Raw genomic sequence first — 57,671 nt, forward strand, 5'->3', positions numbered from 1 at the left:
ACGGCGGGCTTCGGTACGGGTCCGGCTGGCCCGGGCGCCCGTCCCTCCGGCGGCCGGGCGGCCGGGCGCGGGCGGGTCCCGCAGGTTCCCAGAGCAAGCGCACCCCGCAAGCGCAGCCCGCCTCGCCCTACGCCCTGCCGCGCTCCGCCACCGCCCAGGATGCCGCGGCCACGCCGCCCGCCACCGCGAACACCGCCGGCCACGCGCCGACCTTCTTCGCCAGCGGGTGGGACCCCGCGAAGGCGACGACATAGGCCCCGGTCAGCCCGGCGGCGGCCCCTGTGCCGGCCCGCCGCTGCCACTCGCGCGCCGCCACCGCCCCGGCCGCCGCCAGGGCCACGCCGCCCAGCTCGCGCCGCTTGGTCCACCGGGCGATCCCGTACCCCCCGATCAGCCCACCCGCGGCCACCACACTCGCCGGAATCCCAGCCATCGCGTCGTCCTCCTCGTCAGGGTTCTTCCTGCCCGAGGCTAACCCGGCCCGCTCGGTGCCGGCCGGGCCGGGGAGGCCGGGCGCCGCGCCGCGCCGCCGGTGCCAAGCTCGGGCCCGCCCCCAGCCGCTTTGCCGAAACGGCAACAGCGCTCGGTACCGTGGTCGCGTCGCGCCATGATCGACGCACGGATGCCGGCGCGCACCGCCGATCGAGCCCAGGAGGATTCATGCCGCCCACGGACGTAACCCACCGGATGGTCTCCTCGCCCGCGGGCCGGACTCACCTGGTGGAGCAGGGGACCGGGCCGCTGGTGCTGCTGGTGCACGGCTTTCCGGAGTCCTGGTACTCCTGGCGCCACCAACTGCCCGCGCTGGCAACGGCCGGATACCGCGCGGTCGCCATCGACGTTCGCGGTTACGGCCGTTCGTCGAAGCCCGGCGACGTGGACGCTTACCGGATGCTCGAACTCGTCGAGGACAACGCGGCGGTGGTGCGCGCCCTGGGCGAGCGGTCCGCGGTGATCGTCGGCCACGACTGGGGAGCGGCCATCGCCGCCAACTCGGCACTTCTCAGGCCGGATGTCTTCCGCGCGGTGGGGCTGCTGAGCATTCCCTACGCCCCACGCGGCGGACCGAGGCCCACCGAGGTCTTCGCCCGGATGGGCGGGGACGACGAGTTCTACGTCTCCTACTTCCAGCGGCCCGGCCGCGCCGAGGCCGAGATCGAGCCCGACGTACGCGGCTGGCTCGCCGGCGCCTACGCCGCGCTGTCCGCCGACACCGCCCCCGGCCCCGGCGAGCCCGACCCGCACTTCATCGGCCGCGGCGGGGCGATGCGCGACCGGTTTCCCACCGGCCGTCGCCCCGCCTGGCTCAGCGAGGACGATCTCGACTTCTACGTAGGGGAGTTCGAGCGGACCGGCCTGAGCGGTCCGCTGCACCGCTACCGGAACATGGACCGGGACTGGGAGGACCTCGCCGACTTCGACGGCGCCCCGATCACCCAGCCGTCCCTCTTCATCGGCGGCAACCAGGACGCCTCCACCCTCTGGCTGTCCGACGCGATCGCGGCCTACCCCACCACCCTGCCGGGCCTGGTCTCCTCCCACCTCCTCGACGGCTGCGGCCACTGGGTCCAGCAGGAACGCCCCACCGAGGTCAACCATCTGCTGACCGAGTGGCTGGCGTCCCTGCCGGCCGAGGCGTGAAGGCCGACTACTGCGGTGCCTGGACCGTCACTTGGGTGCAGGCGCGCAGGAAGTGGGTGTCCTCCGCGCAGACTTCCTGGTAGAGCACCTTGTAGCCGGCCGGCCACGGACTGGTCAGGCTGGTCTGGGTCCTGGGTAGTGCCGGATCCGAAGCGATCACGAAGCAGGGGTCGTTGAAGCCAGAGGAGCAGTAGGCGATCCGGTAGCCGGCCGTATCCGGGTCGGTCGGCGCGTTCCAGGACAGGGTGTAGGTCCCGGCGACCGGGTCCATCGAGCCGGTGACGCCGGTCGGCGCCGGCGGCGGGGTGCGGTCGATGGTCGTGACGGCCAGAGGCGCCGAGGCCGAGCGGTTGCCGGAGGTGTCCACCGCCACGACGACGTAGTAGTACGTGGCTCCGGTGAACGGCGGGTAGTCGAAGAACTGGAGCGATTTGAAGGGCGTCGCCGTACTCCGCAGATGCGCCGGGTCCAGCGCCACCGGCGTCGTGTCCGACCGGTAGACGAGGTATCCCGCGAGGTCCGGCGCCGTCACCGCGGACCATTTCACGGTCACCTGGCGCGCGGCGGGGTCGACAGTCGTCTGGAGCCCGGCAGGGGCGGGGGGCGGGGTGGTGTCCAGGGGCCGGACCGAACGGACCGGCTTGATCACTGGGGCGGTCGCGGCCTCGGCCGTGCCGCACCAGCTGAGCAGGAGGCTGCCGCTCGCAAGCGCGCCCATCGCCAGATACGCGTACCGTCGCATGATGTCTCCCCCAGTTCGGCACGAATGCTGTTGACCTCTACTTGACCCGCGGGCGCGGCAGTTGGTTGCACGACGCGCACAACGCGCACGACTCGTACGCCCGGTCTCCGGCCCCCCGCAGCGGCCCGCGAGCGCCGGGCCGGCCTGGGCCGGCCCGGACCGCACGCTGGTCAGACAGCGCGCAGACCCCGGTCCGCGAAGGCGATCAGCCACTCGAAGCTCTCGTCGATGTCGACGCTCCACTGGAAGCCGTTGGCCGCCTGCAAGGTGGCGAAGCCGTGGCAGAGGCTGCGGAGCATGCGCAGCGCGTGGTCCACCTCGGACTCCGGGATCTGGTAGCCGCGCAGCACCGCGGTGAAGGCGCCGAGCAGCCGCAGCCCGGCGGCGGCCACCGGGTCGTCCGGGCCGGACGGTTCCACGCCGATCGTTGCCGCGTACCGGCCGGGGTGCTCCAGGACGAAGGCGCGGAAGGAGCGCGCCGCGGCGGCCAGGGCGTCCCGGCCCGCGTATCCCTGGACCGCGCCGCCGACCGCGTCGGCGGCCTGGCTCAACGCCAGTGCCGCGATACGCCGGTTGAGGTCGTCCTGGCCCACCACGTGCTTGTACAGGGACGGGGTCCGCACGCCCAGCCGCTCGGCCAGCAGCCCCATCGTCAGGTTGGCCAGGCCGACTTCGTCGGCGAGCGCGGCGCCGGCCGCGACCACGGCCGCCGGGTCCAGTCCGGCCCTAGGCACGAGCCGCGTCCGACCGGAGGAACGCCAGCACGAGGGAGACCACCTGGTCGGGGAACTGGTCGTGCGGGTAGTGCCCGGCGCCCTCGATCATCTCCAGGCGGCCGAGCCCGGACGGCAGCGCGTCCACGATCGCCGAACCCTCGGCCCGCGGGTCGGCCCAGTCGGGGTCGAGCGTGCCCATCACCACCAGGACCGGGCAGCGCACGCCGCCGAGCTGCGCGCCCGCGTCGGTCGGGGCGCTGCGGCCCATGCCCCGCAGGGCCTTCATCCGGCCGGGTTCGCGCAGCAGCGACTCGACACGCCCGAGCCGCTCGTCCCAGTGGGCGGGCTTCACACCGGGGTAGGCCACATCGAGGTACGAGCGCCAGAGCGGCACACTGCCGAGGACACCCGTACCCACCAGCCGCAGCATGCCCTGCCGGAAGCGCTTCACCCGCAGGTCACCGAGGCGGACCGACTGCTTGCGGGTGAACGGCGCCAGTTCGACCACCGCGCTGACCAGCGACGGCTCCCGCGCCGCGGCGATGGTGGCGGCCCCGCCGGAGATCGAGTGCCCGACGACCACGGCCGGCCCACCCAGCCGCCGGATCACCGCGAGCAGATCGCCGGCGATGGCACTCCGGCTCAAGTCCGCCCACCCGACACTCGACTCCCCGCACCCCCGCAGATCGACCGCGGCGACCCGATACCCCGCCCCCACCAGCCCCGGAATCACCCCACGGTACGCGGCCCGGCTGTCCCCCATCCCATGAGCGAGCACGACGAGCGGGCCGTCCCCGGCCACCTCGTAAGCGATGGTGCCGCCGTCGACGGCGAGGTACTCGGTCATGGCATCTCCCAGACTTGGCTAACAGCGTTAGCTAAAAGCTAACCTCATTAACCAACCTTGTCAAAGGGGGGCCGTCCCGGAACCCTCCCGGCCAAACGAACTCCAGGCGGCTCTCGCGCTTGGCGATCACCGGCCCGTGGGCGGGTGGGAGCGGCGACGTCGTGGCGGCGGCGGGAGGGGATGGCGGCCGCGCGTACGTTGTACGGCGTGACCGACTCGTAAGCGGGGCTCGATGAGGCCGGGGTCGCGACGGCCGCCGCGCTGGCCGGCGCGGGAGTGGTGCGCGGCATGTACGGGCGGCGGCTCGCCCGCGTCGACAAGGGTGGCGGGGATTCGCCCGCCGACACCGCGACCCATGGGCCGCTGATGTCGATGATCCGCGACCGAGGGTAGAACGGCCGCCGCGCGCCGGGCGTCAGCTGGTGAACGGGACCGCGTCCGCGCGGCTGGCGTGCCAGTTGGTGGTGACGGGCTTGTCGACGAGGGTGGTCTGGGGGAGCTTGAGCTCGACGGGGTCGCCGTCGGAGCCGAGGACGGCGACGATGAGCTGGCCGAACTCCACGCCGTAGTCGGTGTTGGTGCTCTTGGGGTTGATGCCGGCGTAGGCGGCGGTGGAGCCGGAGAGCTTGATGGAATCGGTGACGGCCTGCTCGGTGTTCGACGCCACGGTGTCGGCGGCGGAGCCGAAGGACGCGTCGGGGATCTTGCCCTCCAGATAGCAGATGACGCCGGGCTTGGCCTTGGCGGTGACGAGGAAGTAGCCGCCGGCCTGGCTCTGCGAGCTGACCGTGAAGGTGACGTCGCTGGTGTCGCAGTTCTTCGCGTAGTAGTTCTGCTTGGCCGCGTCGACGTCGATGGTCGGGTCGGACGAGCCGCCGGAGCCTGTTCCGGCTCCGGGCGCGGCGGGGGAGGCGCTGGTGCCGCCCGAAGCGGGCGCCGAAGCGGCGGCGGAAGCGGGTGCCGAAGCGGGTGCGGAAGCCGTCGTCGACGCGCCCGCGGGGCTCGCCGCGTCCGTGGCGCCGGTCGTCGGGTCGCAGGCGGTGACGGTGGCGGTGAGGGTGGCCGCGGCCACGGCCGCCAGGACGAGGCGGGCGGAGCGGGTGGCGAGGAGCGAGCGCATCGAGGTCTCCGTGAATGCTGGGGTCCGTGGTGTCCTGCTGACGCCGCTAAAGCTATGGCCGACTCGATCCTGGAACGATCGCGTCAATGTTCGGGTTCTGTCCCATCGAATAGGCGCTGTGTAACGGAAGTCGGCGTCCTCGGACTCTCGCCCCCGTTCTTCTTTCGCCCGCATTCGCACCCGCGGCAGCCCGCAGCGGGGACTGCCCGGGACAGGACGCGGCCGGCGTCCGGGGGCCAGCGATACGATGACGAAGTGCCCAGCTGAGTCGAAAGGCGGAAGTCTTGTCCCCGACCTCTGAGGTGCCGGGGGGCTCGCGCTTCCAGGCGCCCGACCCGCGGCGTGTGGCGGCGGCCTGGTCCGCCGAGCTGGACGGGCTGGACGTCTCCCCGTTCCTGATCGGCTCCGCCGTGCAGCGGGTGGCCCGTCACTTCGAGCGCGCGTTCGTCAAGCTCACCCGCGCGTACAACCTCGGGCCCGGCGAGATGCGGATTCTGCTGGTGCTCGGGCGGTCGGCGCCGAAATACGCGGTGAGCCCGACCGAGCTGTTCCGTCAGCTGCTGATCACCTCGGGTGCGGTCAGCAAGCAGATCGACCGGCTCGTGGAGATCGGGCTGGTGACCCGGGTGCCCGATCCGGATGTCCTGCGCGGCCTGCTGGTCCGGCTGGAGCCCCCGGGCAAGGAGATCGCCGACGCGGCGATGCGGGAGATCTGCTCCTCCCGTTACAGCGGGCTCGAACAGCTCGACCAGCAGGAGATCGAGGCGTATCTCGGCATGCTGACCCGGCTCCAGCGGCTGGTCGAGGAGTCGGGCTCCGGCGCCGGCTCCGACGCGGATCTCTGACCTGTCACGACCGCTCCCGCGTGCCCTCCCAGGCTCGACCCGGAATATACACCTTCCATGGAAGCTACCTTCCATGGAAGGTGTACCCTCGAAGAGGGGCGGCCGACCGTGCCGCCTCGATGTGGCCGTCCGCCGACCGGCCCGGATCGGCGCATCGCGGGCAACCGCATTCCGGTGAGCCGCGATTCCGGTGAGCCGGGCCCCTCCCGCATATCGGCATTTATATAGGCTCGCATTCGGAGCCCGCACGGCAGGAGATATTCATGTCATCCGTACTCATGGTGCTGACCTCGGCGAAATTCTGGAGCCAGAAGGACGGCACCCAGCGCCCGACCGGATTCTGGGCCGAGGAATTCGTCGTACCGCACCGCACTCTCGTCGAGGCGGGAGTCGACATCACCATCGCCACCCCGGGCGGCCTGCCGGCCCGCGCCGACGAGCTCGGCCTGTCCGTGTCCGCCAACGGCGGCGACACCGAGAAGGTCGCCCGGCTGCGCGCCTACCTGGAGTCGGCGAAGGACCTGCTGGCCTCGCCGGTGCGCCTGGAGGACGTCGACCCGCAGGATTACGACGCCGTCCTCATCCCCGGCGGCCATGGCCCGATGCAGGATCTCGCCGTCAACGCGGACATCGGCCGCGTCCTGCGGGCGATGCTGAACGACCCGGCCAAGGTCGTCGCCTCCCTGTGCCACGGCCCGGCGAGCTTCATGGCCGCCGGGCAGGAGGACGGCAGCTGGCTCTTCAAGGGGCGCCGGCTCACCGCCTTCACCGACGCCGAGGAGGAGCAGGTCGGCCTCTCGGCCAACGCCACCTGGCTGCTGGAGGAACGCCTGCGCGGTGCGGGCGCCCACTTCGAATCCGGACCCGCCTGGTCGTCGTACGTGGTCGTCGACGGCAATCTCGTCACCGGCCAGAACCCGGCTTCCGGCGAAGCGGCGGCCAACGCCCTGCTCAAGGAACTGGCCGCCCGCGTCGGGTCGGCGTAACCCGCCGCCGGATCGGTGATCCGACCAACGCCCCCTGGCTACGGTGGCGGTGATCCGCCGGGGCCGGCCTGACGTCTCACAGCCGCCGGACGCGCAGCACACCGGTCAGCATCGGGAGGGTGAACTCGCCGCCGGCGGTCTCCGGTCTGCTCGCGAGGAAGGCGCGGATCCGGCCCAGCGTGGCTTCCCGTTCCCGTTCCGGCATGACCAGCACCCCGGCGCGCGTCGCGATGGTCGCGACGAGGGTGTCGGCGGTACGGCGCTGGCCGTGCGGGAACTCGCCGTGTTCCGGCGAGCCGAACCGCGCGGCCGCGCCGGTCTTCGGAAGGTGCATGGCGGCCGTCTCGGCGCGCCAGCTGGCGGGCGTGTCACGCGGGCCGACGGCCGCGCTCCCGCCGGCCCGGGCGAGTCCGGCGACCCACTCGACCCGGTCGTCCATGAGGTTCCACAGGCCGGCCAGGACGCCGCCGGGCGCCAGGACCCGGGCGATCTCGGGTCCCGCGACGGCCATGTCGAACCAGTGCATCGCGTTGCCGGCCAGCACGGCGTCGACGGACCCGTCCGGCAGCGGGATCGCCTCCGCGCTGCCCCGCAGGGCGCGGACGGCCGGCAGCGAGCGGCGCAGCTCGGTCAGCATCGCCACGTCGGGCTCGACCGCGATGACTTCGGCGCCCAGTGCGCCCAACGCGCCCAGGGTGGCGGTCAGCTTGCCGGTCCCGGCGCCGAGGTCGAGCACGCGCGGCCCGGGCGCGGGCTCCAGCGCCCAGCGCACCGCGGCCTGCGCGTAGTCCGGGCGGTGCTCGGCGTACGCGCCCGCCGCCGCGCCGAACGACGAGGCGTGAAGGAGCCGTTGGTCCTGATCCACCCGGTGACCGTATCGGTGCTGCCGACGGCTGACCACCCCGCCGCACGACGCGAACCCTCCGCGACCGGGCTTCAACTTCCCTACCGCCGCTTGCTGGAGACGGCAGCCGTACGAGGCACCCGTCCAAGGCGACCACCGGCAGGCCCGGTTGCCGACCGATGTCACACCTCGGGCCGCCGTCCCGTCGTCCAGGGGAAGCCCGTCGCGCAACGGACGGGCCCAGCAGCACTGTTCCCCACGGAAACGGAGACATCGTGTTCGCCGCCTACGTCACGGTCACCATCCTCGGCACGGTCTTCAACGGTGCCGCCGCCGTCACCTACCTGATCGGCCACGAATACCCCAAGACGCAGGCCGACATGAAGGGCATAGCCCGCAAGTGGGTCCCGGTGCTGGGCATGCTGCTGGCAGCGGGCACCCTGGGACTGCTGGCCGGGCTCGCCGTACCGCTCCTCGGCACTCTCGCCGCCTCCGGCCTGGTGCTGTACTTCGTCGGCGCGATCATCGCCCACCTGCGGGTGGGCTCCCGCAACATCGCCGGCGGCATCGTCTTCCTCGCCACCGCGGCCGCCGCCCTGATTCTGGGCCTGGCCGACCACGGCCCCTGGTGACCCGGGGCCGGGCATCCCGCGCCGGTGGACGGGCCCGGGGATCAGGCCACCTGCCCGGGGACGACGGGCTCCTGGTCGTGGCGGGGTAGGCAGGGCACTCCCGAACCGGGACACCGCCGGGCGGGGGCCGGCCGACCGCCCCGCGTCGGTGCGGGAGGCCGGCCGTGCGTTCAGAGGCGTTCAGAGGGAGGGCCACTGGTCGCGGACCGGGCTGAGCGTCTCCAGCAGGCCGGCGATGTGCAGGATGGTCGACTCCGCGTGCCAGGTGGCCACCAGCTGCACACCGATCGGCATGCCGTCGCCGCTCGTGCCGAACCGCATCGACAGGGCCGGCAGCCCCGTCAGGTTGAACGGGACGGTCGTCGACGACACGTGGAAGGCGCCCACCGTCCGGCCATCGATGGTGAACTCCTGGAGCTGGTGCTGGTGCGCGGGGATCGTGGTCACCGGCAGCAGCAGGATGTCGTACTGGTGGAAGTACTCCGCGAAACCGTCCCGGAGCCGCCCGACGCCCTGTTCGGCCCGGACGTAGTCCGCCACCGATGTGTCGGGGATGGCGGCCACAGCCTTGGAGTAGCTGAACATCTGGTCCTCATGCCCCTCGGTGACCTCCCGGAAGGCCGGCTTCACCTCCATCAGGCTCAGCTTGTTCCAGAGGTCGAGCGGGTTGTCCCGCTCAAGAGCGGGGATGCTCACGGCGTCGACCTGGGCTCCCGCTGTCCGCAGGGCGTCGGCGGCCGCCCGCACCGTCGCCGCGACCTCCGCGTCGGTCGGGCCGAGTCCGGAGTCGACCAGCCAGCCCACCCGCACCGGCCGGTCCGGGGAGGCGCCCAGCCCGTTGTCGAACTCGCGCGGGGCGGTGGCGAGCCCGTCGGCGCCGTCGGGACCGGCCAGCAGGCCGTACGCGAGGGCGAGGTCGCGGACGGTGCGGGCGATGGGACCGGCGTGCCAGTCGCGGCGGGGTTCCCGTGGCCAGATCCCCGTCATCGGGACGCGCCCGCGCGTCGGCTTGAGCGCCATGACACCGGTGTCGGCGGCCGGCCCGCGCAGCGAGATGGACAGGTCGCTCGCGAGTCCGAGCGGCGACATCCCGACCGCGATCGCCGCGGACTCCCCGCCGCTCGAACCGCCCGGCGAGCGGTCGGGGTTCCAGGGGTTGTTCGTCCGGCCCGTCAGGAGGTTGTCGGTCTCGATCCAGTACGAGAACTCCGGGAGGTTGGTCTTCGCCAGCAGGACCGCGCCGGCCCGCTTGATACGTGCCACGGCGGTGGCGTCCGTGTCCGGGACGCGCCCCGCGAAGATCGGCGAACCGCGCTGGGTGAGCACTCCGGCGGTGTCGAACGAGTCCTTGACGGTGAAGGGCACCCCGTGGAGCGGCCCCACGTCCCCGCCCGCCGCGAGCTCCTCGTCCGCCGCCCGGGCCGCGTCCAGCGAGCCGTCGACGAGCGTGACGATGGCGTTGAGCCGCGGATTCATGGCCTCGATACGGTCGAGGTGCGCCTGCACCACCTCGACGGACGACACCTTCCCGGTACGGATCAGCTCGGCGAGCTCGGTCGCGTCACCGTGGGTGAGGTCAGTGGTCATGATCGTTCCTTTCTTCGGCTCTGCCACCCATGGCTGTCATCGACACGAGGGGGCTGGCGGCGCTGTCGGGGGTCCGGGACCGACGCGGGCGACGCGGCGTCCACCGCACCTCTGCGCGGAAGCGCGTCCCCGACGGCGACGGCAGTGAGGGCGGACGCGGCGAGCGGCAAGGGGCGGACGGACGCGCGCTGCGGGCTGAGCCGTGAGCGGTGGTGACGCAGGCACCGGGACACCCCTCCAGACCCGCATCGGCTGGTACGGCTCCACTCATATCCGTTCCCGCACGCACTCGACGGGAGCGCCGCCGCACGTCCACCCGACTGCCCCGCGGGTTCACCACTTCGGCCCGGCCCCGGCGACCCTCCGCCGGACGCCGGGCGCCGCTCTCATTCCGTCAGCCGCGCGGGGATCTCGCTCTCCCTCTCAGGCGCGATGCCGTGCTCCAGCCAGCGCGGATGCTCCCCCGGCACGCCCCCCGCACGTAACCACGCCCAATGGATTTCCCGCACACCGTGGACGGCGACCCCCGACCTGCCCCTGTTGAAGGCGGACACGGTCCAGCCCCGAGCGATCGCCCCCTCGGCAACGGCCTTGCCCAGGAACCATGTCCCGCCCAGCACCAGAAGCTTCATGCGCACGATCCTGTCCGCCCTCGGCGACCGCTGCCACGGTTCCCCGTATCAGGGGTCCATGACCCGTTACGAGGCCAGGCGTCCGGTAACCCCGTGGGCCGGCTGTCCGGTGTCACTGAACCCTGACCGTTTGTCACTGAAGTTCGACCGACCGGAGCGTGGGGGCGTTGGCTGCTGGGCTACCGGGTCAGCTCGGCGAGGTAGGCGTCCAAGGGCTGCACATACCCTGGGAGGGGTTCGACGAGGTCCCACCAGTGGATGGCCGAAATCTCCTCGGTGGGCTCGAAGGCGCGGATCTGTGCGCAGGATCCTGCGTACAGGGCGAGATACTCGGCTCGCCGGTCAGGCGCCAGCTCGAACCGCGCGTAGCCGACGAACCGCAACCGTTTGTCAGGCCGCTGCCCGCTCTCCTCCAGCAGCTCACGCGCGGCCGCCTGGCGGGGGGTTTCGCCCTCTTCGATGCTCCCCCCTGCCAGCTCCCAAGACTGACGGTACCGATCGAAGACCATGAGGACCCGACCAGCTCGCCACAAGGCCACCAGCGCCGCCGGCAGCGGGGCATCCTGCGGCGGCACTGCCTCACTGCCCTGCACGAACGAGATCAAAGAGTTGCCACGACCATCTGCTGCAAGCGGTTCATCTGCGGGGTGGGCCACGATCGGATGCTTCCCCGTATGAGTCCACGAGAAGCTCTCCGCCCCCGCGCTCCGGCCGGTAAAGGTTCAGTGGCAAACGGTCAAGATTCGATGGCACAGGACACCGGCCGGGAGGATCTCCGGGCGCGACCCGTGCGTTGGATCGAACTATGCCTCGCGCATTGATTCTTGGCGGTACCGGCCTCGTCGGTCGCGCCGCCGCCCGGCGGCTGCTGGCCGCAGGGTGGCAAGTGGACGTCACCGGACGGAATCCCGCCCATCTGCCATCCGAGATCGCTGCCGCTGGGGCCCGTTTCCTCGCGGCAGACCGGGCTGACGCCGATCAGCTCCGGGCCGCTCTGGGGGACGGTACGGACCTGCTGGTCGACTGCATCTGCTACACCGCCGCCGATGCCCGGCTCGTGGTCCCGTTGGCCAAGACCTCCACCTCCACGGTGCTGATCTCCAGTCGAGCCGTGTACGTCGACGCCGACGGCAACCACTCCAACTCCGATGTCCCGCCCCGCTTCGACGGCCCTGTCCCCGAGACCCAGCCCACGCTGGCCCCCGGTGACATGGACTACCGATCCCGGGAGGGCTACGGCCCCAACAAGGTCGCCGCCGAGCAGGTCGCCCTGGACAGCGGTCTGCCGATCACCGTGGTGCGTCCTTCACGCGTCCACGGTGTGGGCGCGGCTCCCGCCAGGGAATGGGTCTTCGTGAAGCGGGCCTTGGACCGGCGCGGTGCTGTGCTGCTTGCCCACCGAGGTACCGGGATCGTGCACCCGACAGCCGCGGCCAACATCGCCGCCCTCATCGAAACGGCGGCGGGCACGCCCGGGGCTCGCATCCTCAACTGCGCTGACCCCGACGCGCCGAGCGCGCTGGAGATCTCGCGGATCATCGCCCGGCACCTCAAGCACGCGTGGGACGAGGTCCTTCTCGACGAGACGGCCTCGGCCTCGGCGTCGGACTCGCTCGGGCAGACCCCCTGGGACTCACCGCACCCTGTCGTCCTCGACACCTCCGCCGCCGAAGACCTCGGATACCGGCCCGCCGGGGACTACGCGGCTACAGTCGCCGCCGAGATCGACTGGCTCGCCGACGCCGCCAGGACCGGCGACCCGGCGGGGATCCTGCCGAAGGCGGACGACCCGTACTTCACCCGGTTCTTCGACTACGCGGCGGAGGACAAGTTCCTCGCGGGGGACGGGCCGTTCTGAGCATTCCTCGATGAGATCCGCGCCAGGAGCGGGAACGCCCGGTCCTCCCGGACCGGGCCGTCCTCGCGTGCGCGGGAGCCCGTCAGGACCGCCCGAACCCCAGCCCCCCGCCGGCCACATCAGCCGCGAAGGCGTTCCACTCCTCGACGGTGAAGGTCAGCGCCGGCCCGCCCGGGTTCTTGCTGTCGCGCACGGCGCGACCACCCGTCGGTAGCTCGGCCACCTCGACGCAGTCTCCGTTGTTCCCGGAGTACGAAGACTTCACCCACTCCAGCCCCGCGGCCGAAGAGATCTCGATGTACGGCTTCATCGTCTATTCCATTCCCTTGATGGCGTCCAGGATGAGCGCCCGTGACGAGCTGACATTGGCGGCGGCCATATTGAGGCGACGGAAGAGGGTCGTATAGGTCTCCACGTCGACCCGCTCTTCGTAATAAAGGGTGCTGGTCGGTGACTCGGTATAGACGATGTCGGTCTCCGCCGAGGCCGGAAAGCTCATGATGACGAAGGGCCCGAAGAGGCAGGCGTTCATGGGGTCTTCGCGCGGCAGCACCTGAAGCTGTACGTTCGCCTGCCTGCTGTCCTCCACCAGGGCTTCGAGCTGGGCTTTCATCACCTCGCGTGACCCGACGCGGTGGTACAGCACACTCTCCGACACGATCACCCACAGCTGCAGCGGATTCTCGCGCGTGAGGATCTTCCGGCGCTCAGCTCGCACCTTGACCTGTACTTCCACCTGCTCCGCGCTGGCTTCGGGCGCTTGCAACTCGATGAGGGCGCTGGTGTATTCGGGCGTTTGCAGAAGGCCCGGAATGAGGCTGGTCTGAACGTTGTACAGCTCGCTCGCGTCCGACTCGACAGCAACATAAGCGGCATAGGCCGAGTCGACGGCGTTGGCGTACCGCGACCACCAGCCCTTTTGCTTGGACTCGCGGGCGAGCAGCTCGATCTCGCTCCGCGCGGCCGGATCGCTCACACCATAGGCGTCCAGCAGCGCCCGGAGGTCCGGCAGCCTGATCCCGGACTGGGCGTTCTCGATACGCCCGATCTTGGACTTGTCCGAGCCCAGCACCTCGGAAGCACCGACGTGGGTCAGCCCCGCAGCCGTCCGCAGCTCGCGAAGACGCCTGGCCAGGCGCCGCTGACGGATCGTCGGGTTGCTGTTGATGGGCATGGTGGCGACGTTCCCCCTCGTTCTTCTCGCAGGTCAAGTGTGCAGGTCTCGTCAGACGTCAGCAACAGCCCGTACAACCAACACGAAGTGTGTACTTGACACTACGTGGAGTCTTCGGGGCATGCTACTCACACAGTGGTGATGAACGACCCACGGTGAGCAGCCATGCGGTCCGGACATTGCTACCCACATACGTGCCTAGGGGGCAAGTGTGGTTGTCCGTACGACAGAGCGGACCTACCGGCGGTACCGACCGTCCGTCGGCGTCGCTCGCAGGGACGCGCGCCGGCTGGCCGCCGAGTGGGGGCTGCCCGAAGTCGCCGACATCTTGGCGTCGGTGATCTCCGAGCTGGTCACCAACGCGGTCGTCCACGGGCGCGCGCCGCGAGGCAGCCGCGTCCTGGTGACGTACCGGCTCGACGAGGACGTACGGCTGCGGGTCGAGCGGGTAGATCGGGTCGAGCGGGTGCAGCCGGTACGTCAGGTACTTCGGGTGGAGGTCCGCGACTGGGCGACCGGCATGCCGAAGACCACCCGCCGGCCCTCGCCGGAGGCGGAGAACGGCCGCGGTCTTCGTACGGTCGCCGCCCTGACCGACCGCTGGGGCGTGATCCCCCGCGTCATCGGCAAGAGCGTCTGGTTCGAGATCCGGTTGCTGTCCGGCCCGGCGGGTCCGCAGTCCCGCGCACAACCGTCATGCACCACAGAGACCGACAGGGAAGCGCACATGGCACAACCGATCTACGGCTACATGCGTGCGTACGACGGCACGCCGGACGAACAGATCCGCGCGGAGGAGCAGCAGCTGTCCCACTGGGCCAAGGCCGAGGGATACCAGCTGCTGGCCATCTACGCCGAGAGCGACGAGGGCAGCACCCGCGAACTCAGCGCCCTGATCGAGGAATGCAACCGCACGCAGACCCGCGCGGTGGTCGTGCCGTCCTTCGCCCACTTCGGTACCAGCCGCGTGCTGCGCGAGCAGATCTCGGCTCATGTCGTACGGAACGCCGCTGCCGCCATTCACGAGGCGGAGGCGGGCCGATGACCACCCAACTGCCGCGGCACCTCGCCGTCGCCGGCATCCGCCTGGCCGCGGTGCTCACCGCCGTCGCCGTGTCGCGGGCCTTCATCCGGCAGACGCTGAGCACCTGGCAACTCGACGGATCCGCGGACGCCGCCGAGTTGGTGGCCTCGGAGCTGGTGACCAACGCGGTCAAGAGCACCGGCACGACCGGCGCCGCCGCCGAGGCCCCCAACCCCCGTGACATCAGGGCCGATCACCTCATCGGCGTGCAGCTCCGCCTCCAGGACGACAGCCTGTTCGTCGAGGTCTGGGACCGCGGCGACGGAGCCCCGGTCATCCCGGAGCAGAGCCTCACCGCCGAGGGCGGCCGGGGACTCTTCCTCGTGGACGCGCTGGCCAGTTGCTGGGACACCTACCATCCCGAGGTCGGCGGCAAAATCGTCTGGGCCCAGCTGTCCCTGACCGACCCGGTGAGACCCTCGGCCCTGGCGACCAGCCTCCCGAAGTCCGCCCCCGGCACCCTCGGCCCCGTGCCCGGCGGAATCCTGCACCTGTCCGACCTGGCCCTGATGCAGCGCCTCCTCGACGGCCTCCGCCTCCCGGTCCGGCGCGATCCGGAGGCGGTAGCCGTCTGAGCAACGGCAACGCGCTCAGCCGCCCGGGCTTCGACGGGGCCGGTGCCCGGTGGGCCGTCCGCTGTCGCGGTGTTCAGAGGTGCCTCCCTGACACGCCAGCTTCCGCCCGCTCCTCGGTTCGGCTCCGCCGGGTGCGCCAGCTCCATGCTGTGTGCCCGACGAGAGCGACAGCGGAAACGATTGCAGCAACACGCGTGGCGTTCCAGGTCATGGAGAACGTCATGCCTTGCCTGTCAGCCTCGGTGCTCAATCGCTGAGTGGCCTCGAAGAAGGCGATCAATGGAATCAGCAGGCGGAACAGGAGACCGCCTACTCCGGGTGTTCGCGCTACGTTCCCCACGAGTCCCACAGGCGCACCCAACACGAGCGCCGCTGTCCCCCATACGAGAATCTTCCCCTCGCTGGAGGCGCCGGCTTCCATTCCAGCTGGAACGGAGGTAGCAGATTCCATTCCAGCCGGAATGGTGGGATTCATATCCTTGAAGAGATAGTAGGCGACCACGCCGATAGTCAATCCTAACGACGACAGCAGCACTGATTCGATTTTGGACGACCGGAAATATCCCACCAGGAATGCATAACCCGCCCAAGGCCAGCCACTGGAAAAAATAATGCTCAGGGCGGCGCAAACGGGATTGTCCCATTCCCCGGTAACGGGGCCCACCAGGCCAAGCAGCAAACCCGCCCCGAGAGACGCAGCGACCGGCACAACGCGACCGAAAGTCAGGCGTATGATTTCCGTTCCTCGTTTCCCGTTCAGCGAGTAGGTCAGAGCTGGGCTCGGCGCCACGCCCGCGACGCACTGCGCGCCTGGCGGGTCGACGACGAGCGCATTGACACAACCGAGCTGGCCGTCAGCGAACTGGTGTCCGACGCCGTCCGGCACGTCACCGATACGTTTCCCGAGTCGCCCTTGACCCGCGTAGTCCTCACCCTGCGCATGGAGTGCGCACGGCTGATCGTGGAAGTGGCAGACGCGAGCGATCGCCTGTCATTGATTTCCGACGAGCTCGCCGATGCCTCCGAGGGTGGCCGGGGACTGTACATCGTCCAGGCCATCTCGAAGGAGTGGGGATCCTACCCGCCCGCCGACGGGCGGCAAAGTCGTCTGGTGCGTCATCGCGCTGGCATGAGGGGATGCCGCAACGTCGGCGATCAGCAGTCCTCCCCTGACTCAGAAAAATCCCGGCACCAAACCGTCCGGAGTGCCGACGAGAGTGGCGCGGTCGAGCAGGATGTTGTTGTTCTCGCAGCTGGTCTCCGGTAGCAGGACGCAGGCGTGGCACGCGGCCAAGTTGAGACTGTCGGCCCCGCTCGCCTCGGACTCCATGCACAAGGGGTCGTTCGAGCACCACGCGGCCCGTCGGAGAGCGGCGCGCAGGGTCCTGTCGAGACGGCTCGGTTCGCCCTGGGCAACGATGCCGCCGAGGCTGCCGGCGGAGTCGCTGGTGGCGGTGTATATGAGGATGCCCGCCATGTCGTCGTCCGCGTAGAGACGCTCACGGATCGATGCCGAGGGATAACCGCCGTCCAGGCTCCACTCGTTGATCAATACGTGTGCGAGGGCGTGGAGCAGCAAATAGCGCGGGGTGGCGGGGGAGGGGGGCACAGGATTGCCCGATGCCCCCGCGCGCTCACGCAGGAGCTTCTCGTGGTTCGCGCGTATTCGACGGGCGCGAGCCACTGGGCCTGGTTGCGCCTCCCACGTTCGGAGTCGTTCCCCGTCGATGCGGAGGAACACGCCCTCGCCGCTCACTTCGATCGCGGGCAGCCAGGTAGGTTTCCCGGTGGTGATCGGCGCTCTGCGGACCGGCGTGTCCGCAGGGCTGGGCTCTTCCACCCGAGTGAACGCTTGCAGGGCACGTACCTCGCGCAGCCGCTTGACCAGCATCACCTGCTCGATCCCGTGTGACGCGGTCAGCGAGTGAACTGATTCCTCGGGGGGCTCGCAGACGAACTCCTGGTCGATCGCGTCATGGCGTTCCGGGTGGGGTACGCGGAGGCTGCTGTACTCGTCCCGGTAGAGCCTGTCGCGCCACCCCTCCGCTGCCTGGTCGGGCCTGGACGTATCCGCGGCGTTCTCCACCGCGCGCAACTGCTCGAAGAGGTCGAGGACCTGGTCGGGGCTGTACTCGGGGTGATGGACGAGGATTTTCTCGACCTCGAGGTACTCACGGACGAACTCGGAGGATCTCTCCCTCAGCTTCTCGTAAAGGGGGGCGACGAGTTTGGTGAGCCCCTCGCTCCACGGAGGTATGGACAGCGCCGAGTGCATGACGGGAAACCAGACCGAGGACGAGCCTCGTTGGAGTGTGCGCGGCAGCTCCTGGCAGTCCTCGGCGGGCGCGTTCTTGAGCCACGGGCGTCGGCCGCTGCAGCCGATGCCGAGATCCTTGAGCGCCTGACGTCGGAAGGACCCCTCCATGGAGACCTCGTCCGCCCCGCAGCTGCAACTGATGAGCACGGCACGCAGCGACGCCGTCGAGCCGTCGGCACGGAACCGCAACTCGCCGCCACAAGAACCCGTCGTGGTTCGCTGAGTACCGCGGTGTACCCACTTCCAATAGGGAAAGTCCTCCAGGTGGCCGTGCGCGCAGGCCATCACGAAGCGTGAGGGTACAAGGTCCTCCTGACAGGAAGAACACTCTGCTTTTCCGGCCGGCGAGTTGAACAGGCGGAACGGTTGCAGAGCCCGGCAGTTGGGGCAGGAGTACATCGTGGGAAAGCGGAACGCACGCACGCCGTCGGTTGCCCGACTCGGGTCGGGAGCCGGAGGCAGCCGGAAGCCCTTGACTCCGAGCTGCGCGGCCAAGCGTGGCTCCAGGACGAAGGGTGCCTCGGTGATGTCCCAGGAATCGATGCCGCGTACGAGGAAGGATTCGTTCTCAACAGCGATCATGGCGCCCACGCCGTAGGTGGTGATGAGTTGGGCGCGTCGGATCTCGCCGAGCCGCCGGGCGGTGTGGAGCGGGGCGGAGATGCGGCCTCGACCTCGCATGCGCGGTGGTGGTGGGGTCATGCTTTCAGCGCTCCTCGAAGTAGGTGGACGAGGCGTCGACGTCGCGCAGGCTCCAGAGGGTGGGCCAGCCCACGGCGGTCTCCGGGTCGTCGTCGTAGCCATTCAGCAGAGCGTGTGCCCGCATGCCGCGAGCGGCCTCGTAAACAAGGTTGGGGTGGGCCTCGGCTTCGACTCGCCACCACTCCACGAAATCGTCGAAGGCGCGTGTGGTGGCGGCGAGTTCCGATGGCTCGACGTGGGCGACTCGTTCCAGAACCGCGCTGCGGACGGTCCCGTTCAGGTCGTCGACGAAGTCCTCTATTCGCCCGGCCGCGTCGTTCTCACGTGCGGCGGACAGCATCAATCTGGCCAACGCCACGACCACCGCGTGCATGCCCCGGTCACGGGCACGTGCCGAGAAGGGGGTAACACTGGTGGACTCCACCTCCCGGTACAGAGCCGAGTGGAAATGCTGGAAATCCTCGTAGTGCGAACGGTCCCTCGAACGGGTGGAGTTGAGCATCACCGCTACAAATCCAGGATGTTGGCGACCGACCCGGCTCGTTGCCTGGATGTACTCGGCGGTGGTCTGCGGCTGACCCATGACCGCCATGAGTCCGAGCCGGTCCACGTCCACGCCGACCGAGATCATGTTGGTGGCGAGCAGTACGTCCAGGACATCGGCCATGGGAAGTTGGCGCTCCACCTCCTTGAGCCGTCTGGAGATGTCGCTGGCGTTCGCGCGACTGCTCAGTTCGGTGAGGCCGTCCACACGGCGCGCCTTCACTCCGTCGCGCACGGCGAGGTAGTCGAGACGCTCCTGAACGTCGTCGAGAACCTGCAACTCAGCTGCGGACAGCAACCGCAGACTGTTGAAGTAGCCGACCAATGTCCAGTAGGCATCCTTGACCTCCGGCGGCGCCCCGCAGTTCTGAGCCCGATGAAGCAGGGCGGCGTACGTGCGAATCAGCAGAGTGGACTGGCTGGTGCTGGAAGTCAGCAGCCCGACGTATCGACGGGCGGCCTTCCGCTCTCGCGGTGTCTCCACGGCGAACCAGGAGTCTCGTGAGTCCAATCCCGCAGGCGGGAACTGTTCCACGGTCCGCGCGAACAGACGCGAGCCCTGCTCATCCGCCCGGCGGATGGTCGCGGTCGACGCGATGATCTTCGGGCGTTGCGCGAGGGTGTCGACAGCGGTCTCGTACAGGCCGGTCAGCGTGCCCAACGGCCCTGAGATCAGGTGCAGTTCGTCCTGCACGACGAGTTCGGGGGGACCCGTGCCGTCATCCCTGTCCAGGTTGAACAGAGCGGCGGAAGCGGGTCGCCACGGCATGGACGCGAACTTGTCCACGGTGGCTATCACCAGAGTGGGGTGGGCACGGTAAACCGCCTCGTCCACCAGGTGAACCGGCAGACCTCGATTGAAGTCGCAGTCGCCGGCAGGGCAGTTGACGGTCATGCGTACGCGGTCGCGGTCGACGGCGTAGTCCTGCGGGGACAGTGCCTCCCCACACCACGGGCAGGCGCGCAACTGGACCGGGTTCTCCGTCTGGAGCGGCTTCAGCGGGTTGGACCGTAGCTCGCCCAGCTTCTGCGCCGCGATCGCGAGGGTATTGGGAGTGGCCGATCGGCCGACCCACATACCGATGGAGATCTCCTCGCCACCGAGAGACGACGGCTCACGGGCTCGTAGGCGTTCCATGGCGCAGATCAGCGAGGCGGCACGTTCGAACTGCTGAAGTGTCAAAAGCCGCAGGGTGTAGCGCATGAGCACGGTGACGCCTGCCCCGGAGTCCCTGTGGCGCAGGCGACGCAGGAAGGTCGTGAAAGCGATCAATCCGAGATACGCCTCGGTCTTGCCGCCTCCGGTGGGGAACCACAGCAGGTCCGCGGTGTCCCGATCCTCGTGCTCGGGATCGACGATGCCGGCCAGGCACAGCAGCATGAAGGAGATCTGGAACGGCCGCCATCTGCCGGCTCCGGTGTCGGGGAGCCCCGGCTTGCCCTTCTTGATCCAGGAGGTTCGGGCACGCTGATCGGCCATCGCGAGATTGGCGAGTTGGAATGCCCGGAGTATCTCCGGACGGTCGTGGTCCGCCAGCAGGTCCACGCCGCTGTTCATCCGGCGCAGCGCCCGACGGCAGCGCTCGATCTGTTCCGCCGCCACCGCCTCGTCCTCGGTGCCGGTAAGTGAGCTGCTCTGCTCCGTCAGGTCGCCGATCCAGGCTTCGTAAGCGACCAACAGACGGCGCAGTACGGCAACGGCGACCTCCGGAGGGGCTGTGCCGAGCCCTTCCATGGTGAGAGCACTGTCATCGATCTGGGGGTTGGAGTCCGTCAGTAGCACCTCGTGGGTGGGAACGAACTCGGTCCGCACTGAAGCGACCGCCGCGCGGCGTGTACGGACGGCTCCGACCGGCGGCGGTGTCCAGTCCCAACGCGCGGCGCACCCGTGCCCGGTCGCGAAGCTCGGTGCGTGGCGGTAGAGCATTCGACTCAACGCCTGTTCGGGGTCCACCGCACCCAACACCGCCGGTCGCTCGACGAATACCGCTCGATCGCCGTCCTCGGCGGTGACCTCCAACACCGGCTGGTAGAAGCAGTGCGCGTCCCGTAGGTCGAACCTGCCCACTTCGAGGCTGTTGACGACCGTGGCCGTCACCGTCACCGTTCCCTCGGGGTCTGAAGCCGGCCGTACCAGCACTCGCAATTCGAGCCCGGGGTGCAACTCGAACGGATTGTGCATGCGTGGCGTGGCGACATCCACGACGAGGGGCTCAAGTCGGAGCGTGACATGGCGCCAGTGTTCCTGCTGGGCCTTGGTGCTGCGGGCCTCTGTGCGCTTGGCCGATACGGGATTCCCGTCGGGGTCCTCGGGCGTGTAGACGGCGGCTCGGACAGTGAACCGGATGCGGGAGGTGATGCCCGGATCCACGGCGAAGGTCAGCCCGATCGACGAGGGCATCCGCGCGTTCGCCAAGGAGACGCCCAGGTCCATGGCCGGCTCCTCGCCGTCCCCCCGGGCGGCAAGCGGTGCCGCGTCCAGTCCGTCCCGCTCCACTTCCAGATCAGTTGGCTCCACCCGCACGTCCTGTGGTCGCGAACGCGGGAAAAGCACGCCGACCGGATACATCGTGATCGGTGCGTCGACCTTGAGCACCTCGCCGGCGCCACCCACCGGGCCGAGGAGATCGCTCCTCAGCGCGTCGAGAAGGGAATCGCTCACTCCGTAGTGGGCCTGGTGGTCGGGCTTGCTCACGCTTCGTCCCCTTCGATGCCGTCGGCCTCCGACGACCGGTCGTGATACCACTGGAATCGTCCGAGTCCGCACAGGCGGGGGGCCAGCCAGACACCCTGAGCCCCTAGTCCCGCGTGTTCGCTCACCGCGCTGCTTCCCGCCACGCTCTCCACGCAGTCGACGCGCACGCCGGTGATCACCGGTGGCCACTTCTGCGCCTCGGTGTGGGCGCCCCGGTGCAACATCCGGGCAAGGTCGGTTCGGAACCGCTCGGAGACAACCGCGATGCGCTGTCCCCGGACAACGACCGCGTACGGCGGTGACTGGTCGGCAGCCACAGGTATGTCGTGGAGCAGAACCAGCTCCGCGGGGCAGCCGGACACGATGTCGGTGCGCAGGTGCGTCAACAACTTCGCGCAGTCCTCGTGAAGGTCTTCCGCGCCCGGCGGCTGCTCGTGCGACACATCGTCACCGAGCATCTCGATGCCGTTTCGGGCCCAACTGCTCCTGCCGCCGAGATACCAGCGGTCGAGACGCTTGTCCTTGCGCAGTTGCCAGGTGGCGGGTGCGTCCAGAACGTAGAGATCGTCGCGGGCACGGGTCATCGCGACGTAGAGCAGACGTGCCTCCGCGGCGGGGTCGTAGTCATACTTCTTCTTCTCCACACGTCGGGGCTCTTTGAGGACCCTGGGCTCCACGACCAGCACCCGGTCGAACTCGAGGCCCTTCGCGCGGTGCACGGTCGATACGACGAGCGAGGACGGGTGGGCGGCGGCAAGCTCGTCCGGAAGTCGGTGCTCGGCGAGTGCTCGGTGAAACGCCGCTATGTCCACGGTGCCACCAACGCCACGAGCGACCTTGCGTACCGACCGCCACAGGGATTCGGGGGTGCTGTCCACCGGCAACTCGATGTCGGCCAGCAGCTCACAGAATCGCTCCTGCGTGAGCGTGGACGCGGCGGTCGAGGCCAAGAGTTCCGCGATCCACGACGGCGCCGAGCGATCGCGGGCGGAACGTTGCAGCGTGTGCGGTACATCGGCGTCGGCGAGCTGCCCGGACAGGGCCAGTGCCTGTCCGTTGTCCCTGCAGAGTATGGCGGTCGAGTCGGGGTAGTCCCGCAGCGCGCTCAGGACAAACTCGGTCTCGAGGCTGCCGAAGTTCGGAGCGGTCAGCAGCAGCGAGCGCAGATCTCCGTGAATCCGCTCCGCTTCCTTGGCGGCCTCGGTCGGATCGCGGGGGAGGCGCTGCAGCTCGGCGCCGAACGGCAGAGCCACTCGGACAGCCTCCGTCCGTGCACGGAAGTTGTCGCCGAGATGCAGCGTGATCAGGTCCTCGCTGAAGGTGGCGCGCACCCAGTCCAGGAAGCGGTTGGTCTCCTCGGCGCGCTCCTGGGCGTCCGAGACCTGGAATCCGTAGACGGCCTGCGCCGAGTCGCCGACGACGGTGAAGCCGCAGTTGTCCTGGAAGCGATCGAGCAGCGACTCGACCATGTCGCGACGAACGCCGACGAGGTCCTGCACCTCATCGATCACCACATGGGCAGGGGCGCCGTGCTCGCCGACCTCGACCGCACCCTGGTCGATCGCGTCGGTGGCCGCGATGATGCGCCGGTCGAAGGCGAGCGTTCCCCAGTCCGTGTCCGGGTAGGCGCGGCGCAGCAGCGCGGAAGCCCATCCGTCGAACGTCTGGGCCCGCACTCGCTGTGCTCCGGAGGCGTGTCGAGTGATCCGCTCCGTCAGTTCCCGCACCGCGGCTCGCGAGAAGCTGAGCACCAGGATCTCCCCGGCCTCCAGTTGCTCCCGCTCCACCAGGGCGTCGAGCCTCCTGACCAGCGTGTACGTCTTGCCCGCACCGGCACCCGCCGTGACCAGTACACGAGCATCCCAGGACTGGTCCACCACAGCCTGCTGCTCTGCGGTGAGCCGGTGATCCTCCAGCATCGGCGACGTCATCCCTGCTCCCCCCACAGGTATTCGAACTCGGTGAACGCGAGCTTCTCGCCGTAGTTGGTGATGTTGTCGCGCACGTTGAGGATCAGGCAGGTCTCCTCGCCGCCGTTCTTCGGACCGCGCAGGCCGCGCCCGATCATCTGCTGGTAGATGTTCGGGCTGTAGGTCGGTCGGGCCACGACGACGGCGCGCGTCGCGGGCGCGTCGAACCCCTGGGAGAGCACGTTGTAGTTGGTGATCACCTGGACCTTCCCCTTCCGGAAGGCGTCGATGCGATGACGTCGTTCCGCCATGGGAGTGTTCGCATCGATCGCCGCGGCGCTGACGCCGCGGTCGCCGAGCTTCGCGGCGAGGAATTTGGCGTGGGCCACCGAAGTGGCGAAGACCAGGACCGGCCAGTCGGACGGCATCGCCACGATCTCGTCGACTATGCGCTGGTTGCGGTCGTGATCGTCGGCCAGTCGCTGCTCCGCGCCCTTGGGAAGTGTCGCGAAGATCTCGGACCTCTTCAGCTCGTCCGCGTTGAGGGAGATGGTGCCGCCGGCGAGCTCGCGGTGCCTCACCTGGGCGAGGACTCCGAGGTGCTGGAGCTGCTTGATGGCATCGGCCAGATCGCCGTCGAACACACCGGTGTCCAGACGGCGTCCGAAGCGTTGGACCAACCGCCGGGTCAGTTCCTCGTCCTTTCGGTACGGAGTCGCGGTGAGCCCGACGAGGTGGCGGCTCGTGCGCTGATGAGTCAGATCGAGGAGTTCGAGCAGCCGTGTGTATCGCGGCGAGATCGCGGTGTGCGCCTCGTCGACGACGACCAGCGCCGCACTCTTCCGCAGCCAGGCGTAGTCGTGGGTGTCCAGGCACTCATTGAGCTTGGCGTCGGTGGCCACCACGAGATGCGGACGTCCGTCCACCGGAGTTGCCGAGTTCCCGGACCACAGTCGACTGATCACCAGCGGGAGTTCGGGCCCGACTTTCGACCAGACGAACTTCCAACTCTGCACCGCCTGCTCGCACAACTCCTCGGTCTGCGCGATCCAGAGGACCGGACCGGGGTTTTCGCTGCGGTCACGGATCCAACGGATCACGCCCTCGGCGGTCACCCGGGTCTTGCCCCCGCCCGTGGGCAGACTCAGCATGCCGCGCTGAGGCGTCGGACTGTCGAGCAGCGCGAACAACGCCTGCGCCAACTGCTCCTGGTACGCGTGCAGGGACGGGAATTCCGACGGACCGTCCACTTCGAACCTGGCATCCGGCGCGGGAACTCGCGATCCGGCGAACGAGTCGGGAAACCCCAGATCGGTGACGAACCTGAGTGCCTTCTCGTTGCCGTTGAAGGAACTGGGGGCCAGGCCGGGGAACTCCAACGCGAGATCACGGGCGTGTTCTCGAAGAATGCCGTCGTCGTGGGCGTTGAAAGCCATTTCCGCGATACGGCGCGCGTCCGGATCGCCCTCCCGCTCGTTCAGCTCGCTTTCCATGAGTCCCGGTGGCAGACCGCGGCGAAGTGCTTCGGCACCGATCAGGAGCGCGATCTTGTCGATGACGCTCTCACTCTCGCGCACCGCACGCAGCCGCGACTGGAGCTGCTGACCCTGCTCCTGGCGTTCCTGCAGCTCAAGCGCCTGGCGACACCCGGCCGGGCCGAAGTCCCACTTGAACTCCTTGTCCGCCGCCTTCAGTACGTCCATGCGGTCGAGGGAGTCGAGCACGTACAGCGTGCTTGCCTTCCGTGCGGCCTTCAGCGGCTTTGACGTAGCGCCCATGGGCGTCCGTACGATCTGTTCGAGCTCCGAGCACCGCTGAATCCGAATGTTGTTGCCGGTTTTGCCTACTCGTGCACGGACGGCGGTGAACTCGTCGAACAGGGGCACAGCCGGACCGCTCTTGACCGAGCGGATCTCCTTGCTGATCACATCCCCGACCCTGAGCATGCCCCATTCCTCGATCATCGCTTTCACGGTTGCCGCGTCCGACTTGTCGGCGACCAGAAGCGCGGGCAACTGCTCCCGGATCAGTTCGTTGTATTCGGTCTCCGTCGTGGCGACGGCAATGTCGGCATCGGGCCGGGCATCCCAGACATTCCCCACGCGGCAGCGGGTGCCGACTCCATCCGGAAAGACGAAACCGACGCGCATCAGGAGCGCGTAGGCGCGGCCGACGAAGGCGTCCTCCTCGCTTGTGAGAACCCGATCGAGCAACTTTCCCCACCGTGCGGCCGGTACTTCGTCAGGAGTGGTCGGAAGCCTCAGCCGGCGCGCGACCTCCGGCCCGATCTCGGCAACCGGCAGGACGGTCGCGTACTGCTTGAGCTGGGGGCCGACAGCCTCGGACAGACGAGTGAGTCCGAGCGACGTCCGTACCAGACCGTACCTGCGGATCATCCAGAGCAGCGGGGAGTCGACTGCCTGGCGGGTGCTGGTCTGCGACCCGTACTGGAGGTTCCAGTTCTGCACGATGCCGTTGTCCGGGAGCTGCGAGACGAACGCGGCGCGTCCGTCCTGGGACAGCTCCTGGAGCAGGTGCAGCGGACCGGCAGTCGGGGAACCCTCGACCGACAGGCGGCTGATACTTGGTCGCGGTGCGTTGGCTGGCAGGCTGCGCAGGTACTCGTTGTGCATTGCCTCCCGATACTTCTCGAACCACGTCTCGCGGTCGGGGCGATGCCCTGGCGTCGGACGTGCATGCAGGCCGAGGTCGCGGAAGACCAACTGGTCGCTGTCGTGGAAGTCGAGGTCCACCGCGATCGTTGTGTCACGACTGCCGTCACCGGGGACGACCGGGCCCGGGAGCAGACAGTCCCGCATGGGGCGGAAGCGTCCGTCGAGGGTGCGGACATGGAGGGAGTGAAGGGGGTTGCGAATTTTCTGCCGGATGCGTTCCACCTGAGTGCTGCCACCCGCGCTGCGCAGGAGTACCCAGAAGTTTGTCCAGGCCTGGCTGCCGTAGTGGTCGAAGCCCTGGTCGAGCACCCCCTCGAAGCGTCCCTGGGCATCTGCCACTCGGATGCCGATGGCGTGCAGGTGGCGTGCCATTTCAGGGAGATCGGAGATACGCCGATCCACGTAGACCATGTCGTCCCGCAAGGTGTCGGACGAGGTCCGGTGGAAGATCTCGCCGGCGACGGGGGCTACCATCCCGTGTTCCTCGGTGAGAACGATCCTGGCCTTGCGGGCCTCGGCCGTCATGTCGGAATCGCCGCCGCGATTTCCGGCTTGGTCCTTCAGGACCATTGAGGCGAGGATCTCGATGGCATGGCGGGATGCCTCAGGTGTGCCGTCGGCCACCAGCGCTTCCAGCCAGGTTCGAACACCCTCCGGCTTCTTTCCGGCGGCTTCGAGAATGTGGTTCATTTTGCCCCTGCGCAGCCCGCTGTCGGCACCGTCGACAGAGGAGTGAACCCAATTGATCGGCCGGCCCGGATAATCGGACCAGATCCGGAGCCAGTCCTTCTCCAAACCGGCCGGTGCGACGAGCAGATCCTTGGGTATCTGCAGGTCGCCGTTCTGGTCCGGGAGGGAGCGGCTCTGTGCCGCCATCATCCAGACCTGCCGCACGAGGTAGAGGTCTGCCCAGTTGAGGTATTCCTTGGTACGCCCGGGGAGCAAGGGCAGGTAAGCGGCGGGATCTTCGGCGGGTGAGAGCTGGGGAAGGGTCTCGATGATCAGCTGAGCCGCTCTGCGCAGCAGCTCCATGTTGAACGCGCTGCCGTCGAGAAGGTGCTGACGGTCCTCGTTCGTCTTCCACGGTGCGTTGAGGATGCCGGTAAGTGACACTTCGTACTTGGTGGGGAAGAAGGCCCAGAACTCTCCCTTTCCGACGGGCACCGTGTGGAGGCCGTTGCGGACGGTGTATTCCGGAACTGCCCAGGAAAGGTCGATGACAGCTCGGTCATGGAGTTCGCCGGCGCCTTCGCGGACATCGGCGGTCGGAGAGTGCGCCACCGAGTAGACCTTCCATTCCTCAACGGTGGGCTTGGCGCCGCGTGCCACTTCTCTGAGGGTTCGGTGGACGCCCTTGATCTCGACCGAGATGTCCCGACGGACCGGGGGAAGACTGCGGTGATCCAGCAGCAGTACCTGACCGACGTGCGAGGAGAAAAGCTGGAACCGGGATGGGAAGGGCTCAACCGCCCGCCCGTCGGTGTCCCGGTGACCGCTGATGTCGTGGCCGAGGCGGTCGGCGGCTCCTCGTAGCAACGGAAGGCGGACAACCGTGGTGGCCCAACGAAGCAGGTTGTCGAGCACCGAGTCGTCCGCACGTTCCAGTTCCACGTCGAGCGGGCGGGCCATTCGCAGGACGGGGGCATCCATGCCGAGGTCGCCGCTCACACCGAGTGCTTGCCTGATCTCGCCGGCGGACCAGTCCCGGTCGAAACCGAAACTCCCACTGCTACTGAAGAACTGGGGCGCGTCACTGACGGACAGCACCGACTTCACACCGACACCGAAACGACCGATCTGGCCACCGCGCTTGCGCGAGACACTCATGCGCAGGATCGTTTCGGCGCCCTCGGCGGTCACCGGGGATCCCTCGTTGGCACAGTAGAGGTGGGTGTCGGTCAGGACGACGTGGAGTTTCCCGCCGGGGGCTGCCGCGATTTCGTCAGCGGCGTTCTGGACGAGCTCGAACAACTGGCGGTCCCCGTAACCACCCTGGGTGATGCGACGCTCGCCGTTCGCGTGCTCCTGCACAAGTCCGGGGTCGACCCGGTAGGTCTCCAGGACAACGGCCGATTGCCGCAGCACGGTTGCGATAACGGGGGAGACAGAGGCGTCGACGAACTGCGGGCCGCTCATAAGGACCTGTTTCTGGGCGAGGACTACTGGGGCTGAGAAGGGGAGAACGGGCCGTCGCCGGCGCATGCGAGAGCACGACGACGGCCCGATGAACGCAGGGCTGTGGTTGTTACGCGCCGAGGGCGCCGGATCTCATCCGAGCAGGATGACGACGACGATCGTCTCGGGCTGCCGCCTCCTGTCCTTGGCGCGGCTCACGGCGATGCGAGGACCACGAGGCGGGCCCACCAGCGACGGACGGGAGTCGTCGCGCTTACGTCCGGCGGAAATGACGGGGCGGCGCGGAGGAACGGCGGCCGAGGACGCCTGAGCGTCGTTCGCGTTCCTTTCGGCCACCTTGCGCCCGTAGAGCACCTGCGAGAACGTCAACCCCCTGTCGTCCCGGAAGGTCTCACGCGCCTCCTGGCTCTTGAGGCTGTCGTGCTCCGCGGCAATCCGGACAAAGTACGCCTCGTTCTCGTCCAACTCAATTCCCCTTGTCTGCCCGCTGATAAATCTGTGGCAAGAGCCCCGATCTTCGGGTGCTCCTGCCTTGTGTACCGGTGATTCCCTGCTTGAGGGCAGAGTTTTCCCCCAGTGCCCGGACGGCTTTGACAGGGCCATTAAAAACGCAGCTGATGGCCCGTCAGTGACGACGTTACAGCAAGTGGCGTTAATACGATAGTCGGTTGGAAGATTCGGATCGATTGTTGGAACGGGTGAGGTTAAATGGGGACAAAGAGGGATCTTGTGCAGTGCCTGCTGGCGCAACCTCGCGGCTGTCATGTCAACGTACATTTGACGCCGACCAGCACGTCAAGTGAAGCTGGTGGCAAGAGCGTTGGGGAGACGTTCATCACGAGGCAAAGGAGCGTCCCAGATGCAGGACGGCGAAGACTTCGGCCCCTGGCTGGCCAGACAGTTGCAACGGCAGGGCGTGAGTCAGGCGGACTTCGCCAGGCGGCTCGGTCTGACACGCGCCGCTGTCTCCGCCTGGATCACCGGCCGCGCGACACCTCGAGCGGAGCTCTTCCCCGACATCGCCGCGGAGTTGGGCGCCGATGTCAGCACACTCCATCACAGGGACACAGATGCTGTCAGCGCTTTGCCGATTCAGTGGTACCACCGTCCCGCGCACAGCGACGGGGGACGGGAGTACGGCAACGCGGCGGCCTTCGCGTTCGATGCCAACCTGGCCGTGCTCGCCCGCGAGGTCACCCAGAACAGCCTGGACGAGCGGCTGGACACCCGACACCCTGTCCGCGTGCGGTTCACGCTGCACGAGCTGACGGGCGAACACCTCAGGTCGTTTCTGGCAGCGTTGAGGTGGAACGAGATCGAGCCGCACTACGACGTGGCCGCGCGATCCCAGCAGAAGGCCGGTCGTGTCCTGGCCGAGGGCCTGAGGGCACTGCGCGACGACTCCCCCCTGCTGCTGCTCCGAGTCGAGGACTACAACGCCTCGGGTCTCACCGGCCCGGAGTACGAGGACGGGCGGTTCTCCGCTGTCGTCCGCCGACAACTCGACAGTCACAAGACCAGCGACCGCGCGGGCGGCTCGTACGGTCTGGGCAAGGCCACACTCTGGGCCGCGAGCCGGCTCGGTCTGGTGCTGATCAACAGCACCCTCTCGGAGAGTCATGAGGGCCGCACGGGCGGCCGTGTCGTCGGGCGTCTCGATCTGCCCTGGCGCAGTGTCGACGGAGTCGCGTACGCCGGACCGGCTTGGCTGGGCGAGCCGGACACCGAGAAGGAGCATGAAGGTGTCTCGCGTTCATGGTGGGCGGACGAGAAGACGGTCGCGGACCTCTACCTCGATCGTGAGAACGACGAGCCCGGGACCTCGTTCCTGGTTGTCGGAGCACACAACGCGGCCGACGCGGGCGCCACTTTGAGGGAGACCCACGACGGTCTGATCGCCGCGCTGGCCGACAACTTCTGGGCCGCGATGATCGGGAGCGACTCCACCCGGGCGCTCCTGGAAGCGTCCGTGTGCTCCCTGCAAAATGGCGAGACATTCATAGCCGAGCAGCGCGTCGATCCACGCGACCGTCATCCCGCGCTGTCGGCGGCTCTCCGCGCTCACCTGGATGGGGGGACGACGGACGAACTCACGGCCACCGACCAGGTCGCCGCGACCGAGGTGACGCTCACGGTGCCACCACTTCGCTCCGCCGGGAGCAAGGCAAAGGGCGTTACCCATCGAGCCGTGCTCCTCGTAACTCCCGCTGCCGACGCCGATGAGGAGCACAGCCGCATCGTGTGTATGCGTGGCACCCGAATGACCGTCATGACCCGGCGACCTCGCCATCTGGGATTGGGCGCCGACCCGTTCCAGGCCGTTCTGCTCGCTGGCTTCGCCACCGGCCACGACGACGAGAGCGTTCGTGCCGCGGAGGCGTTCCTTCGTGCCGCCGAACCACCGGAACACGACCGTTGGGGTACTACGGAGGAACTCACCACGAGCTACCCCAATGCTTCGCGGCGGCTCACCGACTTCAACACCGCCATGGATACCGCCCTACGGGGCATCGTCGGTCGTCGTACGTTCCAGAAGGAATCGACGGGCCCGGAGCTGCTCCGGAACCTCTTGCGCCTGGACCTGCCCGCGGCCGGGGGTGGACGACGGACAGAAGGCCACCCGGTTGTGGAGCGCACTACTGGCCGGGTCGACTCTTCCGGGGCCTGGTTGCTCGAAGTGACTCTGAAGGTGCCCCAGCGCGAGGCCCCGTGGGAGGTCGTACCCGTCGCCAAGTTCGACGTACGGTCCGGAGGCCGGCCCACACTTCAGTGGGCGGAATTGTCGGCGAAGGAGAACTGCCGGGTAGCGGGCGGCACCATAGTCGTCACGCCCGAGGCCCGCTCGGCCACGTTCAGCGGACTCACCGCCATCTCCAGCCACCCCGTCTCCGGTGCCATGGCCGGTGTGATCGTGGACATCCAGCAGGCACGGGAGACCTCGGCATGAGCACTGTCTACCCCTACCCGACGCTCGTGGGGCAGATAGATGTCGGCGTTCGAAAGGCGAGCATCGACGGCAAGGCGCTGCAACTCGCCCTGATCTCCCAGCAGGAGCGTGTCGTAGCCCTCCACCAGGTGGAGCGGGACAACTGGCAGGAGGGCGTCCTGGAACTCGAGGTCGTACTTCCTCGGGCCGAACTCGCCGACGGTCCCTGGGCTTCGGTCGTCTGTGTCGCGATACTGACGGAAGGCGCCACGAACACCCGCGTCGTCAGCCGCCTCGAGCGGGCCCGAGACGACAGCCATTGGCGCGGTGAAGTACGTGTCCTGCGTTCCATGCACCTGGCGCGAGCCACTCTCGACGTAAGTGTCGTCGGAAGTTTCGGTGGTATCGACGGACGCATCATCGGGAACAGTGAGAAACCGTGGTTCATCGACTTCCTTGCACGGACCCCGGTCCGCCAGCGCGAGGTCGAGATCGTCGAGGTGGACTTCCGCGACGGTGAACGGGATTGGCTTCGCCCGTTCAAGGAAGCGCCCTGGGTCGTCGACACCTCCGGGGACATGCCGACAGTCCTTCTTAATACGTCTTTCGAAGGCGTCGCGGATCTTCTCGGGCAACCTCGCGGACCTCTGGAGAAGGCCGCGGCCGGCTTGGTCGCCGCCCAGATCGCGGGAGATGCTTGGACCGCGATGTTCCACTCGGCGATCGCCGACCTCGAGTTCGATGACGACGGTACGCCACGACTTCCTGGCAACTGGCGGGAGTCCGTGCTGCGAGCCATGCTTCCTGATGTCTTCCCCGGTCGCTCCCTCGCCGACGCGCTGCTCGATGCGCACAATCGCCGTACAGAGGGTCAGGGTTGGGCAGATCTCCAGCCGAAGATCCAGTACGCGGCGGCACGACGTGCCCTGGTACCGAAGAACCTCACCACCGCGATCCGGGCGGTCGCGCGCATCCAGGAAGGTGCAACCCGTTGAGAAGTTCTGGAGGCGCGGCGATCGATCGACTTGCGCTGCTCCCGACCGCTGTCGCCGCGAAGCACCTGACCGGCAGCGTGAGAGCCGGACAGGAGCAGCTGCCGGAGGTGGCGATTTTTCGGGCGAGCACACCGATCGAGGACCACTCCGTCCGCTGGGACGCGATACCCGTACGGGAGATCCTCGACGAGGCGATCCGCCGGTTCGGCGAATCGCGGACCGGCGCGGACGCGTGGCTGGCACCTCGACTCCACGCGACGTTGCGGATGACACGCGGCGAGGCGGCCCGTCCGGAGATTTGGAACTTTCTCGCTCTCGCCATCGCTCCGGACTACGTACTGTGGCGCCACCTCAGCACGGCGGAGGGGACGGACGGCGCGCCGAAGAAGGTCAACACTGCCCGCTTTTCAGGACCCCACTACAGCCAGGCGTTCGCCCGCCTCTGGTGGGCCGCCGAGATGTTTCGCGACGGGACCGACTACCGCGCCGCGGAGATCGCGTGCGGAAACCAGGACATGCTCAACACCGCGCTGCGTCTGGACGCCATAGATCACCGGCCGACCGCCGTGGCGATGGTGCGGGTTCTGCAGGAACTGACCGAGTCGGGGGCGTCACGACTCGGTGACCGGGTCAACGCCCTTTGCACGGCCGTGAATGTCGCGGGTAGCACCATCCTGTACGACGTGATAGCCCCGGACGACCTGCCGGGTCGGGACGCTCTGCACCAGTGGATCGACGAGGCGGAGACCGCCCCGGCTGTTCCGTGGGACCGTCTTCCCGACGGCCCCGACGACGGAACCGCTCGCCGCTCGTCGGTGGAGCGCCTTACGAGGATGTTCAGGGAATTCAGCGAGCAGGCCCCGTTGCGCGACAGGCGGCGGGGTGTGCTCGATCAGATCGACGCCTGAGTCAGTTCAGCCGCGAGGCGGTCAGAGCGTCGGGGATTCTGGGGGACTTGGGACCAGGATGGGGGGTTCCCAGGTCTCCAGTCTCTTGAGGGCTGCCTTCACATCTTCTTCGCCGAGGTCGAGGGCTGCCGCGAGGACGTGTATCCCGAGACGCGGCGGAATCGCGTTGCCGATCTGCTGGGATATGGCTCTGCCGGACCAGGGATAGTTGGCGGGGAAGGTCTGTAGCAGGCCCGCCTCGTGGTCCTCGATCCGTGTCCAGTCGTCCTTGCCGCGTGACTTCATATCGGTACGGAACACTCTGTTCCGAGAGATCTTCCCCGTTACCGTGAAGGCCGGTTCTTCGTGCGTGCGCCGGCCACGAGCCTTGGGGTCTCCGCCGCTGCCGTAATTCGACACCACCTCGAACGGAGCCTGTCGCCCAAGCACCTGGCCCATGGTCACCCAGGGCTCCAGCTCGTCTTCAATGACGCTGAGTTGTGCTTTCCCGTGCTTGTGGAAGCGATGGTGGGTCGGCTTGGGAAGCCGCACGCCGCTGCCCGAGACTGAGTTCGCGTCCTTGAGGCGAGCTATCAGAATGGCGCGACGGCGAGTCTGTGGCACACCGAATTCCTCGGTGTGCAGGACTTCGCAGCGAGCGACATATCCGCGCGCCTCCAAGATCTTTTTGTACTCTTTCCAGACCGGCAGTACGGCTGGAACCTGTTCGAGAACGATGGTTTCGTAGGGGTGTTCGAGCTTGATCGCATCGAGTGCCCAGCGCAGCGGCTCGAGCACCAGCCCCGTTCGTTCGTCGCTGAGTCCTGCGAGCAGCGACCCGATTTCTTCGCCTCCGGCCATACGCCTCGCGAGGGTGAGAACCTGATCCAAGGCGCGGCGCCCGGCTCCGTTGCCCGCGACGGTGAACGTCTGACAGGGCGGCCCACCCACGAGTATTCGAGCGTCCTGGAAATGGCCGGGCCCTCGGTGCCGTACGTCGCACTGCTCGGTCTCGAGATCCGCAGCGCGTCGGGTGGCACAGGCGTCGGCATCGAACTCGATGCCGATCACCGGTATGAGCAGCGCGGTTGCGGCCATGTCCAGTCCACCCGGCCCGGCAAACAGGTCAATGATCTTGGACGGGTACATGTGGTGATCCTAGCCGGCCGGACAGGGCGCTGGCGACGGCCCTGCCCACAGCCTCGGCCAGTGGTGGAGGCATGGCGTGGCCGATCTGCCGATACGCAGCGGTCTTGCGTCCCTCGATGATCCAGTCCTCGGGGATGCACTGGATCATCGCGGCTTGCCGGACTGTGAGCTTGGGGACCGCGTCCGCTGGAAAGTCGGCGTTCGGAAGCTCATTTGCGAGGCTGTTGCCGTCGACTCCCAGGGCGGCCCACGCCCGCTTGCTTCCGGTCGGCCCGAGATCCCCGCCGCCCCGGTGGTCCGAGCCACCGACCAGGGCCGGGCCGATCCGGTCGGCCTGCTTGGCCCAACGCTCCGCTCCCGGCCACCCGTGGGCGGCCATGGAGGCGCCGAGCGTCTCGCCCACGGTCGGTGCGGGGCGGTCGCTCGGCTCGGGCCAGGAAAAGGCGGCATGGAAAGGCTCGGCCAGCGCTATCAGAAAGCCGCTCTTTCGGTTCTGGGGAACTCCGAATTCGGAAGCGTTGAGTACCTTCCAGTACGCGGTGTAACCGGCGTGCGCGAGTTCCTTCGTTATCCACGAACGATCCTCGGCGTACTCGTCCTTCTCGACCAGGGCCGGCACGTTCTCCAGCAGAAGGGCCTTTGGGCGGACGGAGGTCAGGAGCCATATGGCGGCCCGCAGGAGATTGCGTTCGGGGTCGTCCTCGGTGGGGCCCACGGCCGCCGCGGCCTTGACCCGAGGAAGACCACCGCTGAGCAGATCTACGTCGTAGGTCTCCGGGTGCTCGGCCGGATCGAAATCGACGACGTCCAGGCACCGTACGTCCCAGTGAGGCCGGTTCCGGATGACGGTCTTGCAGGCGACGTCCTTGCTGTCGATCAGCATCACCGGATCGAAGCCCGCACGCTCCAGGCCGAGGGCCTGAGCGCCCGCCCCGGAACAGATCTCCAGCGACGAGAATCTACGCGCTGCCACGCCCCACCTCCCCCAGTTCGTCGGCGGCGGCGTCGCACTCGCTCGACGTCACCCCCCTGGGCCAAGGTTAGTGCCGAGTCTCCGAAACCCCTGAAGGACGCTGCTGGGCACGGACGGCGTCGCCCACGCTGCGCGCGACCTCTTCCGCCGTCTCGTGCTCCCAGAACCGCAGCACCGTTGTGCCGGCGGCTCTCAGGTGCTCGGTCGTCTCCAGGTCCCGAGCCATGTTGCGGTCCAATTTGGCCCGCCACCATTCGGCATTGGCCTTGGGACTGGTCGCATGCACGGGGCAACCGTGCCAGAAGCAGCCGTCGAGGAAGACCGCTATGCGCGGGCCGCGGAAGAGTATGTCGATGGTCCGTCGTGGCATCCCGGGCACCGGTGTGTTCACCCGGTAGCGCAGCCCCCAGCTGTGCAAGAGGCGGCGTACGGCGACCTCCTGGGCGGTGTCGCGCGAGGCCTGGCGGCTCATCCGCGCTGCGACGGAGGGGGAGGAGGCGGTCGGGGACATGTGTCCCAGTATCCTCCATGATCTTCGACAGGAGAGATCCGCCGGTCGCTACTCGCCCTGGGCTCGGGCTGCCACCCGGGCTCGGGGCGTCTCCGTCCTTGTCGAGGCGGAGGAATCCGGGCGCTACCCGTCGGTGCGGTCGGCGCGCCTGATCACGACGGACAATCGGCCCGGGTCTTGGGCCGACCATTGGCCGAAGCCGTCCGGATCGCGCAACTGGTAGGTGCCGTCGCTGCGGACGTCGGTGAGGGTCGCGTTCTTATGCGTGACCGGGTCGTGCACGAGGTCTCCGACCCACGGTCCGACGCGTTCGGTCATACCGCGGCCTCGCTTTTCAGCTCACCCCAGACGCGCTTGCCCTTGGATGTGGCTTTGGCGCCCCACCGCTGGGTCACCGCATCCAGCAGGGCGAGCCCGCGTCCGTGTTCGTCGTCCGCATCGGCCTTCTTGGGCACAGGCAGAGTGCGGGACGTGTCGGTGACGATGATGCGGACGCGCTGTTTGTCCGGCAGGGTGATCGACACTCGTACGAGCCCGCTGGCCGTGTGCTCGGCAGCGTTCGCTATGAGTTCGGTGACGACGAGAGCGCTGTAGTCGGTGAGATCGTCGAGCCCCTCCCGGCTCAGGGGCGGGAGGAAATTTGTCACCGTGTGGGGTAGGGACCACCGGAAATTCCTACTGTTCGGTGCTACCGAGGCGCATCGAATGGCTACTTTGGGTCAATGGCGGTGAACCAGGCTCTCACCAGGGCATTGAGCGAGGCGGGGATGACCCAGGCCGGACTGGCCGAGGTGGTGAACGACTACCTACGAGCCGGCGGCCATGAAGGAACCGTGAGCGACCGGACGGTCAGGCACTGGCTGACCGGGAAAACTGGCTGGCCTCACACTCGTCAGCGGGAGGCACTGAGGGCAGTATTCGGGTGTACCGCCGCGGAGTTGGGCTTCGCCCCGGCGGGCACAGGTGATCCCGCCGAAGAACTGGAGCAGCCAGTGAGGCGTCGCGACTTCCTTGCCGCCAGCACCGCTACAACCGCCGCGATCGTGGCGCCATTGGCCGCGACCGGCAGATCTACGGCTGTTGGCACTTCGGACGTGATCCGCCTTCGTAACGGCCTTGACGACCTGACGCAGCTCGACCAGGTCCGGGGCGGGCACGAGAGCCTGGAGCAGGCCGCGTTGGCGGGCGCCGTGCAGGCTCTTACCCTGCAGAAGTCGGTGGCCTCCCAGCGCATCCATCAGTCGACGCCCGGTATCTCGAACGGGCCCAACAACGACTCGACCGTGCGCTGTACCTCGCAGGCGTGGCCCAAGACCGAGTGACCGAGCTGCGGGTCTGGAACCTGTACGCGATGCTGGCCCGTCAACGAGGGAACTACGCGCAGGCCCTGGATGTCTCCCTGGCCGCGCAGAACAACGTCGCTGCGCAGGAGCCGGCAGGACCTGTGGCTGGCGATGTGGCTGGTGTTCGCGGGCCGCGCGGATGTCGGGAGGGCGCCGGGCAGGGTCGGCGAGGCCCACAGTAGTTGATCGAACGGATCGGTGAGGACTTGCACGTTCATGCCGTGCTTCTTGTGCTTCCCGAGTAGAACGGCCGGTCCGCAGCGATGCGTTCGATCGGCAGGAGCATGCCGTCCAGAAAGGCGAAAGCTTTCATAGATGCGGCGCGGACGGCATCGGCCAGAGTGCGGGCGGGGACGGCCCGGAGATCGACAGCCTCAATGACGTAGCGGTACGCGGTCGTGGTCCCGACGCCAATGCTGCGGCGAACTGGGCGTACATGGTTCCGTCCCGCCGATGCGTCAGTGTCCCGCGGTACATGGCATCACGCATGCAATTGCGCCCAGGACCTCCCAGCATGAATGCGGTTCCCGCTGATGGGATCCGGAGCCGCACTGGAATCGGCCAGTCCCCATTTACAACGGGCCATACAAGAGCGAAGGCGTACTCAGGTCCTTGCCCATGCCGTAACGTCATGAACCGGGGATCCATACGATACGGGGCATCCCGGGCCAACGCGCGGGACGGAAGGCTCGACACGCTTTCGTCCTGACTGCTGGAACGATGTCCCGCACGGATTTCCGGTGTCGGAAGACCGCTGCTCCGCCCAGTTCGCGTCGCACCGCAGAATGCGGGCGGCAGCGGACCCGATGCTACATGTCAGCAGGCTCTCTTCTTTGCCCGGCACGCTGGCTCCGCACGCGGGTGCGCGTTCAATGGCGACTGCTCCAGGTAAGACGTGAACGGCTCCGGACCGCACGCTGGACCGGAGGGATGAGGGTACTCCGAACACTGCCGCCACTGCTTTTCCGGATTCGTCGACCTGTATCAGCATTTGGGGGGAATTCTGTGAGCCGATTCTTTCGCGATGCCATGACTTCCGGGCGGGTGAAGTTTGTATTCTCCGCAATTCTGGTCGGCGTCCTGCTGTCGGGTGCGGCAATTGCCTCTGCATGTCCACCGGGTCACCGCCAGCCGCACCACCCCAAACCGACTCCGGTTGCCACCCGCTCCCCGCACCCGACCTCCATCCCCACCCCGGCAAAGAAACGCGTGCGTACCGAGGGGAGTGAGGACGTCGCGATCGGCTGGGACGAACGTCGCCATTTAGCGACGTTCACCGCCACTTGGAAAATCACGGCGCCTGCGGATTCCGCGTTCCTGACCTTGGCAAGAACGCGACTGGATCTGCATACGTCGTCTTCCATTGTTCTGCCGCATGAAGTGGGAATCTGCGTTGACGACGACTGCTCCCGGAGCTACTTCGTATTGCGGGCGACTGCATTCAATGTCGATCAAAAAAGTCCCGGCGATCCGGTCACCATCACCGCACGACGGGTTCTCCAGAAGAAAGTAACGCTACCATTGAAGGGGGGCTATTACGGCGACCGATTGATACCGATGCTAATAGCTCCGCAGAAAATGAGCGGCATAAATACCTACAAAGGATCTGCCGATGTCTTCGATGATCCGGAACGCTTCCCGCCAAAATTGCCTTGTCTTCCCTATGACGACTGGTCCGTCCGCATTAGCGTACCGAAGGGCGGCGATTGGCATTTCACTACCGTATACAAGAAGGCTCCTCAAAAGAAAGAATCCGAAGATGACTGGGATCACCGGCCGCCTTCGTCCCAGTCCCCCACGTCCGTGTTGTACGCCTTTCCCGACGCCGGCGGTTGCGCCACCTCAAGTTATGTCCGTTTATCTGTGCTGCACGACACCACGGTCAAGCCGTTGCTGTATCCTTCCAAACCCGTATGGCGCCGTGAGCTCGTATTCTTCCTTTTCTTGCTCGGCTGGGGAACGATCTTCTGGTCCGTAGCCAGGGCAATGAATGCCGCTCGCGGAGAGGGGACGGACAGTACCTCGCAGGCGAGCCCGTGGAAGAAAGGGGTGGTTTCGCTGGCTGCGGTGGTCGCCCCCTGCCTCCTCTATGTTCTCCACTACAGGTGGCATCCGGCGAAAGGGTCCACTGGCTTCGTGCTCGGGATGGTCATCGACCTCTTGGCCCTGGGCTTCCCATTGCTCCTGATCTGGCTTGAGGAGCGAAGGCGGTCCCGTGACGAGGCGGCGGCAAGGACGCGTTCCCGCAGGTGGCTCCCCAGTATGGCGGCAGCCAGTGCCGTGCTTCTTCTGTGGGCCGCTTCGAGCAACACGAGGTACATACCGTCGAACATCGCGTTCCAGCGGGGTGACGCTGCGAGTGCAGTGATCACAGGGCTGCTCGTGAATCTTTTCCTCTACCCGGCCTATGCTCGCGAGCGTGCCCTCGCAGTGCTGAGCGTGTCCGATGCGGAGCATTCCAGTTGGCTCCGCAAGTGGGGTGAAGAAATGGTGCGAATGGACATGCGCGCGCACCTCGACAAGACTGCTCCCAATTCCCTCGCGAGCGGGTCCCTGTCGTACGATAATTACGAGAGATTACAAAATCATCTCAATTCTCCGCCTGAAGGAGCAACCAGTCAGGAACTTCGCCAGCGGGCGACTCGCGCGCTGGGCTCGTCCGGCGGAGGATCACTGTGGAAGAACGTTGGCTTCGGCGCTGGGATAACTTTTATAGCGGGTCTTCCTCTGGCCTTGACCGTGTATTACCTCCTGCGCGAAGGCACCTTCCTCGCCAGGGCGACCATGCCGACCTGGCAAATTGCGTACGAGTTGTTGGTTCCGACGTTTCACTGGGCGGTCTACGGCTTCGTGTATAGTTGGACATATACGTGGATGAGGGGCGCGACGCCGTTGCGAAAGGCGCTCAGTCTCGGGCTGGTCGTGGTACTCGCTGAAACCGTTCCACTGGTCGTGGCGACCCTCAGTCCGCAGTGGACGGGTGTCACCGCAGGGGGAAGAGATTGGTTGCTCATCGCGGTGACCGCTGTACAAGCTCTGTCGATATGCCTTCTGCTCGGGTTGTTATGGGAAGTAAGGCTTGCCAGGGCAGCAGACATGCCATGGCGACGGCTTCACGCCGGGAGGACGCTTCCGTGGGTTTCGCTGCGAGCAGCGACCTTTCTTCTCGCGATTGTCAGTACCCTTGCCACCACCACGGCCGAGGACTGGGCCGACAACTGGTCACAGCACGCGCCGGCGTCCTCAAGTAAGCACTCGTGAGCAACAGTCAACTCAACCCCTGAGTTGGCCAGTTGGTGCGACCGATGAGTGAAGCCCCTGGTGGACAGGATCGCGACCAAGATTATCCGACTATCCACCAGAGGTTTCACACGCTCGTCTACCCATGCTGACCGGACATCTCCTGTACAACCCTGTCCTCGGTCGCACGCCAAGATCCGCGATCTCGTCAAGGAGGCCATCGTCACTCTCAGGTCCTGGCGGTTCTGCGCAAGCTCCGGTGCCCCACCAACCGGGTATCCGCCCTCGCCCAAGCCGTCCCCACGTTGCGTATGACCGGCTCAGAGCGGTGATGGAAAAGGCTCGCTGACGGCGCGATGATTCACCACTACCCGGACTTCGCCCAGCGAGCTGGTCGGTCGCGGTCGGCGGTCCACGGCCCCAAAACGCTTGTGGGGAAGGGCAATCGGCCGGAGACACGTACGGAGGAGTGTCGTCCATCGCGCCTCAGCCTGACCCCTGGCCACAGGTTTTGGGTTTTTGGGGACTCGGTGAGTGGCGCGGCCCTAGCATCCGGGGCATGGCAATCGGGGGACTTCTGACGTCGCACAGCTCGCATCACAGCCACACCGTTCACCACAGCCATACCGGGCACACCGGGAGTTCGGGGGCGGGGGTCGGCTCGGGGTCCGGAGGCGGGTCGGGGGGCTGGGGGGCCGGGGTAGCGATCGGTATCGTGGTCGTGGTGCTGGCGGTGATGGTGATCGTTCTGGTCCAGGTGAAGCGGCGGGTGTCGGCGCGGCTGCGCGCTCTGCTCTGATTCCGCGCTGCCGGGAGTGGACGGCCGACTCGATCGCGGTCGGCCGTTTCCGGTTCGGCCGGCCCAGCCTCCCGGGCACCCTGCCCGTCGCCGCCCTCCGCCGCGCTCGCGGAAGGCCCCCCTCCGCCGCGCCGGGGCGCTTACGCTCGAAAGTATGACTACGGGGGATGACCTGCTGTTGATCGCGATCGATCCTTGGTCGCTGCGGATACGGGCCGAGGGGCGGGTGCGGTTCGCTTTGCGGGCCGCGGAGTTGGCGGATCTGGGGCTGGCCGGGCGGATCGTCGTCGGGGGTCGGCGGATTGAGGTGGTGGATCCGGCGCGGGTGGAGGACCGGCGGCTCAGCAATGTGCTGCACAGTTTGAGGGTGGCCGCGCCGCCGCCCACCCTCAAGGACTGGCTGCGGGGGGCGCCGCGCTCGCTCCCGACCGAGTATCTGTCCCGGCTGGAGGACCAGAAGGCGGCACGGGTCCGGCGGTCGCGGGACCGCGGCGGTCGGAGGCGCTCGGAGATCCTCGCCATCGACCACGACCGCCGCAGCGAGCTGCTGGCCCGTCTCGACACGGTGGTCCGTCCCGGCCGCGGTACGGCGCCGCCCGCCGCCCGCGACCTCACCCTCGCGGTCCTCGTCCAGGCCGCGGGGCTCGCCCCTGCCGCGTATCCCGGGTGGCGGGGCATCCCGGCCCGCCGCCGGATGGCCGCCCTTGCCGCGGCCGACCGCCTCGCTCCGGCGACCGGCGGCGCCGCTGCCGCCGTGGACGAGGAACTCGCCGAAGCGGTCGCCGCCGGGAGCGACTTCCTCAGCCGTGAGCTCTTCGACGAGCTCAGCAATGTCTACGCCGACCTTTCCACCGGTGGCTCCGGCCTCGGCCACGACCTGGATGCGGGCAGCTGGTCCGGCGGCGGCCATCACGGCGGCGGCCAGCATGGTGGTGGCCATCACGCGGGCGGCGACGGGGGCGGGCACCACAGCGGCGGCCACGACGGCGGAGGCCACGGCTGGTGACACCGCGGAACTCGTAGCGCGCCTATCGGTCCGGCCCGCGCCACGGCCGTAGTGAAGGCCACTTCGGGAAGAAGCACCCGCGCCACGCGGTGGGAAGCCCATCAGCCGTCAGCAGGCCCGTACTTATGCCGAGCGCGAGGCGCCTCGGGCAGCCGTTACGAGCTCGTCATGGCATGGGGGTGAGGTTTACGCCCCGGAATCGGTGGGGTTCACCCGATGGTGTGACCGTCAGTTGACGGGAGGGGCTGGTTACGCTCAGCCTCTTCCTCAACACGTAAAAGTGACCCCGGCGGTGTTACCAGCACCCCGGGGTCTGACACCGAAGTGGACTCTTCGATGCGCATCAACACTACCGCTCGCACGCGCGCCTTCACGGTGCTTGGCAATGATGTCCTCCGGGACCGGCGGCTCAGTTTCACCGCTCGCGGGATTCTGGCGTATCTGCTGTCGCTGCCGGACGGCGCCCGCGAGGACGTACGGACGCTGGCGGACAACAACCCGGGGGTCGGACGGCGCGGCGTGGCCAACGCCGTGGATGAGCTGATCGCGCTCGGGTACTACGTACGGCACACCGGGCGGGACGGCGTAAGCGGGCAAGTCCGCACCGAGACACATGTTTTCGATACGCCGCAGCCGCCTGGAGCGCCGCTTCCCGTACGGCCGGGAACCGGCCGTGTGGCCGTCGGGAAGACGGGAACGTTCCCCAAGGGGAAGAAGAACCCAGGGGAAGAACCCACCCGCCCCTGGCCCGAAGCGCGGCCGCAGCCGCCGAGCGGCGGACCGGCCGTAGCGGCAGCGGCAGCGGCAGCGGAAACCTGGCAGGGACGGCCCGAAGCGCAGGAATCGCGCGAAGCCCGAGCCTGGACGGACGCGCTGGCCCGGGGAGCCGCGCTGCTGGCCCGCCTCACCGCCGCCGAGCCCAAACTCGCCCTCAGCACCGCCGACTCGCTCGCCCTCGCGCCGCTGGCCGTCCGCTGGGTCGAGGACGGCGTGCCCGAACCGGAAGCACGCTCGCTGCTGACCAGCGGGCTCCCGCCGGTCGTCCACAGCGCCCGCGCCCTGCTCGCCAACCGGCTGGTCCGCAAACTCCCGGCCCCGCGCACTCCCCACGACCAGGCCGCCCCCGCCCCCGCCCTGCCCGAATGCGCCACCTGCCACGACCCGCTGCCCCGCGACCAGCACACCGGCAGCTGCGCCCCCTGCTCCGGCACGGCCCCGGCCACGCCCCCGTCCCCGAAGAGGGCGCCCCTCGCCCCGGAGATCGTCGCCCAGCGCGCCGCAGCGGTCCGCGAACTCCTCCGCACCCGGCTGCCGCGTACGGGACCGGCGACGGCTCAGCCCGAAGTCGGGTAAGGCCGCAGGTCGGTGGTGCCGAGGGTCCACGGGCCCACGGTGACGGCGTCGCCGAAGGCGTAGTCGTGCTGGGCACGGTAGCGGGGTCCGTCGGGGCCCGGGCCGGGGTCGGTGAAGACGGTGAGGGTGCTCTTGCGGGGGTCGATCAGCAGGTAGTGCTCGATGCCCATGGCCGAGTAGTCGTTGACCTTGTCGACGTAGTCGTTGGAGTGGTTCGACGGGGAGACCACCTCGACGACGAGGGCGACGTCCTGAGGGTGGAAGGGGTCCATGGTGTCTTCGCCGAAGACGGCGTACGGGACGACGATGACGTCAGGCCGACGTAGCCGCCCGAGCGAGGCGTCCTCGACCTCGCCGCCGGTGTGGGCGACCAGCGAGGGGTCGAGTTGCTGATCGAGTTGCTGCCGGATGCGCAGCGCGTTCAACTCGTGCGGCCTCGACGGCGACATCATCATGACGATCTGGTCGCCGGTGATCTCGTAGCCGCGCACACCGTCCGGCGCAAGCTCCGCGAGCCGTTCGGCGACGGCGCGCATACGCTCGTAGTCCATGCGCCCATCTTCCTACAGGCGCTTGCCCGGCGCCCCCGTCCCCGCGCCCGCACCCGCACCCGCCCACGGATACGGATACGGGTACGCGTACGGCGTCCGGTACGCGCCCGGGCCCCACTGGCCCGGGCGGGGTGGTGGGGGGAAGTACGGGGGGCGGGTGGGCTGGGAGGCGGAGAGGAGGGCCGGCTGGGCCCAGGATTTGCGGGACCAGAGGTGGTGGAGGAGTTCGGACTCGCGGGCGGCGAAGTCGGGGGCGGGGGCGCCCCGGGTGGCGGCGGCGCGGAGGAAGGCGAGGTGGGTGGCGAAGGCGGTGTAGTCGCGGACGGCGCGGGAGGGGGCCTCGCCCCAGAAGCGGCGGGTCTCGCGGCGGGCGGTGGCGCGGACGGACATCGAGCCGAGGGCGGCGGGTTCGGGCGGGGCGAGCCAGCCGGCGGCCGCGTAGACGGCCAGATGGGTGCGGATGGTGCGCAACTCATTCGAACGCGCCCAGAAGGCCAGCCAGACGACCAGGCCGCAGGCGGGCAGCATCGCGGCGAGGTAGACGGTGAGGAAGGTGCCGGGGGAGGTCAGCGAGCAGCCGTTCCAGGTGCCGTGCAGCAGCATCGCCAGCATCCAGCCGCCCACCGGTGGCGCCCAGCGCCAGCGCCAGTGGCGGCCCGGGCGGGCGGTCGCCGCGATGGCGAAGCCGATGCCGGTCATCGAGGTGAAGAGCGGGTGCGCGAAGGGCGTCATCAGGACCCGTACGAAGAAGGTGCCCACGGTCGTCGCGCCCAGCACGGGCGAGCCCAGATCGCGGTCCTCCCCGGCGGCCGTGCCCAGGTAGAGGATGTTCTCGGTGAACGCGAAGCCGGTGGCCACCAGCCCGCCGAGCACGATCCCGTCCACGATCGACTCGATGGTGCGGCGCCGGAAGAGGAAGAGCAGCAGGATCGCGGAGCCCTTGGCCGTCTCCTCCACCAGCGGCGCCACGAACATCGCACCCCAGTGGTCCGATTGCGAGGGCGTACCGGAGAAGGCGGAGGAGATCAGCTTCTCCCCGTACTCATTGCCGAAGATCGCCACCAGCGTCGCCGCGCACGCGCCCCACGCGACGGCGAACACCACGTTCTGCCAGGGGTTCGGCGCCACCTGGTCCAGCCAGAGGAAGGCCCACAGCAGCAGCGGCACCGGCAGGATCGCCAGCAGCAGGCCGATCAGGAAGGGCTCGGTGCCGATGTGCTGCCGCACCAGCGCGAGGATGGTCACACCGCAGACGGCGAGGGCGGTGAACAGCGCCACGGTCCGTACGGCCTTGCTCTCCCAGAACGCGCGGCGGGGTATGCAGCGCTTGAGCGCGCTCGCCTTCGTGGCCTTGGTGGTCTTGCTCGCCGCGGCGACCACCACGGACTCGTCGGGCGCCCCGGCCGGCGGAGGGGTCACGGCTCCGGCCCCGGGAGGGGGAGCTGCCTCGGCCCCCGGAAGGGGCCCTGCTTCGGTCGTGGCCTCCTGCTCGCCCGGGACGGAAAGGGACGTCGCATCGGACGAAGACGAGTACGTGGACACCTGTAGACAGTACGGGCACCTGCCGCCGGTCCGCGAGGGTGCGTACCTGTGCGTACGAGGTCAGATCCGGATGAAGAGCAAGTCCCGTACGACGTGGCCCTTCGCCAGCCCCTGCCGCTCGAACTTGGTCATCGGGCGGAAGTCGGGGCGGGGCGCGAATCCGGGGTACTGGTTGGCCAGGCCGGGCGCCGCCGTCAGCACCTCCAGCATCTGCTCGGCGTACGGCTCCCAGTCCGTCGCGCAGTGCACCAGGGCGCCCGGGCGCAGCAGCGGAGTGACCAGGTCCAGGAACGCGGGCTGGATCAGGCGCCGTTTGTGGTGCTTGCCCTTGGGCCAGGGGTCGGGGAAGTAGACGCGCAGGCCGGACAGGGACGCGGGGGGCAGCATGTCGCGCAGCAATACGATCGCGTCGCCGTTGGCCACCCGGAGGTTGGTGAGGCCGGCCCGGTCGGCCATCGCGAGCAGATTGCCCTGGCCGGGGGTGTGGACGTCCACCGCGAGGATGCCGGTGCGGGGGTCGGCGGCGGCCATCGCGGCGGTGGCGTCGCCCATGCCGAAGCCGATCTCGACGACGACGGGCGGGGGGTCGGCGGGGGTCGGCCGACCCCCGGGCGGCTCGGGCGGCTCGGGCCGGACCGGCTGCGGCGGGCCCGGCTCGGGCAGGCTCGCTTCGGGCAGACGAGCCTCGGGCGGACCAGCCTCGGGCCGGCTCGCTCCGGGCAGGCCCGGGGAGGCGAACAGCGCTGCCAGATCCAGCGGGCTGCCGTCCAACTCGACGCCCCACCGCTCCCAGTGCCGCTCTATCGCCGCCGCCTGCGCCTGTGTGATCCGGCCGCGCCGCGCGTGGAAGGAACGGATACGGCGCTCACCGCGCGAACCGGCCGGATCGGGGGCCGGGCCCGCGGGGAACTTCACGGAGACGGGGGTGCTGGACACGATGGGGTCGATTCTACGGTGCCGTGGCTGGTGAGGGCCGCCGCGCGGGCGGGAGGGGGCCGGGGGACCCGGCGGGCCGCCTCCCGGCCCCGGTCATCCCGCCTCCCGGCCCGGTCATCCCGCCTCCAGCGCCTCCACTGCCCGGCGGGCCACCTCGCGGCCGATGGGCAGCGCGGCGGTCGCTGCGGGGGAGGGCGCGTTCAGCACATGGACGAAGGGGCCCGAGCCGCCGAAGAGGAAGTCGTCCACCAGGGAGCCGTCGGGCAGCACCGCCTGGGCCCGTACGCCCGCGGGGGCCGGCACGAGGTCCTCCGGGCGCAGCGCTGGCAGCAGGCGGCGGGCGTCGGCGGTGAAGGCGCGCTTCGACAGCGAGCGGCGGATCTCGCCGACCTCGTGCCGCCAGTGGCGGCGGGCGATCCGCCAGGTGCCGGGGAAGGCCGCCGTCTCGGCGAGGTCGCGCAGCCGGACGGTACGGCGCCGGTAGCCCTCGCGGGCCAGCGCGGGCACGGCGTTCGGGCCGAGGTGGACACCGCCGCGGACGTCCCGGGTGAGGTGGACGCCGAGGAAGGGGAAGTCGGGGTCCGGCACCGGATAGACCAGGCCCTGGACCAGCTCGCGCCGCGTCGGTACCAGCTCGTAGTACTCGCCCCGGAAGGGCACGATCCGCATCCCGGGGTCGGTACCGGCCAGCCGGGCGAGGCGATCGCTGTGCAGCCCGGCGCAGTTGACGAGGACGCGGGTGCGGTACGGGGCGGCGCCGGGTGCCTGGGGCTGCTCCCGGGGCTCGTCCCGGGGCCGGTCCTGGCCCTGGTCCGCAGCCTGCGCGCGGCTCCGCCCCTGGTCCCGTTCCCGCGCCGCCCGGCGCGACGCGCCCTCCGTGCGGACGGTGACCTCGCCGTCCCCCGTCCGCTCGATCGCGGTGACCCGCTCCCCATAGACGATCCTGCCGCCGGCCTCGGTGACCAGCCGGGCCAGGACCGCGCTGAGCGCGCCGTAGTCGCAGATGCCGGTGGAGCCGACGTGGATGGCGGCGAGCCCGGCCACCTCCGGCTCGTACTCGGCGATCTGGGCCGGGCCCAATTCGCGGACGGTCAGGCCGTGTTCGCGGCCACGCTGGACCAGGGCGTGCAGGCGCGGGAGTTCGGCCGGGAGGGTGGCGACGATCAGCTTGCCGGTGATCGCGTACGGGACGCCGTGCTCGGCCGCGAACTTCGGGGTCTCGGCGCAACCGGCCAGCGCGTATTGCGCCTTGAGGCTGCCCGGGCGGTAGTAGATGCCGCTGTGGATGACTCCGCTGTTGCGCCCGGTCTGGTGGCGGGCCGGGCCCGCCTCCTTCTCGATCACGGTGACGCTCGCCGCGGGCGCGGCCTGCTGCAAGGCGTAGGCCGTGGCCAGGCCTACGATGCCGGCGCCGATCACGGTGAAGTCCGTTGTGGGGCGGGTCATCGTGTGTGGCTCCTCGGTGCTCGCCGGCCAGCGGGTGCTTCGCCCACTTCATCTCCTGCCCGGAGTATGCCGGTTGGGACCGTCAGCCGGTGGGCCCGGTGGGCGGTTGCGGCGGGCGGTCCCGGCGCCTGGCCGGCGGACCGGGCCGAAGGCCGCGCGTGATCCGCCGGGAGAAGGGACGTTACGCCGGGGCCGCCAGCAACGGCCGCGCCCGCTCGCGCAGTTCGAGTACGCGCGGCTCGTCGTTGTACGGCTCCAGCCGGTGCAGCAGGTCCCGTACGTACTCGGTGGTGCGGGCCGAGGAGATCCGGTTGGCGACCTCGACGGCCTTGACGCCCGCCGCGCAGCACGCGTCGAGGTTGCCGGATTCGAGTTCGGCGACGGCCGAGACGACCAGGCGCAGGCCGTGCGAGCGGACGAACTCCTCGGTGGGGCGGGCCAAAGCCTGCTCGGTGAAGCGCTGGACCTGACGGGGCAGGCGCAGGTCGCGGTAGCACTCGGCGGCGTCGGCGGCGAGGCGGTCGTAGGAGTAGAAGCCGAGCCAGCTCGGGTCGGCGTCGCCGTCCCGGGCGCGTTCCAGCAGGGCTTCGGCGGCGGCCAGCGAGGCGCCGCAGGCCTGGGCTTCGCCGGCCTTGGCGTGGGCGCGGGCCTCCACCAGGTGGAAGAAGCTCATGGTGCGAGTGGTGGCCAGGCCGCGGTTGCGTTCCAGGGCGGCCTGGGCGAGGTCGACGCCCTCGTCCGCGAAGTTGCGGTAGGTGGCCTGAAGCGACATCGAGGCCAGGACATAGCCGCCGAGGGGGACGTCGGCGGCGGCGCGGGCCAGCCGCAGCGCCTGGATGTAGTAGCGCTGGGCGGCTTCCTGCTGGCCGGTGTCGAAGGCCATCCACCCGGCCAGCCGGGTGAGTTCGGCGGTGGCGCCGAACAACGAGCGGCCCACGTCGTCGCTGTACGAGCCGAGCAGCAGCGGGGCCGCCTCGACCCGCAGGCACTCCGGGACCATGCCCGAACGCCAGTCGCCGCCACCGTACTTGGAGTCCCAGCGGCGGGCGTCCTCGGCCGCCTCACGCAACTTGGTCACATCCGTGTGGCCGACATGCGCCATGCCGGGCGCGGGCGCGTCACGGGCCACCGTGGCGTCGGCGGGGGTGATCAGCCAGCGTGACGCGGGGGTGACGTAAGCGCTCACTGCGAAAGATCCGGCCAAGCTCTGCCAGATGCCGCCACCTCCGGGGCCGCGCCGCCCGGCCAGATCCAACCGCCACAGGTCGGTGGCCGATTTCACCGCCTCGCCCACGTCCCGGGGGAAGGCCAGGCCGACTTCGGGCGCCGGGTCGGCGTCCGCCAGGCCTATCTCGTGCAGCGGCACGGGACGGCCGAGCTTGCTGCCGATCGCGGCGGCGATCAGATGGGGCGCGGCGCCCTGCGGGACCATGCCCTTGGTGACCCAGCGGGCCACCGAGGTCTTGTCATAACGCAGCGTCAGACCGCGTTGGGCGCCCAGGTCGTTGACCCGTCGGGCGAGTCCGGCGTTGCTGATGCCCGCCAGAGCGAGAAGGGTGCCGAGTTTCTCGTTCGGCCCGCGGTGTTCTCTGTTCACTGCGGTTCACCTCGTGATGCCGCTGGGGGCAGGCCGGCCGGCCTGGTGATGTCATGGGGTTCGGGGGTCGCCCTCCCCTGGAGTCCGATTCAGCCACCACGATCACCGTTTCACGGGGGGCGCGGTGCATGCGCCGGACACCCGAGCCGCGCGTACAGGTGCGAACCGGATGCACCCAGCGTAGTTCGCCGCATCCCGACCGTTAAGAGGCTGGAATCGGATGGCCGGAAACCAGTCCCTTACCGGCCAATGTGAGGGCGGCGCGCGGCCGGCGTGAAGGCCGGATGGCGACCTTGCGCGGGCGCGGGGAAGCCGGGCGCGGGGGCGGCCACGCCACGCGCACGGCCCGGCTTGTGCTCCCGGTATATGTGGCCGTGCGCCCGGCCGTGCGCTCTGTGCCGTGCGGAGTGTCAGCGCTTGCATGGTGGCCGTGGGTCGGCCCGCGACCCCGGCAGGCGGCTTGCCGGGGTTGGGCGGGCCAGGGGTTCCGCCGCCACAATCCCCGCGGGCGGCGGACCGGCCCGGGAGGATGGGACATGCCTCCCGGGCCGTTGACCCGCCCGCCGCGGCCGTAGACGACGGCACGGGATCGGCCTCGGTACCGGAAGATCGGCGCGCCACGGGAGTCCACCGGCGGACGGCGGACACCCGGCATCCACCCACCGCCGGACCCGGCAACGGACCGGCATTTCACCGGCATATCAACTGCGGTATGTGCCGCAGACTTTGGCGCGAATCCGACGTTTCGTCTCGCGCGTGTTTCCCGCCCGCTTCCGGCGTGCGACCCGTCGTCCCTTGCTGCGCCCTTGCGCCTCCTCGCGCGCTTCCACGTGGCAGCATGGTCTTCCGGACATCAGACGTGGCGACGAGGCGGGGCGAGCGGCGATGGCGCCCGCGCACCGGCTGTCCACAGCCTGTGGAGGCGGCGATGCGGTGGTTGGTGGGGTGGAGCAGTGCCGCGTCGGGTCCCGTTCCCGGCTCGCGGGCCCGCTCGCTCCAGCCTGTCGGCGCCCAACTCCTCTGGGGTGACATCGATCCGCTGTGGGCGGTGGGGGACTGGCGGCCCGACGAGATCCGGGTCGTGCACGGCGACGCGACCGGTCCGGGCGCCAACGGGCGTACGGCGAAGCCCGGTTCGGCGTACAACGGCGGTGCGTACGGGGGCGCGTACGGCGGTGCGTACGGCTCCTATCGCGGCTCGGCCGTCAACGGCGGTGCCCAGCAGCGGCGTTACGGCCCCGGCGAGCCCAACCCCGGCACCGGCATGGGCGACGGCGGCAACGGCTACGCCGGCATCGCCCGGCTCGCGGTGCTCGGCCGCTGCGGCGCCACCGACGCCGAACTGCGGCTCGGCCTGGTCGCCGCCCGCGGCGGCGCGCTGCGCCATGTGACCGCCTGGTCCGGCAGCTACACCGCCGTCCTCCAACTCGGCCGCCGCATCACCGTGCTGGGCGACCTGGCCGGCGCCCGCCCGGTCTTCCACACCGCCTGGTCCGGCGGCACCGCCTACGCGACCGCCGCGCTCCCGCTGGCCGACCTGATCGAAGCCGGCCTCGACGTCACCCACCTCGCCGCCACCCTCGCCTGCCCCGACGCCCCCGAAGCGCTCATCGACGGCACGCCCTACCTGGGCGTACGCCGGGTGCCGCCCGGCCACGCGCTCATCCTGCGCGACGGCGCCCCCGAGATCAGCGGCTACGAACCGACCCTCTCCCTCGCGGTCGGCCACCAGCCGACCACCGCCGCCGACGCCGAAGCGGCGGTGTCGGGCGTACGGGACGCGCTGGTGGACGCGGTACGCGCCCGGCTGTCGCAGCCGCGCTACGTCCCCGACCCGGACGAGGAGCCGGCCCCCGGCATCGGCGCCGACCTGTCCGGCGGCAGCGCCTCGGCGACGCTCGCGCTGCTGGCCGCCGGGCTGCCCGGCATGCCCGGCACCCTGCCCGGCAGCCCGGGATCGCTGGCCGGCGAACGGCTGCTCGCCGTCACCTTCAACGACCTTGTCGGCGGCGCCGGTTCGGGCTACGCGGCGACCGCGCGGGTGGCCGAACTGGAGCGGGCCCGCGCGATGGGAACCGACCCCCGGCTGCGCCACGTCGTCGTACCCGGCGGCGAGGACGCGCTGCCCTACGCGGACCTGGCCAGCGGCGCGCTCGGCCCGCTCACCGACGAGCCCGGGCCTTCGCTGATCACCGCCGAACGCCACCGGCGGCGGCTCGCCGCGGGCGGCGCCGACCATCTGATCGGCTACGGCGCCCGGCAGGTTCTCGACGCGCACCCGGCCCGGCTGGCCGATCTGCTGATGGACCGGCGCCGCCGTCACCTGCTGCGCCCGGTCGCCGCGCTGACCAGGGCGGACGGCGCGGTCACCGGGCACTCGGCGCTGGTCCCCTTCACTGTGCCGCTCACCGTCTACCGCGCCGCCCGGCGGCTGGCCCGCACCCCCTACCAGCAGGGCGTCGAGGACGCGGCGCTGCGGCTGCTGCGGCGGGAGTTCGGCGACGCCGGACGCGGCACCGGCGGCCCGCTGAGCGCCTCGCTCGCCGCGATGGCCTGGGCCCGGCCCGGACCCGCCGCCCGCTGGCTGACCGGCGAGGCGCTGGCCGAGGTGTCCGTACGGCTCCAGGAGGCGGCCCGCCGCCCCTGGCCGACCGAACGCCCCGGCGAGCGGCGCGCCCGCGCGGCCCTCGCCCGGCAGGCCGCCGACTTCCGCGTCCTGGAGCAGGCGGCGGCGGTGCCCTCGCAGCGCCTGCACGCCCCCTTCCTCGACAACCAGGTGGTCCGCGCCTGCCGCGCCCTCCCCGGCGCCCTGCGGGTACGGCCCGGCGCCCGCGCCGACGTGCTCCGCGAGGTCCTCCAGGGCGCCGGCGTCCGCGACCTCCCGCCCGGCTGGGGCGCCTCCTCCGCCTCCTCCTCGGTCGCGGGCGCCGCCGCCCGGGCCGGCCTGCGCGCCTCCCTCGACCCCCTCCTCGACCTCTTCGAGGCCCCGCTGCTGGCCGACGCCGGCCTGATCGAGGCCGGCGCGATCCGCGAGGCCCTGGAGTCGGCGGCGCGCGGTGAGCCGGTGGGCCTGGACGGCATCGGCGAACTCGTCTCCGTCGAGCTGTGGCTGCGCCGCCTGCTGGCCCGGCGGGGTTCCTGCTGGACGGGCGGGGCGGGGGAGCCGGAGCAGCGGGCGGTGGCTTCGGGGGTGCAGCGGCTTTCGCTGTGAGGGGGCGGGGCGGGGGCGCTGGGCGCGACCGGAGGGGGGCGGGGCGCTGCTCGGCCGGGCGGGGGCGCGGGGCGCGGGACCCTTGCGGGGCCGGGTTGTCAGTGGGGTGCCGCAGAATGGGGGGCGCGGGTCAGGGCGGCCAGAGGTGGGCCGAGGCGGCCCAGACGGGTCGGGCAGGTCGGGCGCAGAAGAAGAAAGGCGAGGCGCGGGCGATGACGGTGTGGGACGACGTGGTGGGGCAACCCCGGACGGTGGCGGAGCTGAGCGCCGCCGCCCAGGACGCCGACACCCTGGTCACCGCCGAGTCGACGGTCGCGCGCGGCGACCGCGACTCCACCACCGCGTCCCGGATGACCCACGCCTGGCTCTTCACCGGCCCGCCGGGCAGCGGCCGCTCCACCGCCGCGCGCGCCTTCGCGGCGGCCCTGCAGTGCACCAGCCCCGACCGGGCCCTCGGCGCGGCCCCCGGCTGCGGATTCTGCGACGGCTGCCACACCGCGCTCATCGGCACCCACGCCGATGTGGAGACCGTCCGCACCGACCTGCTGTCCATCGGCGTCAAGGAGACCCGCGAGCTGGTGCGGCGCGCGTCCCTGTCCCCGGCCGGCGGCCGCTGGCAGGTGATCCTGATGGAGGACGCCGACCGCCTGACCGAGGGCGCCGCCAATGTCCTGCTGAAGGCGGTCGAGGAGCCGGCCCCCCGTACGGTCTGGCTGCTGTGCGCCCCATCCGTCGAGGACGCGCTGCCCACCATCCGCTCCCGCTGCCGCCTGCTGACCCTGCGCACCCCGTCCGTCGCGGATGTCGCCGACGTGCTGACCCGCAGGGACGGCGTCGCGCCCGAACTCGCCGCCCAGGTGGCCCGCGCCACCCAGGGTCACATCGGCCGGGCCCGCCGCCTGGCCGCCGACGAGACCGCCCGCTCCCGCCGCGCGACCGTCCTGCGGGTGCCACTGCGCGTCGCCGACATCGGCGGCTGCCTGCGCGCCGCCCAGGAACTGGTCGACTCGGCCACCGAGGACGCCAAGGCGGTCGCGGACGAGGTCGACGGCAAGGAGACCGAGGAGATGCGGGCCGCGCTGGGCGCCGCGGCGGGCCTCGGGAGCAGGATGCCCCGCGGCACCGCGGGCGCCATGAAGGAACTCGCCGACCGCCAGAAACGCCGCTCCACCCGCACCCAGCGCGACACCCTCGACCTCGCCCTCACCGACCTGGCCGGCTTCTACCGCGACGTCCTCACCCTCCAACTCGGCCGCCCCGCCGCCCACGTCGCCAACGCCGAGGCCATGGACGGCATCCGCCGGATAGCCTCTTCCTCCCGCCCCGAACACAGCCTCCGCCGCATCGAGGCGATCCTGGCGTGCCGCGACGCCCTGGACCACAATGTGGCGCCGCTGCTGGCGGTCGAGGCGATGACGCTGGCGCTGCGCGCGGGCTGACGGGGGAGATGGCGGGGGCCCGGGGGCTGCGCCCCGGGTGCCTGCCGTGGCCGGGGTCGCCGGGGGTCACCGAGCGTCGGTCGGCTCGGCTCGGCCCGGCCTGCGGCCGGTCGGCGTCGGGCGCCGCCCACCTCGGCGGTTCCGGAGCATGGACCCAGCCCCGGGTCGCTCGCCCGCGGCCGCCGATCCCCGTCCACGGTCCGGCGCGGCCGCCGGAAGTGGGGTTCGTGCCGGGCCGAGCGGTCCGGGTGGCGCGCGGCCACCGAGTCGGGCCCGCGCGGCGGCGCCGACGGTGCCGGTCCGCGCCCGGCCCCGGCTCGTCCGAGCCGTGTGCTGCCTTCGGGTGATCGCCGGCCCCCGACCGTAACGGCTTCGCGTGCGCGCCGCGATGCGGAGGCAAGGTGCAGGCAGCGTCCCCGTTCGCTTCCCCCTGTCCCCGCGGGGCCGCAGCCGTCCCGAGAGGGTCCCGCCGTGTCCGACGACATCCTCATGTTCTTCTTGCTGCTGGCCGCCGTGACCGCCCTGGCCCTCGCGCTGCGAGCCCTGCGCCACTGGCAGGGGGAGCGGGCCGGGCGGGTCTACGAGCTGCCCGTCGACCGCAGGGGCGTCGCGCTGCGGACCGGCGCGGCCGGTGTGGCCGCGCTGGTGGCCGCCACCCTCGCCGTACCGCTTCTGCACCGGTCCGCGTCCCCACCCTCCTCGGTCGCCTCCGTCGCCACACCGCCGCCCGCCGTCCGTACCGCCTCCGCCGTACCCGTCCAGCCGCCGCCCCCGCCGTCGCACCTGCCGGCCCCGGCGCCGCCCGAACCGTCGCCGTCCCCGGAGCAGCCGGCCCGCACCCTCGGTCACCCGTCCGGCGGCACGCTCCAACTGCTCGGCGACGGCACGCGGGTGTGGCTGCCGCCCTTCTACGACACTCCGCACGCGGCCGGCGTCGCGTTCCCGGTGGTGCTGGCCCATGTGGAGGGCCCCCAGGGCGACCCGGACCTCTACGCCGGGCTCGCCGCGGGGCTGCGCAGCAAGCGGTCCGACCCGTTCCTGCTGGTCATGCCGGACCGCTGCGACCGTGACTCCGCCGCCGTACTCGCCGAGGTCGCCCACCGTTACCGCACCCTGACCTCGGTCACCGCCCGCGCGGTGCTCGGCATCGGCCCGCAGGCCCCTTGCGCGGTACGGGAAGCGCTGGCCAACCCGGACCGCTTCCGGGCGGGCATCGGCATCTCCGGTACGTACCCGCCGCTCACCGCGCCCGCCGGCCCCTACCCGCCGCTGCTCCTCGCCTCGGCCGCCGGTGAGAGCGGCCCGCACGCCTCGGCCCTGCGGCTGCGCCGGGCACTGCACGCGCGGGGCGACGCCGTACGGCTGCTGGACGGGACGGGGAAGCGGGCCGCGCTGATGGGCCTGGTCGGGGCGTATCTGACGGAGAAGCTGGACGGGGCGGCGCGGGTGGCCGGGGAAGCGGGGGCGGCGGAGGGGTCACCTGTGCGGGCGCACGCGGCGCGGCGCCTGTCGGGACACGTACGGGCCGAGGACGTAGCCGGGGACGTACGGGCCAGGGACGTAACCGGTCACGTACGCGGTCACGTAGCGGCGCACGTCCGGCCGCAGCGGCACGCCCACCTGCCGGCTCGTCCGGTGACGCACGCCCCGGCCTCCGCCGCGCCGCGCAAACCGGCCCGGGCGCACGTACCCACCCACGCCCCGACCCATGGACTCACCCCCGCGCGGGAGCGCACCCCGGCACCCGTTCGGCCGCCCGCTCCCTCCCACGCGCCGGCGCCCACCGGGACACCAAAAGGCCACGCCTAGCGACGTAAACCACTCAAAAGGCGACAGGTCGAACGATCGCCGATGACGTACGGCCGATACGCTCGCTCTCATCCGACGGGAGGACCGAGCCGCCGATGCACTCGCCGAAGCGCGCCAAACGCCTGCTCCGCATGCCGCTCACCGTGGTCGCGGTGGCCGGACTGCTGCTGTCCGCATGCTCATCGGGAGGGGCGGGTCACAAGGCCGCGGCGGCGCCGGCCGCGGGTTCCCAGCAGTCCGCCTCGGCCTCCGCCTCGTCCGCCTCCGCCGCCCGGTCCGGCGCCCCAACGCTGCGACCGCTGCCCGCGCGGACCCCGGCCGACCTGGCGCCGTACTACCAGCAGAAGCTGAAGTGGCGCAGCTGCGGCGTGCCCAAATTCGACTGCGCCACCATGAAGGTCCCGCTGGACTACGCCCACCCGGACGCCGCGCACGACCTCAAACTCGCCGTCGCCCGGACGAAGGCGGCCGGCCCAGGCAAGCGGCTCGGCTCGATGCTGGTCAACCCGGGCGGCCCGGGCGGTTCCGCGATCGACTACCTCCAGTACGCGGCCCTGGGCTACCCCGCGTCCGTGACCTCCCGCTACGACATGGTCGCCGTCGACCCGCGCGGCGTCGCCCGCAGCGAGCCGGTCGAGTGCCTCAGCGACAAGCAGATGGACGCGTACACCACCGTCGACTCCACCCCCGACACCCCGGCCGAGATCAGCAAACTCACCGCGGCCGACAAGTCCTTCGACACCTCCTGCGAGAAGCGCTCCGCCCAGTTCCTCGGCCATGTCTCGACGATCGACTCGGCGCGCGACATGGATGTGCTGCGCGGGCTGCTCGGCGACAAGAAGCTGACGTACGTCGGAAAGTCGTACGGCACCTTCCTCGGCGCCACCTACGCCGGCCTCTTCCCGCAACGCGTCGGCCGGGTCGTCCTCGACGGCGCCATGGACCCCTCGGTGAGCGCCCTGGAGAGCAGCCGCGCCCAGGCCGGCGGCTTCGAGGTCGCCTTCAACGCCTTCGCGGCGGACTGCGTCAAGCGCACCGACTGCCCGCTGGGCAGCGCCTCCGTCTATGACGCGGGCAAGCGGCTCGACGCCTTCTTCGCGTCCCTCGACGCCCACCCGCTGCCCACCGGCACCTCCCGCCCGCTCAGCGAGTCCCTGGGGACGACCGGCGTCATCGCGGCGATGTACGACCAGACCGCCTGGCCCTCCCTGCGCGGCGCCCTGACCAGCGCGCAGAAGGGCGACGGCGACCCGCTCCTCAAGCTGTCCGACGGCTACTACGAGCGCGACGACGACGGCAAGTACAGCAACCTCATGTACGCCAACGCCGCCGTCAACTGCCTCGACCTGCCCCCGGCCCTGTCCTCCCCGGCCGACGTCGAACGCGCGCTGCCCGCCTTCAAGAAGGCCTCCCCCCACTTCGGCACCGCCCTCGCCTGGTCCTCCCTCACCTGCGGCTACTGGCCGGTGCCCGCCACCGGCCGCGCCGAACGCATCCCGGCCAAGGGCGCCGCCCCGATCCTCGTCGTCGGCACCATCCGCGACCCGGCCACCCCCTACGCCTGGGCCGTCTCCCTCGCCTCCCAACTCTCCTCCGGCCACCTCCTCACCTACGACGGCGACGGCCACACCGCCTACGCCCGCGGCTCCACCTGCATCGACAGCGCCGTCAACGCCTACCTCCTCCAGGACCACCTC

The 57,671-nt window shown here is 69.8% G+C and carries 47 protein-coding genes and 1 pseudogene (1 of these 48 cut by a window edge); 20 read left to right on the forward strand and 28 right to left on the reverse strand.

The features are described from left to right. Window positions 1-127: 127 nt before the first annotated feature. Window positions 128-433, reverse strand: coding sequence for a hypothetical protein (locus ACFO3J_RS30225; protein ID WP_386436147.1), 306 nt, complete (start codon window positions 431-433; stop codon window positions 128-130). A gap of 227 nt (window positions 434-660) precedes the next feature. Here ACFO3J_RS30225 and ACFO3J_RS30230 point away from each other — a divergent pair, with 227 nt between their 5' ends. Then, a complete protein-coding gene (locus ACFO3J_RS30230; RefSeq protein ID WP_386436149.1) occupies window positions 661-1,641 on the forward strand; it encodes an alpha/beta fold hydrolase in 981 nt (326 codons plus the stop codon). A gap of 7 nt (window positions 1,642-1,648) precedes the next feature. Here the strand turns inward: ACFO3J_RS30230 and ACFO3J_RS30235 are convergent, their stop codons facing one another. The 4 genes from ACFO3J_RS30235 to ACFO3J_RS30250 form a co-directional block, all read right to left on the reverse strand. Further along, the gene (locus ACFO3J_RS30235) at window positions 1,649-2,383 is read right to left on the reverse strand and encodes a fibronectin type III domain-containing protein (RefSeq protein ID WP_386436152.1); all 735 of its coding nucleotides are present in this window, start codon (window positions 2,381-2,383) and stop codon (window positions 1,649-1,651) included. Between the two features lie 170 nt (window positions 2,384-2,553). Next, entirely contained in the window at window positions 2,554-3,087 is a 534-nt protein-coding gene (locus tag ACFO3J_RS30240) for a TetR/AcrR family transcriptional regulator (protein ID WP_386436409.1), read from the reverse strand. 22 nt (window positions 3,088-3,109) lie between these two features. Further along, entirely contained in the window at window positions 3,110-3,946 is an 837-nt protein-coding gene (locus ACFO3J_RS30245; RefSeq protein WP_386436154.1) for an alpha/beta fold hydrolase, read from the reverse strand. 415 nt (window positions 3,947-4,361) lie between these two features. Continuing rightward, window positions 4,362-5,066: a hypothetical protein gene (locus ACFO3J_RS30250; RefSeq protein WP_386436157.1), complete on the reverse strand. Its 705-nt coding sequence runs from the start codon at window positions 5,064-5,066 to the stop codon at window positions 4,362-4,364. A gap of 284 nt (window positions 5,067-5,350) precedes the next feature. Here ACFO3J_RS30250 and ACFO3J_RS30255 point away from each other — a divergent pair, with 284 nt between their 5' ends. Both ACFO3J_RS30255 and ACFO3J_RS30260 read left to right on the forward strand, forming a co-directional pair. Further along, window positions 5,351-5,911 carry a MarR family winged helix-turn-helix transcriptional regulator gene (locus ACFO3J_RS30255; RefSeq protein ID WP_386436159.1) on the forward strand — a complete coding sequence of 187 codons (561 nt, stop codon included), beginning with the start codon at window positions 5,351-5,353 and terminating at the stop codon, window positions 5,909-5,911. Between the two features lie 263 nt (window positions 5,912-6,174). Beyond that, on the forward strand, window positions 6,175-6,897 hold the full coding sequence (locus tag ACFO3J_RS30260) for a type 1 glutamine amidotransferase domain-containing protein (protein WP_386436162.1): 723 nt from the start codon (window positions 6,175-6,177) through the stop codon (window positions 6,895-6,897). A 76-nt stretch (window positions 6,898-6,973) separates the two neighbouring features. On the opposite strand, the gene ACFO3J_RS30265 is transcribed toward ACFO3J_RS30260, so the two are convergent. Then, the gene (locus tag ACFO3J_RS30265; RefSeq protein WP_386436164.1) at window positions 6,974-7,762 is read right to left on the reverse strand and encodes a class I SAM-dependent methyltransferase; all 789 of its coding nucleotides are present in this window, start codon (window positions 7,760-7,762) and stop codon (window positions 6,974-6,976) included. Between the two features lie 254 nt (window positions 7,763-8,016). Between ACFO3J_RS30265 and ACFO3J_RS30270 the strand changes: the two genes are divergently transcribed. Then, window positions 8,017-8,373: a DoxX family protein gene (locus ACFO3J_RS30270; RefSeq protein WP_386436167.1), complete on the forward strand. Its 357-nt coding sequence runs from the start codon at window positions 8,017-8,019 to the stop codon at window positions 8,371-8,373. Between the two features lie 180 nt (window positions 8,374-8,553). On the opposite strand, the gene ACFO3J_RS30275 is transcribed toward ACFO3J_RS30270, so the two are convergent. The 3 genes from ACFO3J_RS30275 to ACFO3J_RS30285 all read right to left on the reverse strand — a co-directional run bounded on the left by ACFO3J_RS30275 (window position 8,554) and on the right by ACFO3J_RS30285 (window position 11,248). Further along, on the reverse strand, window positions 8,554-9,960 hold the full coding sequence (locus ACFO3J_RS30275; protein ID WP_386436169.1) for an amidase: 1,407 nt from the start codon (window positions 9,958-9,960) through the stop codon (window positions 8,554-8,556). Between the two features lie 386 nt (window positions 9,961-10,346). Beyond that, window positions 10,347-10,592: a hypothetical protein gene (locus tag ACFO3J_RS30280; protein ID WP_386436172.1), complete on the reverse strand. Its 246-nt coding sequence runs from the start codon at window positions 10,590-10,592 to the stop codon at window positions 10,347-10,349. A 179-nt stretch (window positions 10,593-10,771) separates the two neighbouring features. Next, window positions 10,772-11,248 (reverse strand): NUDIX hydrolase, encoded by a 477-nt coding sequence (locus tag ACFO3J_RS30285; protein WP_386436175.1) that lies wholly within the window; start codon window positions 11,246-11,248, stop codon window positions 10,772-10,774. Window positions 11,249-11,397: 149 nt separating this feature from the next. Between ACFO3J_RS30285 and ACFO3J_RS30290 the strand changes: the two genes are divergently transcribed. Continuing rightward, a complete protein-coding gene (locus ACFO3J_RS30290; protein WP_386436178.1) occupies window positions 11,398-12,450 on the forward strand; it encodes an NAD-dependent epimerase/dehydratase family protein in 1,053 nt (350 codons plus the stop codon). Window positions 12,451-12,532: 82 nt separating this feature from the next. Here the strand turns inward: ACFO3J_RS30290 and ACFO3J_RS30295 are convergent, their stop codons facing one another. Both ACFO3J_RS30295 and ACFO3J_RS30300 read right to left on the reverse strand, forming a co-directional pair. Then, complete coding sequence (locus ACFO3J_RS30295) at window positions 12,533-12,760, reverse strand: DUF397 domain-containing protein (protein ID WP_386436181.1); 228 nt, start codon at window positions 12,758-12,760, stop codon at window positions 12,533-12,535. Window positions 12,761-12,763: 3 nt separating this feature from the next. Continuing rightward, complete coding sequence (locus tag ACFO3J_RS30300) at window positions 12,764-13,624, reverse strand: helix-turn-helix domain-containing protein (RefSeq protein WP_386436184.1); 861 nt, start codon at window positions 13,622-13,624, stop codon at window positions 12,764-12,766. A 211-nt stretch (window positions 13,625-13,835) separates the two neighbouring features. Here ACFO3J_RS30300 and ACFO3J_RS30305 point away from each other — a divergent pair, with 211 nt between their 5' ends. After that, on the forward strand, window positions 13,836-14,669 hold the full coding sequence (locus ACFO3J_RS30305; RefSeq protein WP_386436187.1) for an ATP-binding protein: 834 nt from the start codon (window positions 13,836-13,838) through the stop codon (window positions 14,667-14,669). Next, window positions 14,666-15,283 carry an ATP-binding protein gene (locus ACFO3J_RS30310; RefSeq protein WP_386436190.1) on the forward strand — a complete coding sequence of 206 codons (618 nt, stop codon included), beginning with the start codon at window positions 14,666-14,668 and terminating at the stop codon, window positions 15,281-15,283. The genes ACFO3J_RS30305 and ACFO3J_RS30310 overlap by 4 nt, the downstream gene beginning before the upstream one ends. Window positions 15,284-15,356: 73 nt before the next feature. Here the strand turns inward: ACFO3J_RS30310 and ACFO3J_RS30315 are convergent, their stop codons facing one another. Further along, window positions 15,357-16,169: a hypothetical protein gene (locus ACFO3J_RS30315; protein WP_386436193.1), complete on the reverse strand. Its 813-nt coding sequence runs from the start codon at window positions 16,167-16,169 to the stop codon at window positions 15,357-15,359. Here ACFO3J_RS30315 and ACFO3J_RS30320 point away from each other — a divergent pair. Beyond that, a complete protein-coding gene (locus ACFO3J_RS30320) occupies window positions 16,116-16,550 on the forward strand; it encodes an ATP-binding protein (protein WP_386436412.1) in 435 nt (144 codons plus the stop codon). The genes ACFO3J_RS30315 and ACFO3J_RS30320 overlap by 54 nt on opposite strands. On the opposite strand, the gene drmB is transcribed toward ACFO3J_RS30320, so the two are convergent. From drmB to ACFO3J_RS30345, 5 genes are all read right to left on the reverse strand, one after another. Further along, window positions 16,458-18,302: a DrmB family protein gene (drmB, locus tag ACFO3J_RS30325; protein ID WP_386436196.1), complete on the reverse strand. Its 1,845-nt coding sequence runs from the start codon at window positions 18,300-18,302 to the stop codon at window positions 16,458-16,460. The two genes, ACFO3J_RS30320 and drmB, sit on opposite strands and share 93 nt — an antisense overlap. A gap of 4 nt (window positions 18,303-18,306) precedes the next feature. Further along, window positions 18,307-21,540 carry a helicase-related protein gene (locus ACFO3J_RS30330; RefSeq protein ID WP_386436199.1) on the reverse strand — a complete coding sequence of 1,078 codons (3,234 nt, stop codon included), beginning with the start codon at window positions 21,538-21,540 and terminating at the stop codon, window positions 18,307-18,309. Then, window positions 21,537-23,471: a UvrD-helicase domain-containing protein gene (locus ACFO3J_RS30335; protein WP_386436202.1), complete on the reverse strand. Its 1,935-nt coding sequence runs from the start codon at window positions 23,469-23,471 to the stop codon at window positions 21,537-21,539. The genes ACFO3J_RS30330 and ACFO3J_RS30335 overlap by 4 nt, the downstream gene beginning before the upstream one ends. Next, window positions 23,468-28,261, reverse strand: a complete 4,794-nt coding sequence (locus tag ACFO3J_RS30340; RefSeq protein ID WP_386436205.1) for a DEAD/DEAH box helicase — start codon at window positions 28,259-28,261, stop codon at window positions 23,468-23,470. Before ACFO3J_RS30340 ends, ACFO3J_RS30335 begins: the two co-directional genes overlap by 4 nt. A 132-nt stretch (window positions 28,262-28,393) precedes the next feature. Further along, window positions 28,394-28,726 (reverse strand): hypothetical protein, encoded by a 333-nt coding sequence (locus ACFO3J_RS30345; protein ID WP_386436208.1) that lies wholly within the window; start codon window positions 28,724-28,726, stop codon window positions 28,394-28,396. 394 nt (window positions 28,727-29,120) lie between these two features. Here ACFO3J_RS30345 and ACFO3J_RS30350 point away from each other — a divergent pair, with 394 nt between their 5' ends. From ACFO3J_RS30350 to ACFO3J_RS30360, 3 genes are read left to right on the forward strand one after another with little or no spacing between them, the layout of a single operon-like run. Next, entirely contained in the window at window positions 29,121-31,208 is a 2,088-nt protein-coding gene (locus ACFO3J_RS30350; RefSeq protein WP_386436211.1) for a helix-turn-helix domain-containing protein, read from the forward strand. Further along, complete coding sequence (locus ACFO3J_RS30355; protein WP_386436214.1) at window positions 31,205-32,182, forward strand: hypothetical protein; 978 nt, start codon at window positions 31,205-31,207, stop codon at window positions 32,180-32,182. The genes ACFO3J_RS30350 and ACFO3J_RS30355 overlap by 4 nt, the downstream gene beginning before the upstream one ends. Next, window positions 32,179-33,090 carry a DUF6339 family protein gene (locus ACFO3J_RS30360; protein WP_386436216.1) on the forward strand — a complete coding sequence of 304 codons (912 nt, stop codon included), beginning with the start codon at window positions 32,179-32,181 and terminating at the stop codon, window positions 33,088-33,090. Before ACFO3J_RS30355 ends, ACFO3J_RS30360 begins: the two co-directional genes overlap by 4 nt. A 21-nt stretch (window positions 33,091-33,111) precedes the next feature. On the opposite strand, the gene ACFO3J_RS30365 is transcribed toward ACFO3J_RS30360, so the two are convergent. The 5 genes from ACFO3J_RS30365 to ACFO3J_RS30385 form a co-directional block, all read right to left on the reverse strand. Next, window positions 33,112-34,218 (reverse strand): DNA cytosine methyltransferase, encoded by a 1,107-nt coding sequence (locus ACFO3J_RS30365; RefSeq protein ID WP_386436219.1) that lies wholly within the window; start codon window positions 34,216-34,218, stop codon window positions 33,112-33,114. After that, a complete protein-coding gene (locus tag ACFO3J_RS30370; protein WP_386436222.1) occupies window positions 34,196-35,191 on the reverse strand; it encodes a DNA cytosine methyltransferase in 996 nt (331 codons plus the stop codon). Before ACFO3J_RS30370 ends, ACFO3J_RS30365 begins: the two co-directional genes overlap by 23 nt. Before the next feature lie 67 nt (window positions 35,192-35,258). Continuing rightward, window positions 35,259-35,702 carry a very short patch repair endonuclease gene (locus ACFO3J_RS30375; RefSeq protein ID WP_386436225.1) on the reverse strand — a complete coding sequence of 148 codons (444 nt, stop codon included), beginning with the start codon at window positions 35,700-35,702 and terminating at the stop codon, window positions 35,259-35,261. Window positions 35,703-35,825: 123 nt separating this feature from the next. Then, the gene (locus tag ACFO3J_RS30380; protein WP_386436228.1) at window positions 35,826-36,020 is read right to left on the reverse strand and encodes a hypothetical protein; all 195 of its coding nucleotides are present in this window, start codon (window positions 36,018-36,020) and stop codon (window positions 35,826-35,828) included. After that, window positions 36,017-36,349 carry an ATP-binding protein gene (locus ACFO3J_RS30385; protein WP_386436231.1) on the reverse strand — a complete coding sequence of 111 codons (333 nt, stop codon included), beginning with the start codon at window positions 36,347-36,349 and terminating at the stop codon, window positions 36,017-36,019. Before ACFO3J_RS30385 ends, ACFO3J_RS30380 begins: the two co-directional genes overlap by 4 nt. 75 nt (window positions 36,350-36,424) lie before the next feature. Here ACFO3J_RS30385 and ACFO3J_RS30390 point away from each other — a divergent pair, with 75 nt between their 5' ends. Continuing rightward, entirely contained in the window at window positions 36,425-37,024 is a 600-nt protein-coding gene (locus tag ACFO3J_RS30390; protein ID WP_386436426.1) for a hypothetical protein, read from the forward strand. Between the two features lie 141 nt (window positions 37,025-37,165). Here the strand turns inward: ACFO3J_RS30390 and ACFO3J_RS30395 are convergent. Then, window positions 37,166-37,603: pseudogene (locus ACFO3J_RS30395) on the reverse strand (transposase family protein); the annotation flags it as partial. A gap of 447 nt (window positions 37,604-38,050) precedes the next feature. Between ACFO3J_RS30395 and ACFO3J_RS30400 the strand changes: the two are divergent. The 4 genes from ACFO3J_RS30400 to ACFO3J_RS30415 all read left to right on the forward strand — a co-directional run bounded on the left by ACFO3J_RS30400 (window position 38,051) and on the right by ACFO3J_RS30415 (window position 43,443). Beyond that, window positions 38,051-40,306: a hypothetical protein gene (locus ACFO3J_RS30400; RefSeq protein WP_386436234.1), complete on the forward strand. Its 2,256-nt coding sequence runs from the start codon at window positions 38,051-38,053 to the stop codon at window positions 40,304-40,306. A 538-nt stretch (window positions 40,307-40,844) separates the two neighbouring features. Then, window positions 40,845-41,084 (forward strand): hypothetical protein, encoded by a 240-nt coding sequence (locus ACFO3J_RS30405; protein ID WP_386436237.1) that lies wholly within the window; start codon window positions 40,845-40,847, stop codon window positions 41,082-41,084. 154 nt (window positions 41,085-41,238) lie between these two features. Further along, on the forward strand, window positions 41,239-42,090 hold the full coding sequence (locus tag ACFO3J_RS30410) for a GOLPH3/VPS74 family protein (protein WP_386436240.1): 852 nt from the start codon (window positions 41,239-41,241) through the stop codon (window positions 42,088-42,090). Between the two features lie 336 nt (window positions 42,091-42,426). Then, window positions 42,427-43,443, forward strand: coding sequence for a hypothetical protein (locus tag ACFO3J_RS30415; RefSeq protein ID WP_386436243.1), 1,017 nt, complete (start codon window positions 42,427-42,429; stop codon window positions 43,441-43,443). On the opposite strand, the gene ACFO3J_RS30420 is transcribed toward ACFO3J_RS30415, so the two are convergent. From ACFO3J_RS30420 to ACFO3J_RS30440, 5 genes are all read right to left on the reverse strand, one after another. Next, window positions 43,425-43,994, reverse strand: a complete 570-nt coding sequence (locus tag ACFO3J_RS30420; protein WP_386436246.1) for a Uma2 family endonuclease — start codon at window positions 43,992-43,994, stop codon at window positions 43,425-43,427. The genes ACFO3J_RS30415 and ACFO3J_RS30420 overlap by 19 nt on opposite strands. Window positions 43,995-44,006: 12 nt before the next feature. Then, complete coding sequence (locus ACFO3J_RS30425) at window positions 44,007-45,413, reverse strand: PrsW family intramembrane metalloprotease (RefSeq protein ID WP_386436249.1); 1,407 nt, start codon at window positions 45,411-45,413, stop codon at window positions 44,007-44,009. A 183-nt stretch (window positions 45,414-45,596) separates the two neighbouring features. Then, a complete protein-coding gene (trmB, locus tag ACFO3J_RS30430) occupies window positions 45,597-46,472 on the reverse strand; it encodes a tRNA (guanosine(46)-N7)-methyltransferase TrmB (RefSeq protein ID WP_386436252.1) in 876 nt (291 codons plus the stop codon). Between the two features lie 114 nt (window positions 46,473-46,586). Further along, window positions 46,587-47,918 carry an L-2-hydroxyglutarate oxidase gene (gene lhgO, locus ACFO3J_RS30435; RefSeq protein ID WP_386436255.1) on the reverse strand — a complete coding sequence of 444 codons (1,332 nt, stop codon included), beginning with the start codon at window positions 47,916-47,918 and terminating at the stop codon, window positions 46,587-46,589. Between the two features lie 181 nt (window positions 47,919-48,099). After that, window positions 48,100-49,515 (reverse strand): MFS transporter, encoded by a 1,416-nt coding sequence (locus ACFO3J_RS30440; protein WP_093738751.1) that lies wholly within the window; start codon window positions 49,513-49,515, stop codon window positions 48,100-48,102. 928 nt (window positions 49,516-50,443) lie between these two features. Between ACFO3J_RS30440 and ACFO3J_RS30445 the strand changes: the two genes are divergently transcribed. The 4 genes from ACFO3J_RS30445 to ACFO3J_RS30460 form a co-directional block, all read left to right on the forward strand. Beyond that, entirely contained in the window at window positions 50,444-52,726 is a 2,283-nt protein-coding gene (locus ACFO3J_RS30445; RefSeq protein ID WP_386436258.1) for an asparagine synthase-related protein, read from the forward strand. A 212-nt stretch (window positions 52,727-52,938) separates the two neighbouring features. Then, a complete protein-coding gene (locus tag ACFO3J_RS30450) occupies window positions 52,939-54,165 on the forward strand; it encodes a DNA polymerase III subunit delta' (protein ID WP_386436261.1) in 1,227 nt (408 codons plus the stop codon). 471 nt (window positions 54,166-54,636) lie between these two features. Next, window positions 54,637-55,974 carry a hypothetical protein gene (locus ACFO3J_RS30455; protein WP_386436264.1) on the forward strand — a complete coding sequence of 446 codons (1,338 nt, stop codon included), beginning with the start codon at window positions 54,637-54,639 and terminating at the stop codon, window positions 55,972-55,974. A gap of 95 nt (window positions 55,975-56,069) precedes the next feature. Next, window positions 56,070-57,671, forward strand: the 5' portion of a protein-coding gene (locus tag ACFO3J_RS30460) for an alpha/beta hydrolase (RefSeq protein WP_386436267.1). 27 nt of this gene lie beyond the right edge of the window; only the first 1,602 of its 1,629 coding nucleotides appear in the window; the start codon lies at window positions 56,070-56,072; its stop codon lies off the right edge, out of view.

The organism is Streptomyces polygonati (assembly GCF_042650325.1).
Lineage (GTDB): Bacteria > Actinomycetota > Actinomycetes > Streptomycetales > Streptomycetaceae > Actinacidiphila > Actinacidiphila polygonati.

What these genes read in the sequence shown, in the direction of transcription:
- ACFO3J_RS30225 (WP_386436147.1), bottom strand. Translation starts at nt 433, where the DNA reads ATGGCTGGGATTCCGGCGAGTGTGGTGGCCGCGGGTGGGCTGATCGGG.
- ACFO3J_RS30230 (WP_386436149.1), top strand. Translation starts at nt 661, where the DNA reads ATGCCGCCCACGGACGTAACCCACCGGATGGTCTCCTCGCCCGCGGGC.
- ACFO3J_RS30235 (WP_386436152.1), bottom strand. Translation starts at nt 2,383, where the DNA reads ATGCGACGGTACGCGTATCTGGCGATGGGCGCGCTTGCGAGCGGCAGC.
- ACFO3J_RS30245 (WP_386436154.1), bottom strand. Translation starts at nt 3,946, where the DNA reads ATGACCGAGTACCTCGCCGTCGACGGCGGCACCATCGCTTACGAGGTG.
- ACFO3J_RS30250 (WP_386436157.1), bottom strand. Translation starts at nt 5,066, where the DNA reads ATGCGCTCGCTCCTCGCCACCCGCTCCGCCCGCCTCGTCCTGGCGGCC.
- ACFO3J_RS30260 (WP_386436162.1), top strand. Translation starts at nt 6,175, where the DNA reads ATGTCATCCGTACTCATGGTGCTGACCTCGGCGAAATTCTGGAGCCAG.
- ACFO3J_RS30275 (WP_386436169.1), bottom strand. Translation starts at nt 9,960, where the DNA reads ATGACCACTGACCTCACCCACGGTGACGCGACCGAGCTCGCCGAGCTG.
- ACFO3J_RS30280 (WP_386436172.1), bottom strand. Translation starts at nt 10,592, where the DNA reads ATGAAGCTTCTGGTGCTGGGCGGGACATGGTTCCTGGGCAAGGCCGTT.
- ACFO3J_RS30290 (WP_386436178.1), top strand. Translation starts at nt 11,398, where the DNA reads ATGCCTCGCGCATTGATTCTTGGCGGTACCGGCCTCGTCGGTCGCGCC.
- ACFO3J_RS30295 (WP_386436181.1), bottom strand. Translation starts at nt 12,760, where the DNA reads ATGAAGCCGTACATCGAGATCTCTTCGGCCGCGGGGCTGGAGTGGGTG.
- ACFO3J_RS30300 (WP_386436184.1), bottom strand. Translation starts at nt 13,624, where the DNA reads ATGCCCATCAACAGCAACCCGACGATCCGTCAGCGGCGCCTGGCCAGG.
- ACFO3J_RS30310 (WP_386436190.1), top strand. Translation starts at nt 14,666, where the DNA reads ATGACCACCCAACTGCCGCGGCACCTCGCCGTCGCCGGCATCCGCCTG.
- drmB (WP_386436196.1), bottom strand. Translation starts at nt 18,302, where the DNA reads ATGACCCCACCACCACCGCGCATGCGAGGTCGAGGCCGCATCTCCGCC.
- ACFO3J_RS30335 (WP_386436202.1), bottom strand. Translation starts at nt 23,471, where the DNA reads ATGACGTCGCCGATGCTGGAGGATCACCGGCTCACCGCAGAGCAGCAG.
- ACFO3J_RS30340 (WP_386436205.1), bottom strand. Translation starts at nt 28,261, where the DNA reads ATGAGCGGCCCGCAGTTCGTCGACGCCTCTGTCTCCCCCGTTATCGCA.
- ACFO3J_RS30350 (WP_386436211.1), top strand. Translation starts at nt 29,121, where the DNA reads ATGCAGGACGGCGAAGACTTCGGCCCCTGGCTGGCCAGACAGTTGCAA.
- ACFO3J_RS30355 (WP_386436214.1), top strand. Translation starts at nt 31,205, where the DNA reads ATGAGCACTGTCTACCCCTACCCGACGCTCGTGGGGCAGATAGATGTC.
- ACFO3J_RS30365 (WP_386436219.1), bottom strand. Translation starts at nt 34,218, where the DNA reads ATGTACCCGTCCAAGATCATTGACCTGTTTGCCGGGCCGGGTGGACTG.
- ACFO3J_RS30375 (WP_386436225.1), bottom strand. Translation starts at nt 35,702, where the DNA reads ATGTCCCCGACCGCCTCCTCCCCCTCCGTCGCAGCGCGGATGAGCCGC.
- ACFO3J_RS30380 (WP_386436228.1), bottom strand. Translation starts at nt 36,020, where the DNA reads ATGACCGAACGCGTCGGACCGTGGGTCGGAGACCTCGTGCACGACCCG.
- ACFO3J_RS30390 (WP_386436426.1), top strand. Translation starts at nt 36,425, where the DNA reads ATGGCGGTGAACCAGGCTCTCACCAGGGCATTGAGCGAGGCGGGGATG.
- ACFO3J_RS30405 (WP_386436237.1), top strand. Translation starts at nt 40,845, where the DNA reads ATGGCAATCGGGGGACTTCTGACGTCGCACAGCTCGCATCACAGCCAC.
- ACFO3J_RS30410 (WP_386436240.1), top strand. Translation starts at nt 41,239, where the DNA reads ATGACTACGGGGGATGACCTGCTGTTGATCGCGATCGATCCTTGGTCG.
- ACFO3J_RS30415 (WP_386436243.1), top strand. Translation starts at nt 42,427, where the DNA reads ATGCGCATCAACACTACCGCTCGCACGCGCGCCTTCACGGTGCTTGGC.
- ACFO3J_RS30420 (WP_386436246.1), bottom strand. Translation starts at nt 43,994, where the DNA reads ATGGACTACGAGCGTATGCGCGCCGTCGCCGAACGGCTCGCGGAGCTT.
- lhgO (WP_386436255.1), bottom strand. Translation starts at nt 47,918, where the DNA reads ATGACCCGCCCCACAACGGACTTCACCGTGATCGGCGCCGGCATCGTA.
- ACFO3J_RS30445 (WP_386436258.1), top strand. Translation starts at nt 50,444, where the DNA reads ATGCGGTGGTTGGTGGGGTGGAGCAGTGCCGCGTCGGGTCCCGTTCCC.
- ACFO3J_RS30450 (WP_386436261.1), top strand. Translation starts at nt 52,939, where the DNA reads ATGACGGTGTGGGACGACGTGGTGGGGCAACCCCGGACGGTGGCGGAG.